General features: G+C 44.1%; 53 protein-coding genes (2 of these 53 cut by a window edge). 26 read left to right on the top strand and 27 right to left on the bottom strand.

What is annotated here, in order from left to right; genetic code table 11:
* The 3 genes in view from MSP8886_RS05650 to hldE are tightly spaced (at most 2 nt apart) and all read right to left on the bottom strand, a layout consistent with a single transcriptional unit that may run on beyond the window.
* Positions 1–47: the start of a 3-deoxy-D-manno-octulosonic acid transferase gene (locus tag MSP8886_RS05650; protein ID WP_067013611.1), read on the bottom strand. 1,180 nt of this gene lie to the left of the window's left edge; the window shows 47 of its 1,227 coding nt (coding positions 1–47); the start codon lies at positions 45–47; its stop codon lies off the left edge, out of view.
* A 2-nt stretch (positions 48–49) separates the two neighbouring features.
* Positions 50–1,855, bottom strand: coding sequence for a lipid A export permease/ATP-binding protein MsbA (msbA, locus tag MSP8886_RS05645; RefSeq protein ID WP_067013609.1), 1,806 nt, complete (start codon positions 1,853–1,855; stop codon positions 50–52).
* Positions 1,856–3,283 carry a bifunctional D-glycero-beta-D-manno-heptose-7-phosphate kinase/D-glycero-beta-D-manno-heptose 1-phosphate adenylyltransferase HldE gene (hldE, locus tag MSP8886_RS05640; RefSeq protein ID WP_067014482.1) on the bottom strand — a complete coding sequence of 476 codons (1,428 nt, stop codon included), beginning with the start codon at positions 3,281–3,283 and terminating at the stop codon, positions 1,856–1,858.
* 97 nt (positions 3,284–3,380) lie between these two features.
* Here hldE and MSP8886_RS05635 point away from each other — a divergent pair, with 97 nt between their 5' ends.
* From MSP8886_RS05635 to MSP8886_RS05605, 7 genes are all read left to right on the top strand, one after another.
* A complete protein-coding gene (locus MSP8886_RS05635) occupies positions 3,381–4,529 on the top strand; it encodes an AGE family epimerase/isomerase (RefSeq protein WP_067013607.1) in 1,149 nt (382 codons plus the stop codon).
* Between the two features lie 61 nt (positions 4,530–4,590).
* Positions 4,591–5,538 carry an ADP-glyceromanno-heptose 6-epimerase gene (gene rfaD, locus MSP8886_RS05630; RefSeq protein WP_067013605.1) on the top strand — a complete coding sequence of 316 codons (948 nt, stop codon included), beginning with the start codon at positions 4,591–4,593 and terminating at the stop codon, positions 5,536–5,538.
* Entirely contained in the window at positions 5,531–6,535 is a 1,005-nt protein-coding gene (waaF, locus tag MSP8886_RS05625) for a lipopolysaccharide heptosyltransferase II (RefSeq protein WP_067013603.1), read from the top strand. The genes rfaD and waaF overlap by 8 nt, the downstream gene beginning before the upstream one ends.
* A 251-nt stretch (positions 6,536–6,786) precedes the next feature.
* Positions 6,787–7,473 (top strand): glycosyltransferase family 9 protein, encoded by a 687-nt coding sequence (locus tag MSP8886_RS05620; RefSeq protein WP_175365269.1) that lies wholly within the window; start codon positions 6,787–6,789, stop codon positions 7,471–7,473.
* Between the two features lie 10 nt (positions 7,474–7,483).
* A complete protein-coding gene (locus tag MSP8886_RS05615; protein ID WP_067013598.1) occupies positions 7,484–8,269 on the top strand; it encodes a glycosyltransferase family 2 protein in 786 nt (261 codons plus the stop codon).
* Positions 8,270–8,280: 11 nt separating this feature from the next.
* Positions 8,281–9,315 carry a glycosyltransferase family 4 protein gene (locus MSP8886_RS05610; RefSeq protein WP_245659039.1) on the top strand — a complete coding sequence of 345 codons (1,035 nt, stop codon included), beginning with the start codon at positions 8,281–8,283 and terminating at the stop codon, positions 9,313–9,315.
* A 193-nt stretch (positions 9,316–9,508) separates the two neighbouring features.
* The gene (locus MSP8886_RS05605; RefSeq protein WP_067013594.1) at positions 9,509–9,826 is read left to right on the top strand and encodes a hypothetical protein; all 318 of its coding nucleotides are present in this window, start codon (positions 9,509–9,511) and stop codon (positions 9,824–9,826) included.
* Positions 9,827–9,905: 79 nt separating this feature from the next.
* Here the strand turns inward: MSP8886_RS05605 and MSP8886_RS05600 are convergent, their stop codons facing one another.
* Positions 9,906–10,739, bottom strand: a complete 834-nt coding sequence (locus MSP8886_RS05600; protein ID WP_067013592.1) for a sulfurtransferase — start codon at positions 10,737–10,739, stop codon at positions 9,906–9,908.
* Positions 10,740–10,823: 84 nt separating this feature from the next.
* Between MSP8886_RS05600 and MSP8886_RS05595 the strand changes: the two genes are divergently transcribed.
* The gene (locus tag MSP8886_RS05595; protein WP_067013590.1) at positions 10,824–11,585 is read left to right on the top strand and encodes a TlyA family RNA methyltransferase; all 762 of its coding nucleotides are present in this window, start codon (positions 10,824–10,826) and stop codon (positions 11,583–11,585) included.
* 18 nt (positions 11,586–11,603) lie between these two features.
* On the opposite strand, the gene MSP8886_RS05590 is transcribed toward MSP8886_RS05595, so the two are convergent.
* Positions 11,604–12,986, bottom strand: coding sequence for an MATE family efflux transporter (locus MSP8886_RS05590; protein ID WP_067013588.1), 1,383 nt, complete (start codon positions 12,984–12,986; stop codon positions 11,604–11,606).
* Between the two features lie 180 nt (positions 12,987–13,166).
* The gene (gene lon, locus MSP8886_RS05585) at positions 13,167–15,605 is read right to left on the bottom strand and encodes an endopeptidase La (RefSeq protein WP_067013586.1); all 2,439 of its coding nucleotides are present in this window, start codon (positions 15,603–15,605) and stop codon (positions 13,167–13,169) included.
* 327 nt (positions 15,606–15,932) lie between these two features.
* On the opposite strand from lon, the gene upp reads away from it, so the two are divergent.
* Entirely contained in the window at positions 15,933–16,589 is a 657-nt protein-coding gene (gene upp / locus MSP8886_RS05580) for a uracil phosphoribosyltransferase (RefSeq protein ID WP_067013584.1), read from the top strand.
* 104 nt (positions 16,590–16,693) lie between these two features.
* Here the strand turns inward: upp and MSP8886_RS05575 are convergent, their stop codons facing one another.
* The 3 genes from MSP8886_RS05575 to MSP8886_RS05565 form a co-directional block, all read right to left on the bottom strand.
* Entirely contained in the window at positions 16,694–17,314 is a 621-nt protein-coding gene (locus MSP8886_RS05575; protein WP_067013582.1) for a LysE family translocator, read from the bottom strand.
* Complete coding sequence (locus tag MSP8886_RS05570) at positions 17,314–17,961, bottom strand: TetR/AcrR family transcriptional regulator (protein ID WP_067013580.1); 648 nt, start codon at positions 17,959–17,961, stop codon at positions 17,314–17,316. Before MSP8886_RS05570 ends, MSP8886_RS05575 begins: the two co-directional genes overlap by 1 nt.
* 444 nt (positions 17,962–18,405) lie before the next feature.
* Positions 18,406–19,581, bottom strand: a complete 1,176-nt coding sequence (locus MSP8886_RS05565) for a GGDEF domain-containing protein (RefSeq protein WP_067013578.1) — start codon at positions 19,579–19,581, stop codon at positions 18,406–18,408.
* Between the two features lie 107 nt (positions 19,582–19,688).
* On the opposite strand from MSP8886_RS05565, the gene MSP8886_RS05560 reads away from it, so the two are divergent.
* From MSP8886_RS05560 to MSP8886_RS05550, 3 genes are all read left to right on the top strand, one after another.
* Positions 19,689–20,666: a glutathione S-transferase family protein gene (locus MSP8886_RS05560; RefSeq protein ID WP_067013576.1), complete on the top strand. Its 978-nt coding sequence runs from the start codon at positions 19,689–19,691 to the stop codon at positions 20,664–20,666.
* A 289-nt stretch (positions 20,667–20,955) separates the two neighbouring features.
* Complete coding sequence (locus MSP8886_RS05555; protein WP_245659038.1) at positions 20,956–21,765, top strand: glucosaminidase domain-containing protein; 810 nt, start codon at positions 20,956–20,958, stop codon at positions 21,763–21,765.
* 161 nt (positions 21,766–21,926) lie between these two features.
* Positions 21,927–23,843, top strand: coding sequence for a beta-ketoacyl synthase (locus MSP8886_RS05550; RefSeq protein ID WP_067013574.1), 1,917 nt, complete (start codon positions 21,927–21,929; stop codon positions 23,841–23,843).
* 544 nt (positions 23,844–24,387) lie between these two features.
* Here the strand turns inward: MSP8886_RS05550 and MSP8886_RS05540 are convergent.
* The 3 genes from MSP8886_RS05540 to MSP8886_RS05530 all read right to left on the bottom strand — a co-directional run bounded on the left by MSP8886_RS05540 (position 24,388) and on the right by MSP8886_RS05530 (position 27,748).
* Positions 24,388–25,269: an SDR family oxidoreductase gene (locus tag MSP8886_RS05540; protein WP_067013570.1), complete on the bottom strand. Its 882-nt coding sequence runs from the start codon at positions 25,267–25,269 to the stop codon at positions 24,388–24,390.
* Positions 25,266–26,063 (bottom strand): TatD family hydrolase, encoded by a 798-nt coding sequence (locus tag MSP8886_RS05535; protein WP_245659037.1) that lies wholly within the window; start codon positions 26,061–26,063, stop codon positions 25,266–25,268. Before MSP8886_RS05535 ends, MSP8886_RS05540 begins: the two co-directional genes overlap by 4 nt.
* Before the next feature lie 128 nt (positions 26,064–26,191).
* Positions 26,192–27,748 (bottom strand): phosphoenolpyruvate carboxykinase, encoded by a 1,557-nt coding sequence (locus MSP8886_RS05530; RefSeq protein WP_067013568.1) that lies wholly within the window; start codon positions 27,746–27,748, stop codon positions 26,192–26,194.
* Between the two features lie 495 nt (positions 27,749–28,243).
* On the opposite strand from MSP8886_RS05530, the gene gnd reads away from it, so the two are divergent.
* On the top strand, positions 28,244–29,767 hold the full coding sequence (gnd, locus tag MSP8886_RS05525; protein ID WP_067013567.1) for an NADP-dependent phosphogluconate dehydrogenase: 1,524 nt from the start codon (positions 28,244–28,246) through the stop codon (positions 29,765–29,767).
* Positions 29,768–29,899: 132 nt separating this feature from the next.
* Here gnd and MSP8886_RS05520 read toward each other — a convergent pair whose 3' ends face one another.
* Positions 29,900–30,622: an RNA methyltransferase gene (locus tag MSP8886_RS05520; protein ID WP_067013565.1), complete on the bottom strand. Its 723-nt coding sequence runs from the start codon at positions 30,620–30,622 to the stop codon at positions 29,900–29,902.
* Between the two features lie 299 nt (positions 30,623–30,921).
* Here MSP8886_RS05520 and MSP8886_RS05515 point away from each other — a divergent pair, with 299 nt between their 5' ends.
* Entirely contained in the window at positions 30,922–31,710 is a 789-nt protein-coding gene (locus tag MSP8886_RS05515) for an inositol monophosphatase family protein (protein WP_067013563.1), read from the top strand.
* Between the two features lie 131 nt (positions 31,711–31,841).
* Here the strand turns inward: MSP8886_RS05515 and galU are convergent, their stop codons facing one another.
* On the bottom strand, positions 31,842–32,672 hold the full coding sequence (gene galU, locus MSP8886_RS05510) for a UTP--glucose-1-phosphate uridylyltransferase GalU (RefSeq protein WP_067013562.1): 831 nt from the start codon (positions 32,670–32,672) through the stop codon (positions 31,842–31,844).
* Positions 32,673–32,722: 50 nt separating this feature from the next.
* Positions 32,723–33,613 carry an ArgP/LysG family DNA-binding transcriptional regulator gene (locus tag MSP8886_RS05505; RefSeq protein WP_067013560.1) on the bottom strand — a complete coding sequence of 297 codons (891 nt, stop codon included), beginning with the start codon at positions 33,611–33,613 and terminating at the stop codon, positions 32,723–32,725.
* A 109-nt stretch (positions 33,614–33,722) separates the two neighbouring features.
* Between MSP8886_RS05505 and MSP8886_RS05500 the strand changes: the two genes are divergently transcribed.
* On the top strand, positions 33,723–34,328 hold the full coding sequence (locus MSP8886_RS05500) for a LysE/ArgO family amino acid transporter (protein WP_067013558.1): 606 nt from the start codon (positions 33,723–33,725) through the stop codon (positions 34,326–34,328).
* A 67-nt stretch (positions 34,329–34,395) separates the two neighbouring features.
* Here the strand turns inward: MSP8886_RS05500 and MSP8886_RS05495 are convergent, their stop codons facing one another.
* The 5 genes from MSP8886_RS05495 to betI form a co-directional block, all read right to left on the bottom strand.
* Entirely contained in the window at positions 34,396–35,679 is a 1,284-nt protein-coding gene (locus MSP8886_RS05495; RefSeq protein ID WP_067013556.1) for an MFS transporter, read from the bottom strand.
* Between the two features lie 236 nt (positions 35,680–35,915).
* On the bottom strand, positions 35,916–37,103 hold the full coding sequence (gene choV / locus MSP8886_RS05490; RefSeq protein ID WP_067013554.1) for a choline ABC transporter ATP-binding protein: 1,188 nt from the start codon (positions 37,101–37,103) through the stop codon (positions 35,916–35,918).
* A gap of 2 nt (positions 37,104–37,105) precedes the next feature.
* Entirely contained in the window at positions 37,106–37,951 is an 846-nt protein-coding gene (gene choW / locus MSP8886_RS05485; RefSeq protein ID WP_067013552.1) for a choline ABC transporter permease subunit, read from the bottom strand.
* 103 nt (positions 37,952–38,054) lie between these two features.
* Complete coding sequence (locus MSP8886_RS05480) at positions 38,055–38,999, bottom strand: choline ABC transporter substrate-binding protein (protein WP_067013550.1); 945 nt, start codon at positions 38,997–38,999, stop codon at positions 38,055–38,057.
* A 118-nt stretch (positions 39,000–39,117) separates the two neighbouring features.
* Positions 39,118–39,696, bottom strand: coding sequence for a transcriptional regulator BetI (gene betI, locus MSP8886_RS05475; RefSeq protein WP_067013548.1), 579 nt, complete (start codon positions 39,694–39,696; stop codon positions 39,118–39,120).
* Positions 39,697–40,032: 336 nt separating this feature from the next.
* Here betI and MSP8886_RS05470 point away from each other — a divergent pair, with 336 nt between their 5' ends.
* From MSP8886_RS05470 to yjfF, 9 genes are all read left to right on the top strand, one after another.
* Positions 40,033–41,187: a MalY/PatB family protein gene (locus MSP8886_RS05470; protein WP_067013546.1), complete on the top strand. Its 1,155-nt coding sequence runs from the start codon at positions 40,033–40,035 to the stop codon at positions 41,185–41,187.
* Positions 41,188–41,248: 61 nt separating this feature from the next.
* Positions 41,249–41,641 (top strand): DUF1801 domain-containing protein, encoded by a 393-nt coding sequence (locus tag MSP8886_RS05465; protein WP_067013544.1) that lies wholly within the window; start codon positions 41,249–41,251, stop codon positions 41,639–41,641.
* Between the two features lie 175 nt (positions 41,642–41,816).
* Positions 41,817–42,650: a sterol desaturase family protein gene (locus tag MSP8886_RS05460; RefSeq protein ID WP_067013542.1), complete on the top strand. Its 834-nt coding sequence runs from the start codon at positions 41,817–41,819 to the stop codon at positions 42,648–42,650.
* Positions 42,651–42,663: 13 nt separating this feature from the next.
* Entirely contained in the window at positions 42,664–43,341 is a 678-nt protein-coding gene (locus MSP8886_RS05455; protein WP_067013540.1) for a YceH family protein, read from the top strand.
* A 76-nt stretch (positions 43,342–43,417) separates the two neighbouring features.
* Positions 43,418–44,458: a Gfo/Idh/MocA family protein gene (locus MSP8886_RS05450; RefSeq protein WP_067013538.1), complete on the top strand. Its 1,041-nt coding sequence runs from the start codon at positions 43,418–43,420 to the stop codon at positions 44,456–44,458.
* Between the two features lie 240 nt (positions 44,459–44,698).
* The gene (locus MSP8886_RS05445; protein ID WP_067013536.1) at positions 44,699–45,688 is read left to right on the top strand and encodes an ABC transporter substrate-binding protein; all 990 of its coding nucleotides are present in this window, start codon (positions 44,699–44,701) and stop codon (positions 45,686–45,688) included.
* A gap of 102 nt (positions 45,689–45,790) precedes the next feature.
* Positions 45,791–47,365 carry a sugar ABC transporter ATP-binding protein gene (locus MSP8886_RS05440; protein ID WP_067013534.1) on the top strand — a complete coding sequence of 525 codons (1,575 nt, stop codon included), beginning with the start codon at positions 45,791–45,793 and terminating at the stop codon, positions 47,363–47,365.
* 11 nt (positions 47,366–47,376) lie between these two features.
* Positions 47,377–48,498: an ABC transporter permease gene (locus tag MSP8886_RS05435; RefSeq protein ID WP_245659035.1), complete on the top strand. Its 1,122-nt coding sequence runs from the start codon at positions 47,377–47,379 to the stop codon at positions 48,496–48,498.
* Positions 48,495–49,466: a galactofuranose ABC transporter, permease protein YjfF gene (gene yjfF, locus MSP8886_RS05430; protein ID WP_083200835.1), complete on the top strand. Its 972-nt coding sequence runs from the start codon at positions 48,495–48,497 to the stop codon at positions 49,464–49,466. Before MSP8886_RS05435 ends, yjfF begins: the two co-directional genes overlap by 4 nt.
* A gap of 82 nt (positions 49,467–49,548) precedes the next feature.
* Here the strand turns inward: yjfF and MSP8886_RS05425 are convergent, their stop codons facing one another.
* Both MSP8886_RS05425 and MSP8886_RS05420 read right to left on the bottom strand, forming a co-directional pair.
* A complete protein-coding gene (locus MSP8886_RS05425; protein WP_067013532.1) occupies positions 49,549–50,502 on the bottom strand; it encodes an AEC family transporter in 954 nt (317 codons plus the stop codon).
* 59 nt (positions 50,503–50,561) lie between these two features.
* Positions 50,562–51,467: a LysR substrate-binding domain-containing protein gene (locus tag MSP8886_RS05420; protein ID WP_067013530.1), complete on the bottom strand. Its 906-nt coding sequence runs from the start codon at positions 51,465–51,467 to the stop codon at positions 50,562–50,564.
* A 178-nt stretch (positions 51,468–51,645) separates the two neighbouring features.
* On the opposite strand from MSP8886_RS05420, the gene MSP8886_RS05415 reads away from it, so the two are divergent.
* On the top strand, positions 51,646–52,356 hold the full coding sequence (locus MSP8886_RS05415; RefSeq protein WP_067013528.1) for a pirin family protein: 711 nt from the start codon (positions 51,646–51,648) through the stop codon (positions 52,354–52,356).
* Between the two features lie 60 nt (positions 52,357–52,416).
* Here MSP8886_RS05415 and MSP8886_RS05410 read toward each other — a convergent pair whose 3' ends face one another.
* Entirely contained in the window at positions 52,417–53,151 is a 735-nt protein-coding gene (locus tag MSP8886_RS05410) for an alpha/beta fold hydrolase (RefSeq protein WP_067013526.1), read from the bottom strand.
* Positions 53,152–53,399: 248 nt separating this feature from the next.
* On the opposite strand from MSP8886_RS05410, the gene MSP8886_RS05405 reads away from it, so the two are divergent.
* Positions 53,400–54,164, top strand: a complete 765-nt coding sequence (locus MSP8886_RS05405) for an EAL domain-containing protein (RefSeq protein WP_067013524.1) — start codon at positions 53,400–53,402, stop codon at positions 54,162–54,164.
* A 215-nt stretch (positions 54,165–54,379) separates the two neighbouring features.
* Here the strand turns inward: MSP8886_RS05405 and MSP8886_RS05400 are convergent, their stop codons facing one another.
* The 4 genes from MSP8886_RS05400 to MSP8886_RS22445 all read right to left on the bottom strand — a co-directional run.
* Positions 54,380–55,171, bottom strand: a complete 792-nt coding sequence (locus MSP8886_RS05400; protein ID WP_067014469.1) for a hypothetical protein — start codon at positions 55,169–55,171, stop codon at positions 54,380–54,382.
* A 7-nt stretch (positions 55,172–55,178) separates the two neighbouring features.
* Positions 55,179–56,000 (bottom strand): hypothetical protein, encoded by an 822-nt coding sequence (locus MSP8886_RS05395; protein ID WP_083200833.1) that lies wholly within the window; start codon positions 55,998–56,000, stop codon positions 55,179–55,181.
* Entirely contained in the window at positions 55,981–56,772 is a 792-nt protein-coding gene (locus MSP8886_RS05390) for a hypothetical protein (RefSeq protein ID WP_067013522.1), read from the bottom strand. The genes MSP8886_RS05395 and MSP8886_RS05390 overlap by 20 nt, the downstream gene beginning before the upstream one ends.
* A gap of 456 nt (positions 56,773–57,228) precedes the next feature.
* On the bottom strand, positions 57,229–57,671 hold the 3' portion of the coding sequence (locus MSP8886_RS22445; protein WP_217491327.1) for a hypothetical protein. The gene runs 310 nt beyond the window's last position; only the last 443 of its 753 coding nucleotides appear in the window; its start codon lies off the right edge, out of view; it ends in the stop codon at positions 57,229–57,231.

Raw genomic sequence — 57,671 nt, 5'->3', positions numbered from 1 at the left:
AGAATAAGTGGCGTAGCGACCCATAACAATAAACGATATAACCACATAATCAGCTCTTAGCGTCAGCATCAACCCCTGGGGAGTCGTTAAATTGCTGATTGTGTAGCTGTGCATACGCTCCATTCTGCGCTAACAATTCTGTGTGAGAGCCTTTTTCAATGATCACACCATGATCGATCACTGCGATAATATCGGCATTTTCGATAGTAGAAAGACGATGTGCAATGGCGATGGTGGTTCGGTTCTCCATCAATTTATCCAATGCTTGTTGAATCGCTCGTTCTGACTCCGTATCCAGTGCCGAGGTGGCTTCATCTAAAATCAGGATAGGCGCATTTTTCAAAATGGCACGGGCAATGGCAATACGCTGACGCTGACCACCAGACAGTAATACACCATTTTCCCCAACTCTGGTCTTTAATCCAAACTCCAGTTCTTGGATAAAATCCCATGCGTTAGCCGCTTTAGCCGCCTCGATTACGTCTTCTTCTGAGATACCTTTTAACCCACCATAAGCAATGTTTTCTTGGATCGTGCCATTAAATAACACCACTTGCTGGTTAACGAGTGCAATGTTTTGACGCAGACTACTCAAGTCATAATCATTGATATTGATCCCATCAATCAATAACGACTCCCCTTCTACGTCATAAAAGCGCGGGATCAGGTTTGCTAAGGTGGACTTACCACTGCCTGAGCGTCCGACCAAAGCCAACTTCTTACCCGCTGGCAAAGATAAGTTCACATCCGTTAACGCATTTTTATCAACACTTGGGTAGCGGAACGTCAGACCTCGCCATTCAATATTGCCCTGCATGCGCTCAACCGCTTTTGTTCCAGTGTTCTTCTCACTTTCAAGATCTAAGAAAGTAAAAATACTCTGAGCGGCCGCTATGCCTTTTTGCAAAATACTGTTCACAGAGGTCAATTGACGCATCGGACGACTCAACATACCCGCCGCTCCAATAAAGGCCACAAAATCCCCAGCCGACATACTTGACGAAATACTAGGTTCAAGCGCTAACCAAATTAGCAAAGACAAAGAAATCGCTACAATAAACTGAATAATGGGCACATTAAGTGCTTTGGTCATTTCCATTTTTAACTGTGAGCGACGATTTTCTTGAGCCGCTTTATAAAAGCGCTCTATCTCATATTCTTTGCCACCAAACACTTTTATAACTTCATGGCCTTTAATCGCCTCTGAAGCCACATCAGTCACGCCGCCCATGGCATTTTGTATTTTTAAGCTGAGCTTGCGAAAGCGCTTTGACGCATAACGTACCACGGCGCCAATCAACGGTAGTACAAATAAGAACAACAAAGACAAGCGCCAATTAATAAACACCATATAACCCAGCAAGCCAACAACTGTTAGGCCTTCACGCAAAATAACCTGAATGGCCTGAGTAACAGAATCGATGACCTGCTCCGTATCATAGGTCAATTTGGCTAGCAGTCGTCCACTAGGCATATTATTGAAATAGCCAGATGGCAAGGTCACCATTTTATTGAACATACTGGTACGCAGGTCAAACACAACATTATTAGCCACCTTAGCCATGCCATAAGAGCCTAAAAAGGTCCCCAAACCACGTACTAGAAACACCCCAAGAATGGCCAACGGAATCACAGCGCGGCTTTCCGTTACCTTGCCATGAGATACCACATCCACAATATGTTTGAGCAATGCCGCCAAGGCTGGCTGCATTGCAGAATAAAGAATGTAGCCAAGAACACTGATCAGAAAATAGGCCATGGATGGCTTAACGTATCCTAATAATCTGAAATAAAGTGTCATGCCTGACATGTCTTTGACAGTCTTATCTGACTTCGTTTTTGCTTTGTCTTGCATTTAGAGATTTGCCTTTTCAATAATCGACGTTGTCGAATAACCATCCACAAAGGTAAGTACTTTTACTTCACCACCATGGTCAAGTACATGCTGCGCACCGACAATCGTGTCAATAGTGTAGTCGCCGCCTTTAACCAGCACGTCGGGCGTCAATTGCTCGATAATACGTTGCGGCGTATCCTCATCAAACCAAGTCACCCAATCGATTGCCCCAACCCCTTCTAACACGGCCATACGGTGTTCCAAGTTATTGATTGGTCGCTTATCACCTTTTAATCGCTTAACCGAGGCATCCGTATTGACTGCAACAATAAGGCGATCCCCTAGAGCTTTTGCTTGCTTTATATAAGCCACATGTCCTGGATGCAAAATATCAAAACAGCCATTAGTGAACACTACTTTTTCACCACTCAGCTGCGCAAGTTTAATTTGCTTTAATAGCTCATCGGGCGTTAACACACCAAAATTCGTCGTATGGGAACGCTGAAACATAATGGCGCCCAAGTGCTCTGCATCAATGGAGGCAGTGCCTAATTTCCCAACAACATAGCCAGCGGCCTGATTCGCGTATTCCACCGCATCAACAAAACGCTTACTCGTGACGTAAACAGCCGTTAGTACCGCAATCACAGTGTCTCCCGCCCCCGTCACATCAAACACTTCTTTGGCGGCTGTCGCTAATGAGAAAGGCGGTTTGCCTTCGCTTAGCAATACCAAACCATCTTCACCACGGGTGACCAAGAGTGCTTCCCAGCCAAACTGTTCGCGTAATGCTTTGCCTTTTTCTTCTAACTCTTTCACTGACCGACACTTGCCGACGATATTTTCAAACTCAAGCAAATTTGGCTTTACCAAGGTCGCCCCTTGGTAAATAGAAAAATCATCGCCTTTAGGGTCAACAAAACTCGGCACACCCTCCTCATTAGCAAGGCTGATGAGAGATCGCACATCCGCCAAGCAACCTTTTGCATAGTCGGAAAAAATCACCGCATCAGACTCAGGTAAACAAGCGGCGACTTCTTTTGCCAGCGCTTCATTTTGCGACAGAGTGTCTTCTCGCTCTTCAAAATCTAAACGAATCAATTGTTGATGACGACTCATCACCCGCAGTTTAGTGATCGTTGGTAAGGTATCAGAATAAACAAAACGACAGTTCACCCCCGCTTCTTCTAAACAACGGGAAAGGACTGCCGCATTATCGTCTCTGCCCACCACACCAATAAGTGTCACAGACACGCCAAGTTTAGATAAACCAAGTGCAACGTTCGCGGCACCTCCTGGGCGATCTTCAATGTTTGAAACCTTCACCACTTGGACTGGCGCTTCTGGAGAAATACGTGACGTGCCGCCATACCAATAGCGGTCTAACATAACATCCCCAACAACGAGAATGTGTTTATCCTTAAAATTTAGATACGAAGAGTTCATAAGCACATAATAATCGATTTTTGAGAGCGCCCATCTTATCATACTCCCTATATAAGTTGGACATACCTAAAACACACGAAATAAGGCTGTTTACCCCATGCTGAATTCCGCACTATCTTCTTGCCAAGCTTTTGTTTTTGACAAGCTACTCCCCCATTGGGCCAGTTATGGTTTAGATATCGCCCAAGGGTACAGCTACGAAAGCATGCATCACGACTGGACAAGAAATCAGACAGGGCGTCTTCGCCTTTTAACCCAATGCCGCCAACTCTACACCTTTAGTCATGCCTGCCTTTTAACAAACAATGAAGCGTGGCAGGCAAAACTTCCCTCTTTGTTCGACTTTATTACCACCCATTACTTTGTCGACGAGCGCTGGATTTTCTCTCTAAATGACGACTTAAGCATTCAAGATACCCAATCGGATGCTTACGCCCTCGCGTTTATCCTATTGTCTTTTAGTTATTACTATCAGTTTAGCCAAGACGAGCGTGCTTTGCCTTATATGGAGAAAACCCATCATTTTCTGCTGGGTCACATGACAGCCACTACCGGTGGTTTTTATGAAGCCTTTCCAGTAGATGAAAAACAAATACGCCGGCAAAACCCACATATGCACTTATTGGAAGGCTATATCGCGGCTTTCAACGCCACAGGCGCGAACGATTATAAAGACACCATCCGCTCACTGCTCGATTTAGCCCTCGAACATTTTTACCATAAAAAGAGTCAAACCTTACGCGAGTTCTTCACCACGGATTGGCAACCAGATCCAAATACAGGTCATCAGGTCGAGCCTGGGCATCATTTTGAATGGGTTTGGTTGCTCTATCAGGCCAATGCCATCTTCCCTAATAGCAACTATACCGATCTTGCACAGCAACTCTGGCTAACCGCCACCCGACACGGCATGGCCAGTAATGGTGGTATCTATAACCAAATTGACGGTAACCACTATCAGGCCATCGATAAAGAAAAACGTATTTGGCCGATAACGGAGTATTTAAAAGCCATTACCGTGATCCCCATTGGTAAGGAAGAAAAAATAGACCGTTTAATAAGAGCATTAGACTTTATGCAATGCCATTATTTCTTAGAGAACGGACGTTGGAATGAATACCTAGATGAGCATAACCAAGCAAAAGATTACCCCTTACCCGGCACAAGCAGCTATCATATTTTTCTAGGTCTAACGGAAGTGATAATATGGGCTCAACTGAATACAGGCTTTAACGGTTTGCGTTAACAGCAACCATTTAATTCGACAAGACTTCCACGAGACTTCTATATTAGCAGGACTAACTATTATGTATATTGTAACAGGCGGCGCTGGCTTTATTGGCAGTAATATTATTCAAGCCTTAAACCAGAAAGGCATCAAGAACATTCTTCTTGTCGACGATCTAACCGATGGCAAAAAATGCCTCAATCTATCGGATCTTGATATTGCCGATTATATGGATATGTACGATTTCCTTGATGCCATAAAAAACGATACGCTCGGCATCATTCCTACTGCCGTTTTCCACGAAGGCGCTTGTTCGGCCACAACCGAATGGAATGGTAAGTTTGTGATGGATGTGAACTACCAATACTCTAAAGCCGTATTGGACTTCTGTTTACGCCATAAAGTCCCTTTTTCCTACGCGTCTTCCGCCTCTGTCTATGGCTCTGGTCCTGTTTTCAAAGAGGCACGAGAAAATGAAAAACCTCTCAATATGTACGCTTACTCAAAATTCCAGTTTGACCAATATATTCGCGCGGTTCTTCCCGCAGCTAGCAGCCAGATTGTTGGCTTTCGCTACTTTAACGTATACGGCCCGCGTGAACAGCACAAAGGCAGCATGGCCAGTGTCGCTTTCCACCTTCGTAATCAGGTCTTAGAAGGTGAAAATCCAAAATTATTTGGTGCTTACGATGGTTACGAAGCAGGCGGTCAAAGCCGAGACTTCATCTATGTTGAAGACTTAGTCAAAACCAAACTGTGGTTTTTAGACAATACCGATAAATCTGGTATTTTTAACCTAGGTACAGGCAAAGCAGAACCCTTTAGAACCATCGCTGAAACTGTGATTGAGCATTACCAGCGTGGCGAGATTGAATACATTCCTTTTCCTGAGCATTTAAAAGGAGCCTACCAGAGCTTCACACAAGCAGACATCAGCAAACTGCGTGAAGCGGGCTATCAAGGTAGCTTCCGTGGCTTAGCGCAAGGTGTACAAGACTACCTGAACTGGTTGGATACGAATGGCTAAATACCTAATCGTCGGCCCCTCATGGGTAGGTGACATGGTCATGGCTCAAAGTCTCTTTATTACGTTAAAACAACGTGATAAAGAGGCAATTATTGATGTTATTGGCCCTAACTGGTCCTCACCGATACTAGCTCGAATGCCGGAAGTTCGCCGTGCTATTACACTACCGACAGGGCATGGGGAATGGGGCATTAGTACACGCCACAAGCTCGGTCATTCCCTTCGCGATGAACAGTATGACCACGCCATTGTCATGCCGCGCTCATGGAAATCGGCTTTAGTCCCCTTCTTTGCTAAAGCAAAACATCGCGTGGGCTTTTTAGGCGAGCAGCGCTATCTGTTGCTCAACGAACGCCGTAAGCTCGATAAAAAGCTGCTTGATCAAACGGTTAAACGCTTTGTGTCTCTTGGTCTACCAGAAAACTTGCACAGTGCACCCAGTACAATCCCTCACCCGTCACTGCACGTCGACTTAGACAATCAACAAGCACTCTACCACACCTACCAACTATCAGATCGTCCTGCCATTGCCCTTATGGCTGGCGCGGAATATGGCCCATCGAAACAATGGCCTCTTGCCTATTTTCATGATTTAGCAAAAAGTGTCATTGAAGCAGGCTACCAAGTCTGGGTATTAGGAGGGCCAAAAGATGTGGAAGGAGGCGAGCAAATTATACAAGGGCTGGGGCAGTACGCGATGAATTTATGCGGAAAAACCAAACTGGTCGATGCGATCGACTTGCTTGCCGCCGCCGATAAAGCAGTCAGCAATGATTCTGGTTTAATGCATATTGCCGCTGCCGTAGGAACGGAAGTCCATGGCATTTATGGTTCGACCAGCGAAAAGTTCACTCCCCCTTTAACACAGAACAAGACCATTCATAGCCTTCATCTGGACTGCTCACCTTGCTTTAAGCGAACCTGCCCTCTTGGGCACACAAACTGTCAAAACCAACTTACTCCTGACATCGTCATAAGGACTATACTCCCACAATGAACGTCGTCTTACTCAGGAACAGGCCACACTTTGGTGCTCAAATCACAACGATCCCAGTACTGTGTTTTTTTAGTGAGCATTGCTGTCAAAAAAAACCACTGGTGCTGTTATCTAAAAACAACGTATCTTGGATTTATAGCCAACTACCCTGGGTACAAGAGTGTATCCATTCAAAACACCGCGTGGACGAACTAAAACAACTCAACCAATGCGAGAATCTGTTGAATTTACGGCCTAACAACCGATTTCTTATGATTATGTATAAGGCTCTCAAAGGGGGACAAGTCTACGATTTAGTAGCTAATGACTTTTTGATTGAGTTAACCGCCACACAGTACAATAAAATGCGTGACGATGAATATCGAGCGCTCAACTATTTAAAGATATTCATAAAAGAAGAATCGGCACTTTTGACTGCACTGGCTACGCCATTTCAAATTCTAGCTCAAAGCTCCTCTTTACAGGTGGAGAAAACACAACTTAATCTGCTATTAATGCCGGGAGGAGGCGCAGGCGAGATCAAAAAGTGGGGCATTCATAATTTCATCGCTGCGGGCAATGCCGTCGCGACACAACTGAATAAGACCTGCCATCTTCATATTTTATTAGGGCCTGACGAAACAGACGAAATTAATATCATGACAGCATTAATGGCTGAATCCGATAATTTGTCTTTGCATACCAACATACCAATTAAAGACATCGCCCAATTAGCCAGCCTGTGCGACTTAACCATCGCCAACGATTGTGGCCCATCCCATATTGCTCAGTGTTTACAAAAACCCTATATCGGCATCTATAGAGAACTCAATCCTGAATGGTTTCTTAGCCACGCATTGTCTCGTAAGGTGGTTCCACAAACGGGTCAAGATATTAAAACCATCAACATTGAAAGCGTGACAGAGCATGCTATTCACCTATTAGAGAATCAACCCTAACGAGTCCAACATGAAGATTTCTGGCAATATTATTACCCTAAATGAAGAAAGAAACATCGCCGCCTGCATAGAATCAATGCAAACCGTCTGCGATGACATTGTGGTTGTCGATTCAGGCAGCACGGACAAGACAGTGGAAATCGCTACTGAACTCGGAGCCACCGTAATACACCAGCCTTATCTCGGCGACGGCATACAAAAAAACGTTGCTCTGACCCACACCCAACATAGATGGGTGCTTAGTTTAGATGCCGATGAGCGCCTCACACCAGAAATGACGCAAGCCATCCAACAACTGGATTTAACCACCTCAACAGTAGAAGGCTATTCATTTCGTCGACAAAACCGTATTGGCAGCCGTTGGATAAAACACTGTGGCTGGTACCCTGATCGCTGCATTCGCCTTTACGATACGGATAAAACCCGTTTTTCTGACGTCAAACAACATGCCAGTGTGCAAGCGAAAACGACACAAGATATTAACGCAGACATTATTCACTTTTCTTTCAATCACATCGGCGAATTATTTGCCAAACCTGGGCGTAATTTCAGTGGTCGTGCGGCTAAAATCATGTATGCCAAGGGCAAAAAAGCCAATGCCTTCTCCCCTTTTATCCATGGGCTCAATGCCTTTATTCGCAAATATATTTTTCAACGAGGCTTTTTAGGTGGCGTCGATGGCATGACCATTGCCATTAGCTCTGCGATTAATAGTTACTTAAAATACGCAAAGCTGCTTGAATACCAGCGTGACCCAAGTGTCACCAAACAAGACGACTTTAATAATATCTGGTAAGTAGGCTTATTTTGACTAAGACACCGACAATCATGCACGTCAACCTAGCTAAGGGCTTTCGTGGTGGTGAAAGACAAACAGAGTTGCTTATCAAAGCGCTCGCCAAACATTTTACGGTCAAACAAGTTGTCGCCTGTCGTGATGACTCTCCCCTGAGAGACCGACTAGCAAGCGTGCCAAACGTCTCATTTTTAACCGCTAACCATCAATTAAACGGACATTTTACCGCTCCTCGTGTAGATATCGTTCACGCCCATGAAGCCAAAGCTGTTCATTGGGCCTATCTTCACAAACTTTTGCGAAAAGTTCCCTATATATTGACTCGGCGCGTAGATACCCCTATCAAGGAAAAATGGTCGAACAAAGCATCTTATCGCAACGCCAAGATGCGTGTAGGAATTTCTACTTTGATTGCAGAGCATATTCGCGATAAGCACTGGGGAGAAGTAGAGCAAATTCCCAGCACCTTGGCACACCTAGAAGCGAACCGACAAGAAGGCGAAGCCTTTAAAGTCAAGTTTCCCAATAAAGTCCTCGTGGGACATGTAGGCGCCTTGGTAGATCGTCATAAAGGGCAAAAAGTTCTGATAGATGCTGCTGCTCTGCTTGAAACAAGCCACCCAGCGCTACACTTTGTATTCTTTGGCGACGGTGCCGATAAAGAAGAACTTAAAGCTTACGCAAAAGATCTTAATAACATAACTTGGATGGGCTTTAAAAGTAACATTGGCGATTATCTGCCTTTTTTGGATATGTTTGCATTTCCCTCTAGAAATGAAGGGCTAGGCTCTACCTTATTAGATGTGATGGATGCAGGGGTCCCCATTATAGCTTCCCGAGTAGGCGGCATTCCTGACATCATTTTAGACCAAGAAACCGGCCTACTCGTACCACCCAATAACAGCAAGGCACTTAAAGAAGCCATTGTCACCTTATACGAAAACCCTTCCCTACAAGAACAACTAAAAGCTGGTGCGACCGCTAGACTCATCAACTATACGCCACAAAAAATGGCCGAGCGCTACATGGCAATATACACCCGTTAATCCAGACTCCTCGGGCCTCAGCCATGTGATACCCTAAAGCCATCATGCTTCCCTTAAAAAAATAAGCGAAAGATCAATCTTTCGCTTATTTTTGTCACACCCAACCCTTCTCTCGTGCTAACTTGGTGATAAGGGATGAACAAGATTCCCTCCAAAGTAAAAGACGACCGACAATAGTAATGAGGAGCGGTATATGAAGTTTGAACTAGTTGACCGACAAGGCTATATCCCAGATCTAAATTACGGTAGTGCAGGTAAAGAGCTCGCTTGTTTTGTACCTGCTGATTATCCATTTGAGCAATTAAGCTATAATAATGGCGAAGGCGAAGTTCGCATTGACGGCCACACTTGGCATTTTTTCTTTACACAAGAAGGGGTAGGAATAAAACTAATAGACGGCGTGGTGTCCTTAAAAGAAGCAGAAAAAATGCTACAAGCGATCAAAACACACATTTGGGGAGAGAACCACCAGCAAGTACAAATCTTCATCGCTGGCATTACCCCCAAATAACCCCTAGAAAACACTCTTCCTAAAAAAACCAAAAAGCTCTGCTACAACCAATGTAGAAGAGCCTTTTGAGATAGCTTATTCACAAGCCAGCGGCTTGTAGCATTCTTTTTGACCACTGACTCCATGAGCTAACATACACCTGATTAAAATCCACTCCCGCATGATTCAACGCCAAAACATTATGACAAGCCGTGATTCCTGAGCCACAGTAGTTAACTAACGTTTTATTTTGATCGACAAGATCTTGCCAGACACCGCGCAGTGCTTCAGGACTTTTTAGGCAGCCATTTTTATCAAGGTTTTGCGAGTATGGATGGTTCAACGCCCCAGGAACGTGGCCTGCCACCGGATCGATGGTCTCCTCTTCTCCTTGATAACGGCTTTCTGCTCTGGCATCCACTAACTGAAATACATCCGTTTCCATGTTTTCAATCACTTGAGTCACGTCTACGACCCATGGAAAAGCAACAGAAAGAGACGCTGAGGATGCAACAGGTACTTCGTTTGTATCCGACAAGGGCAGATCTGCACGAACCCAAGCAGGTAGACCACCATCCAATACCCGTACATCGATTCCCTGCTGCGCTAGCATCCACCAAGCCCGTGCAGCAATAGCACCACTCGCATCGTCATAAACCACCACATGACTATCGAGATCCACACCCCACTGTTGTAGCTGTTTAGCAAACACCTCTTCACTTGGTAAAGGGTGTCGTCCGCTGGTTGTCGTTTCGGCACTAGCTAGTTCATGATGGACATCAACAAAGATCGCTTTCGGTATGTGCCCCTTATCGTACTCACGCTTTGCTTTCCCGTGATCCGTTAGGTAAAAACGACAATCTAAAATCACCACCTTGCTATCGTCTGCACACGCCTTCAATTCATCAACTGAAATTAATGTTCTTAACAGCATATACTTGCTTCCTTAAAATCTACTGTGAACTAGAACTTTTTGTTAGTATGACGTCTTTTTACCATTAACCACTGAGCTTTACCAATGACCCGAATCGACTTATTACTGACCGAGCGTGGCCTCGCAAAATCACGCTCGCAAGCCCAAACCTTTATCAGTGAAGGTCGAGTGACCTATTGTCAGGATGGTAAGTGGTTAGCCATTACCAAACCTAGCTTAAAATTAGACGCTGACTGTGAGTTGCATATCATCGCAGCAGATGCTGATAAATATGTCTCGCGAGGCGCGCTCAAATTGGAAGGTGCCCTTGCCCATACTCAACTAAATATTCAAGGCTATCGAGTTTTGGATGTCGGCCAATCAACTGGAGGCTTTACAGACTGCGCCTTACAGTATGGGGCCGCTCAAGTCGTCGGAATTGAAGTGGGCCATGGCCAACTGGATCAGCGGTTAAGAACTGATCCCAGAGTCATTTGTTTAGAGGGAATTAACGCTCGTCATTTGAGTCAACAAGATCTTGGTGTGCATTTCCCAGCGGGAGGCTTTGACATAGCAGTGATGGATGTGTCTTTCATTTCCCAAACAAAAATATTACCGCAACTACCCGCCCTATTAAGCCCTCAAGGGCAGCTCATTACGTTAGTAAAGCCTCAATTTGAAGTCGGCAAAGCCTTCATAGGCAAAGGTGGTGTGGTCAAGAACAAGCAATGTTTCAACCAACTCTCCGAAGATATGCAGCGTTTTGTGCAAACCTTAGGCTTCCAAGTAAAATGCTATATCGAGAGCCCCATTAAAGGCGGCGATGGCAACCAAGAGTTTTTACTTTGGGCAAGCAAAACGATATAAGGCGAATAAAAACAGTGTCTACAAGAGAGGGTCATCATAGGCCCGATTGTTACCCACTCTGAGGTCTCGTGTTTCTTTTTTCTCAAGGGTATGAATATAACGGCGTCCTAAAAAGAACCCTAGGCAACCAAAAATAACTGATCCTACTGCCTGCCCTAACAACACCCCTTCGGCTCCCATAAACCAGCCAAAAATAATGATCAAGGGCCAAGTCCCCAAAATGGCACGGCCAAAATTCAACAAGGTACCATTAAAGGGTTTACCTAGATTGTTAAACACCGCAATGCCAATAAACAACAAACTCTGAAAGAAAAAACTAAAGGAGGCATAGGTCGCAAAAAAGTGAATCAAATCGGCTGTCCCTTTCGTGGCATGGAAAATCGCCACCAACCAATCCTGAGCCAAATACAAAACCGTGCATAAGACCAAACAATAACCAAAAGCATAGAACACTGCACTGCCTATGGTTCTGTGCATACGGTCAAAGTGTCCTGCCCCATAATTCTGCCCCAGTATAGGCCCCACGGCACCGGATAAGGCAAATAACCCACCAAATACCACAGGTATAATACGCCCAATAATGGCCATCGCAGCAACAGCATCGTCGCCAAAGGTCGAGGAATGCTCCATAACAATTGCATTGCCCAAGGGTGAAGACATATTGGTTAGCATGGTTGGTAAGGCAATAACACAAATCGGCCGTATATCACGACAAAAATGTGAAATATGAAATTTACCCAGCATGTTATGGACATACACCACACCATAATACGACACCAAAACCATTGAAAGACGAGCAATCAGAGAAGCCAACGCCGCTCCTTCCACCCCCAGTCCTAGGGAAAAAATAAAAATCGGATCCAATACCGCGTTAATAATGCCACCGATCAAAGTAGCGTACATCGCCCGTCTCGCATCGCCTAGTGCACGCATAATGCCAGAGGAAATCATAGCAACCATCACAGCAGGCATACCAAGCACCAAAATATGCAAATACCCAGATGCCAAGGATAAAGAGTGACCACTTGCGCCGATAAAAGACAAAATCATCGGCACATTGGGCCATAGCAAAGCCACAATCGCGGTGGAAAAAAGTACTCCAAATACCAAGACACTAACAGCTCGCTGTTTTGCCTCTTCAATTCGTCCCTCACCTATGGCTCTTGCCACTAATGCAGTGGCTGCAACCGATACGGCAATACTGATAGAGATGGTGAAAAACATCACAGTACTGGCATAGCCAACAGCTGCTAAGGCCTCTTTCTCATCCAGCAAGGACAGAAACAGCATATCTACCAAATCCACCAAAAACATACACATCAAGCCAAGCGCATTGGTGAAGGACATCACCACCACGTGCTTTAGCGTCGAACCTTGTGTGAGTTTTGCCTGATCAGGCATTCATTTCCCCTATATGATTAACTGCGCTGCAAAATTATAACTCAAAGACATGAAAAAGCCGGACAAGCTCACACTCGTCCGGCTGCGGTATTTTCTCATGTATCTTAGTCAGTGAGAACGCATTCTTTGTGAATATATCACAACGCAATCATGACACTCCGTTCACCTTCTCAGTCAGCGCTAGTGGATATCATTACTACGGCGATCAAACACCACTTTTTCCACATCCGCAAACCGCTCTGCAAAATGCACCGTCATACCTTCTTTCACGGATTCAGGCAACTCTTCATAATCACGACGATTGGGCTCAGGTAAAATTACTTCACTGATTTTGCTGCGCTTGGCAGCGATGATTTTCTCACGAATACCACCAACAGCAAGCACCTGACCGGTGAGCGTTAACTCCCCTGTCATCGCCAAGCCTTTACGTATCGGCTTACCTTTCGCTAAGGACAATAAAGCCGTTGCCATAGTCACCCCAGCACTTGGGCCATCTTTTGGGGTAGCGCCTTCTGGCACATGCAAATGCACCAAACACTTATCGAAAAACTCCGGATGACTTTGGTAACTCTTTGTATGAGAAAAAACATAGGAATACGCAATGTCAGCCGACTCTTTCATCACATCCCCTAGCTTCCCGGTGAGTTTTAAACCACGGGTTAATTCGTGCACCTTATTGGCTTCAATGGACAAGGTCGCACCACCCATAGACGTCCACGCAAGTCCCGTTACTACGCCTACACCTTGCAAATTTTTCTCTGGACGGAAATAAGGCATACCCAATAGAGTCTCTACGTCTTTCACCCCCACATTAATGGTTTCTTTTTCGCCAGTCAGTAACTCCACGACCGACTTACGCAGCACTTTTTGCAATAATTTATCCAAACCTCGCACCCCCGCCTCACGAGCATAATGCTCAATGATATGACGCAGTGCAGCATCAGTAATGTTTAGCTGCTTTTTCAACAACTTGTTTTTCTTCAACAGTTTGGGCCACAAGTGCTGCTTAGCAATCATCAATTTTTCATCGGCAATGTAACCAGACAAACGAATCACATCCATACGATCCAGCAGCGGCGCCGGTATAGTATCCAGCTGATTAGCTGTACACACAAACAAGGCTTTGGACAAGTCAACTCGCATGTCCAAATAGTGATCTAAGAACTCACTATTCTGTTCAGGATCCAGAGCTTCTAATAGTGCTGATGCTGGGTCGCCTTGAAAAGAAGAGCCAATCTTATCTACCTCATCCAGCATGATCACAGGGTTTTCCACTTCAACATCTTTTAATGCCTGAACAAATTTCCCTGGTAAGGCACCAATATAAGTTCGACGGTGTCCCTTAATTTCTGCTTCATCGCGCATCCCTCCCAAACTAAAACGGTAAAACTTACGATTGAGAGATTCAGCAATAGACTTACCAATGGATGTTTTGCCCACACCTGGCGGGCCAACCAGTAGCAAAATGGAACCGCCCATTTCTCCTCGCTGTGCCCCTAAAGCTAGGAACTCAACAATGCGATCCTTAATATCTCCTAGACCAGAGTGATGGGAGTCCAGTACCTCACGAGCAGCCTTAATGTCTAAATTATCTTTTGAATGAACGCCCCATGGTAAAGCGGTCGCCCAATCCAAATAATTACGAGTCACACCGTATTCTGGTGATCCGGTTTCTAGAATGCTCAGCTTATGAAGCTCTTCTTGAATTTTTTCCTTCACGGAATCTGGAACCGTTTTGCCTTTCAGACGCTCTTCAAAAGCTTCCACATCGGCGGTTCGGTCATCTTTGGAAATACCCAGTTCTTTTTGAATCACTTTTAATTGTTCTTTCAAAAAGAACTCTCGCTGATGCTCGCTGATCTTGGTATTCACTTCCGCACTGATCTCATGTTGCAAGCGCGCAATTTCTAGCTCTTTGCGCAGCAATGTCAACGACAAATGCATACGAGGCTGCACAGGAATGGTCTCTAAAATCTCGTACAAATCACCACCATCAGCGGAGGTAATGGACGCAGCAAAATCAGCTAATAGCCCAGGTTCACTAAAGGAAAAACGACCTAAATATTGGCGTAAGTCTTCGCTGAAGAGAGGATTCAAACGAATGAGCTCTTTAATAGCATCTAAAATAGCAATCGAGTAGGCTTTCGACTCTTTGTCCGTTTCTTTTGAGTCTGTCAAATAACGTACCCGCGCCAAATAAGGTGTGCTATCACTTAGCCACTCAACAATTTCAAAACGCTTAATACCTTGGGCTAAAAAAGTGATTTTATCGTTTTGTTTTTCTGCCTTATGAACCCTTGCCACACAACCAATAGTGCGGAAAGAACCCACCGGTGGCGCACCACTTGCAACTTTATCGGTATACACCAGTCCCACTGCCGCTTGTGGATTATCGGCAATACGCTCTAATGATTCTTCCCAAGGATCCGCATCCACCATAACAGGCTGTACTTGGGCTGGAAAAAACGGACGACTAGAAATCGGTAAAATGTACAAAGTATCTGGCAGCACGTCGTCCGGCAACGCTAACGCCCGTGGGTCGCTAATAACCACTTCTTCATTAGTATCATCCATCAATGACTCATCATGTTGATCTGGGTACTGTTCATCGTTACTCATATATATTCCCAATACGTCAAGAATTAGTGTGTCTTGCTTGCGGCCAACAATTCAATAAAAACAGTTGAACCGTTAGGTTTGCTTATTTATGTAGTGACAAACTGAATAAAAACAATCCCTAGGGAAATGGGATACCCCCCTAAATCCTTATCCATTTATTGGCTAACAAAAACATCACTACTCATCTAAAAGAGGCTCAACCGATTATGACTGATTAGACAGGATTATTTATTAACAGAGAAAGCATTGTGGTATTATTCCTGCAAGCAACCTGAAATAACGGCTTATCATCCGTTTGGTTCTTCTATTCGCAAAAAGGACACCGACATGACTCGTGACGAGATATTAAGTACTTACACTGACATTTCAATCATTGAACACCCTTTCGTCAAACACAAGCTAACCAGTCTTCGAGACAAAAATACCAGCACTCGCGAATTTCGCATGTTAGTCGAAGAGCTCGGCACACTCATTGGATATGAAGCAACACGAGATTTGGAAACGGTTGATACCGAAGTAGAGACCCCACTGGAAACAACATTAAGTCCGGTACTTAAAGGCAAAAAGCTGTGTATCGTCACCATCATGCGCGCAGGAAATGGTTTAGCAGAAGGGGTGCTCAAGCTGTCTCCTTCTGCCCGTGTCGGTCATGTGGGCATGTACCGCGACCCAGATACTAAACAGCCCGTTGAGTACTACCTTAAAATGCCGCACTCCATTAACGAGCGAACCATCATCGTTGTTGATCCGATGCTCGCAACGGGTAACTCTGCCATTGCCGCAATTAGTAAAATGAAAGACATGGGCGCGCAAGACATTCGTTTTATTTGTCTATTTGCCGCACCAGAAGGCATTGAAGCATTTAAAAAAGCGCACCCAGATGTCCCTATGTTTATCGGCGCGATTGACCGTGAGTTAGACGACCATGCTTATATTCGTCCTGGTGTCGGGGACGCAGGTGACCGTATTTATGGCACACGTTAACCGCTCGCTTTAATGGGACAAAAGCAATAAAACATAAACAAAAAAAGCGCCCGACGATATCGACAGGCGCTTTTTTATTGATGAAAAGCTGAACGCTTAAGCGCCTAGCCTTTCATCCCAAGATAGACCCCAGCCAAGGCCATAATACTACCAGCAGAGCGATTCAATCCTTTCATCGCTTTTTCAGATTTCATGTAACGACGGGCCTGAGAGGCACTCACCGCGATCAAGGTTAACCCCAGCATCAAAGCGGAAAAAGCCAATACAGCGGCCAAGACAATATCCGTTCCATGCAAGGCTGTCACATCCATAAAGCTGGGTAAAAATGCCACATAAAACAAAATGACTTTCGGGTTAGAAGCCGAAATCAGGAACCCCTGAAAAAAACTCGCGATTCCCTGCTTAGCCATTTTTTTATCTGTTCCGGACAGATCCTGAGAGACCGGAGTGGTCCACATTTTCCAACCAAGGTACAACAGATAAGCCGCACCGCAATAGCGAATCACGGAAAATAACAGATCCCATTTGGCGGCAATGGCGGCTAAGCCATAGCAGGCCATGATCAAATACACGATATCACTTAAGGCCATGCCAGCACACAAAGCGATAGACTGCTTCGCCCCTTTCACTAAGCTTCGACCAATAATTGCAAACACACCAGGGCCTGGCGTGATGCTAAAAATAAAAATCGCCACAAAGAACGTCAATGCACTCTGAATGGTCATCAGTTTTCTTCCTTCACACCACAACCCGCCAACACCATACGAGTCAAAAATTGCTTCGCTTCATCATAGTCAGACTCTTCAAGCTGGTCTTTCTTTAGAATAATCTTTACTTGGGCATCAAAATCCGCGTAGGTTTGTGTCATCGCCCATAGACTGATAAAAAGATGCTCGGTAGAAATGGGTGCCATTAATCCTTGATCGACCCATGCTTGTATCGTCTTAGATTCTCGGCTTAATTCAGAAACAAAATACTCACGAAGAAAATCTAGCACAAAAGCCTCTTCGCCAATCAAAGCCATTGCAAAGACTTTTGATGCACTCACATTCATTCGCGATTGATCAATTTTCTCACTGATGTAGCGTGTTAAATTGGCTTTAGGGCCCTCTTCTAGGGTGAAGCGACTCACAGACTCCAGCCATAAGGTTAAAATTTGTTCAAGTACTGCCTCTAATAAATCTTTTTTAGAGCGATAGTAATAATGGACATTAGCCTTCGGTAAACCAGCCTCATCAGCAATCATTTGTGTCGTGGTTTTAGCCAATCCTTGACGTGCAAACACACGCTCCGCAGCCTCTAAAATTAAGGCTTGATTTTGCTCGCGGATATGGGTTTTTAATTGATCTTTTGGTCGTTTTGCTTCTGACAAAATAGAACCTCTTTAAACTGACGTCATGAAATGGGCAAATAGCATTATAACGCGAAGATCGACGGCTTTGGCACCAGAGAAGTGACAATACAGAACAACAATCGACTAGAAATGGTCGATTTAAGGCTAGAGAGCGATAGCAAGGCATAAAAAAAGGGAGCAAAAGCTCCCCATTTCCCCTCACAGCAGAGACGAAAAACAATGATTAGGCATTCATCATTTACGCTAACTGCTGCACCACGTTGGCTCTTTTATGTGCGCTACTAAGTTATACATAACTTATGTAGTGCCATATTCTGCTGAGACAGATCGCCTCAAACCACCTGACACTTTTCTTTGTTAGAAAAATAACCAAATGGTCAATAATTCAATTTTTAAGAATTATAGAGATCTTTTTGCTCAACGCAATAGCTGAAAAACAAAAACTTGACCATTTGTACAAAATTACACATTTCCATTAACTTTAGTCGACCGATGATTAGTCGACTTAGAGAACACAATACAATTTCGCCCTTTACGCTTAGCTTGATACAAAGCTTTATCTGCTCGAATTAATACCGCATCAGCCAGCTCCCCTGGTGCGGATAGAGCGACACCAAAACTAGCCGTTACACGGGTCTCGATAACCTTCTTTTTTTTAGGGTCGTACACTTCAACTGGCATGTCTTCAATCTGGGCTTTAACCTCATCTAGAATCGGCTCGATATCGTTCAGCACCTTGGCGCGAAAAATCACGGTAAATTCCTCACCACCAAAGCGGTACACTCGCCCAGGGTAAGAAAAACGCTGTACTTGACGAGCCACATGAGTTAACACCCTATCTCCCATATCATGTCCATAGGTGTCGTTAAATGCTTTAAAATGGTCCACATCCACCATTACCAAAGCATACTTGCCAGATAATCCCAGCAAACTTTCATTCAATGCACGCCGCCCAGGTAACGTTGTCAATTCATCCAAATACGCCATTCGATGGCTTTCCATTAGCAAAAAGAATAGCCACACAAGACACTGTGCAGACAACAGTAAATCAACTTGATCCTGCGAAACAGAAAACAGGCTCATGACCATTAAGCCAACAATGCTCATCAATGCATTAGCACAAAATACATCACCAGCGAGCCACCATGAACAACCAGTGACAATCACACTAATTGCCAAAACACACCACAACAACAGCGTAGACCACGTTATCTGGAAAGATAAAAATGGCTGCTCCAAAAAGGAAAAAGACACCCATTTAGCATCAACGGCATAACACCAAGCTAGCAGCATTGAAATAAATAAAAAGCGGTTCACGACAAAGCGGTTGAAAAAACCACGTTCACGCACAAAACTTAATAACGCAATACAAAAGCAGGACACAGCCAAATAAGCGCTCACGGATTCCGTACTGGAGTGCCCATATACCTTGGGTACTAATAATAGACAAATCACAACAAGCACACGGCCTTTGTTGAAGCGCCAAGCTAACAAAACAGCAACCACCGATAAAATGACAGGTAGCCACGGCAACAAAGCAACCCAAAGAGGTGGCAGATAGCTGATGTATAAACTACCGTAGACACTAGCCAGAAAGATAAAACACGGTATCAACAATGACCGAAAACGCTCAATCATAGGTACCAACACATCGAATCATTCGATTAAAAAGGATCAATATTACGCTCCGAAACTACTCGATATTCATTGATAATAAACAGATTAATACTCACTAGGAGAACTACATGGGATTACTCATTGACGGTCAATGGGCAGACAAATGGTACGACACTGACAGCACCGGTGGAAAATTTGTACGCAGCGAATCGGCATTCCGCAATTGGATTGTCAGCTCAACCGATTATGACAATACCAACTCAAATCACTTTCCAGCAGAGCCGGATCGATACCATCTTTATGTTTCTCTTGCTTGCCCCTGGGCCCACCGGACACTTATTTTTCGCCAGCTTAAGGATTTAGAGGAACTCATATCCGTCAGCTGCGTTCACCCCGACATGCTAGCAAACGGCTGGGAGTTCAAAGAAGACCCCAGCTTTCAAGATCCATATATCGACATGGGTGATCCACTCTACCACTCAGACTTTGCTTATCAACTTTATACAAGAGCCAAAGCGGATTACAGTGGACGCGTTACTGTCCCCATCTTATGGGACAAGCAAACGCAAACCATCGTATCAAATGAATCCGCCGACATTATTCGCATGTTCAACTCAGCATTCAACGACCTTACTGGCAACACTCTGGACTTTTATCCCAGCGAACTCTCCTCTGACATCGACGCCATCAACCAGCGCATTTATGATACCGTCAATAACGGTGTATACAAATGTGGATTTGCCACCACTCAACAGGCTTATCAAGAAGCATTGGAACCATTATTCAGCACTCTAGACCATATTGAAACAATACTAAAGAATTCAGCCTTTCTTGTTGGTGATGTACAGACAGAAGCAGATTGGCGCCTTTTTACCACCCTCATTCGCTTCGACGCTGTGTATTTTGGCCACTTCAAATGCAACCTAAAAAGAATAATAGACTACCCTAATCTAAACAGGTACTTACAAAAACTTTTCAATACAAAAAAGATCTCTAATACCGTCAATCTACAACATATAAAACGCCATTACTATTACAGCCACGATATGATAAACCCGACTAGAATCGTACCAGATGGCCCAACTACACTGTTTCGTCATAGTTAGTGAAAGATAACCAATATTAAGACAAAGCCAAGGAGATAAATGATAATGCTATTAAAGTGAGCTTTTTTTCGAGATAATGGGCTCACTTTTATAAAAATACATTTAATTAGGAAAGTCTCATTTAAATCAATGAACTTTGCATATTATTAAAAATCGAGACCCTTTGTCATTTATGGAAAGAAAAATTCTCTGGCTTATATCATTTGCTCTGATTTTTACCCTCTGGTTAAAAATAGAATCAATCAGCAAGTTGAACGAAAAAAGCGCATCACATACCTCATCTGGACAAATGTCTGATCAACAATCCTCTGAAGCAGAGGAAGCGGCAAGTCTACAGGATCAGGCTAATCTATCTGGGGAAAGCTCGGCAGAAGAGAAAGACTACTTCAAAAAGCACCCTGTTACGGCTAAAACGCCTGATTTTGCAGCTATACAAGATGTAAATGAACGCAAAAAAGCTTTTTTCAGCTTCCTTAAACCTTTTGTTGATGAAAAAAACACTCAAATTCTTCAACAAAGAAAGCGCTTGTTCTCTTTATTAACTATGCTGAAAAAAGGGGATTCTTTGTCAGCAAAAGATAAAGCTTGGCTTTCGGACTTAAGATCCAGCAGCGGTCTTGATAAAGTGGATAATCCAAAGGCCAGTGACATAAAAGACCTGCTTAATTACATTGACATTGTACCCAGCTCCCTCGTGCTTGCTCAGGCAGCAAACGAATCGGCTTGGGGAACCTCTAGATTTGCGACCGATGGAAATAATTATTTTGGTCAATGGTGTTTTAGAAAAGGCTGTGGTCTAGTACCAGAGTCTCGGGACGATGGCGCTGCACACGAAGTTAGAAAGTTTAATGACGCAAGAGAATCCGTGTTTGCCTACATTGACAACCTTAACCAAAATGCTGCCTACAAGAAGCTAAGAGCGATCCGAGCTAACTTGCGCAAAGACCACGATCCCATTACTGGGCTCGCCCTTGTTCATGGCTTAGATAACTACTCTCAACGCGGACAGGCCTATGTTGACGAAATAGAAGGACTTATTCAATACAATAAATTGTGGCGATTTAATACACAAAACACACCAAAAGTGAGTGTTAACTAATATACTAAAATGAACAAAGCGGAGACCAAGCAAAACAGTCTCTTAAAAACCTGTTGAGCCGATTGGAATAACATCTATTTCCATATCGTAGGGTGGCTAACTAAGCCCCTCTTCATTACAATAGCTCTAACTTTTATTCAATTTAAAACGAGGAAATTCAATTGGCCCGTTTACCTGTTATTATTGGCTTTGGCGGAATTAATTCAGCTGGTCGCAGCTCTTCACATCAAGCCTATCGCCGTATTGTTTTTGACCTCCTACCCAGTCACATGCAACAAGATGTGTTGCTTGATCTTGCGACATTAACAAACGCGGCTGATTATAAAAATGGCTTATGGCATACCAAAGACGGCGAAGCATTAGACGATATCGCTCTAATCGACAGCATTGGCGAAACATTACTTGCTCAAACCCTAATTCGCCGCATTCACCCAAGCTTGTTTGACGTTGACCACGTCACACTTCATAAGAAGTCTGTCCTCACACCAAACAGCCAAGAAGAAAAGCTCAGTTTTACCATTAAAACGCGCTCACTCCCCGATGATCGCCCAGGTAATTGGCATGTTGCAGCGATTTCAGACAGCCTTTCCCGCGTTACAGTTGACGGCAACCTAGAAACCTTTATCAAAGACACGAAACCGCTATCAGTTAAGTCTGCTGGACAACTTCCCACAGGTTTTGATGCAGCCAAACTTTACCAAAGTCGTAATCACCCCCGTGGGTTACAAATGACGGTTTACGGTGCCTCGGATGCACTTCAAAGTACTGGCATTGACTGGGAAGTCATTCGTAGTAAAGTGGCCCCTGATGAAATGGCTGTTTACGCGGCCAACTCCATTGGGCAAATGGACGACTTAGGTTTTGGCGGCATGCTTAAATCTGCTTTGATGGGAAAACGTACCACGTCCAAACATTTGCCATTGGGCTATGCCCAGATGCCTGCCGATTTTGTGAACGCTTACCTGCTAGGCAGTGTCGGTAATGTAGGCACATCTATTGGTGCCTGCGCAACCTACTTCTTCAACCTAGAAAAAGCGGTTGAAGGTATTAAATCGGGGAAATTCCGTGTCGCCATGGTGGGGGGAAGTGACGCTCCTATCACCCCAGAAATCATCGAAGGCTTTCGAACAATGGGCGCCTTAGCAGAGGATACCGCACTGCTCGCGCTTGATCAGATATCCAATCAGGCTGAACCAGATCATACCCGCAGCTGTCGCCCATTCGCACAAAACTGCGGCTTTACCATTGGCGAATCTAGCCAATGGACACTACTCATGGATGATGAGTTGGCAATAGAACTTGGGGCGGAAATTTATGGTGCAATCCCCGCTGTTTACTCGCACGCTGATGGCCATAAAAAGTCCATTTCGGCACCAGGTATCGGCAACTATCTCACCATGACAAAAGCCATGGCTTACCTTCAAAATATGATCGGTAAAACAGGCCTAACCGAACGAACATTCATTCAGGCTCATGGCACTAGCACCCCCCAAAATCGTGTGACAGAATCTCACGTACTGAGTAAAGCCGCCACCAGCTTTGGGGCGACAAACATGCCGGTCACGGCAGTAAAAGCTTATATTGGTCATTCCCAAGGCACTGCTGGTGGTGATCAACTCCATCTATCCTTAGGTGTATGGAAGCACGGTATTCTCCCGGGAATAATTACCTCTCAGGCATTAGCTGATGACGTATACCAAGAAGGCCTGAAGTTCCAATTGAAACATGAAGAATATGGAAGCCAGTATTTTGATGCGGCTCTTCTCAACTCAAAAGGCTTTGGTGGTAACAATGCAACCGCCGTTCTCATCGCTCCCCACAAGGTGATGAGCATGTTAAGCAAGCGTTATTCACAAGAACAAATGGCCGATTATAAAGAGAAGAACCAACAGATTAAAATCGCTGCAGAGTCGTATAATCAAGCTGCTATACACGGTGAAAGCCATCCGGTTTATAAATTTGGCTTTCACGTTCTAGGCGGTGAAGACTTAACCATGTCAGAGTCGGAAATTCATTTACCTGGCTATGACCTTCCAGTCTCATTAAAAGTTAACAATGACTTTGATGATATTTGCTAACCCATAAGCCATCAAAAAGTCAGTCACAAAACAAAAAACGCAAAGAGCTTAAAGTTCTTTGCGTTTTTTATGTGCTCTACTTAGCGTACTTACTTATTATTTAGCCTTTTCCTGCTAGCCTTTGAAAATAGACCTTGAAGAGCGCCATAAAGGCAATACAATAGAAGAAATCAAGCAACTTATGGCACCAAACGACAATAAGTAAACACTGGTAGACTCAGTTAAGTGCAAATACACACTTATAAAAACAAAATTAGGTAGTACGCAACACACCCAAACCCCAACGATTACTAACATCATAGAAAAGCTGGACGGTATCTTCATTTTTACCAATAACCACGCGGTAAAATACACATATACAAAAGCAGCTAGACAGAAAAAAACAACCGTTTTCGGGTTTGGTAGAGGCGCCGCACTCTGCCCACTAGTTAGCAGTGAAGAAGGCGCCGCTGAGTACCACAAAAACCCAACCAAAAGTTGCAACAAAAAAACTAATATAACCGCTTTATGATTGATTCTATTCACGTCAAACCCTAACTAATGATTAATTCGCTTTATAAAGCTCTTTGACTAAGTTTCGTAGGCTAGAACGCCAAGGACGCTGCTTAACACCATAGTGATTAAACACCCTACGACAAGACAAAGACTGCCTTTTTATCTGCGTTACCTCGCCATCCATAACCAACAGAGAGTCCTCTACCGATTCCACCTCGACATTGACCTTTGGATCCATTTGACCAGACGTTGCCAAAATCGCCTCAACCAAACCAATCCAGCTAATTTCTTCCGCACAACAGTAATGATAAATCCCTGTGTTTTTTGCCCCATAATGCCGCTGTTTAATCATAGACAACGCCACACGAGAAAGATCAGAAACCGGAGTAGGACATCCCACAAGATTATCTTTATAAGCTAGATTGACACCATCTTGAATCAGACCAAGTGTACGACAAACAAAGTCATCGCCGTGCCCACTAAACAACCAACCCGTTCGCAATACAATATTTTGTTCATGGCGTAGCACAATTTCTTCGGATGCAATCAACATGCGCGCATAAGAGTCTGTTCCGTCCGGCTCATCCGTCTCTACATAGGAACCAGGCTTATCGCCAGAAAATACTCTTACCGAACTGATCATCATGATCGGTGCTGTCTTCCTCTCACTTAACAAAGACAGCACATGTTGAACCTTAGAATAGTCATCTTGCAACGCATGACGCAAACTTAATGCATCAATAACCACATCATATTGCAGAGCTTCCAATTCAGCCTCAACCTGGCTTCCCAAAATCACACTTTCTGAGGGACAAAGCCACTCAAACTCATTCTGATCCTTCGAAAAGGCTAATAAGGCACTTCCAACTTCAGTATCTGCTCCTAATAGCAAAATACGTATTGGCGCATTAATATCATGTTGGTTACTCAACGTTCATCCCCATACCACTCAGGAAATAATCTAAGCAGATTCGTTTTCGCTTGTTTTGCAATATCATTGACACTTTGGCCTCTTAAGTCAGCCAGACAAAAAGCCACTTTAGGGATATTCAAAGGCGTGTTCATTTGCCCTTGAAAACCATGCAACGGCATATCAGGAGAATCCGTTTCCAACACATACGCCTGATCTTCTAATTGCTGCACTACTCGATGAGCCTTTTTAGCCCGCGGGTAAGTAATGGTACCACCTATTCCTAGCAGAAAACCCCGTTCAACAAACCGCTTAGCCTGCTCTAGACTACCATTAAAGGCATGAACAATCCCACCACTGGTATGATTTGCATCACTAATCATCTTTAGAGCCACATCATAACTTTTACGAGCATGTAGAATAATCGGCAAATTCAACTCTCTCGCAATGCTTAATTGAGCACCAAAAAAATGCTTTTGCACCTCTACATCCATAGCATCAGGCCAAAAATCGAGACCAATTTCACCGATGGCCACCGCCCCGCCTTGCTCACAGGTGTCACCAAGTTTCTCAACATTCATGATCGATTCACTATGCAAAAAGTAAGGATGTAAACCAAACGCAACACGCCACATAGGGTAAATAAGAGCCAGTTGCGTTACTTTTTGCCAACTCTCATAGGTTGTTGAAGGCACCAAAAAATGCCGAATATTATTTTCCAGACAAGCAGACATCAGCTCTGAGCGAGAGCTATCAAAAGCAGCAAAATCTAAATGGCAATGGGTATCCACATACATTCGTAAAGAGTACAACATGAAACGCCATCAGGCCAGATAGACCGACATAAGAAAGCAAAAAGCCGTGTTAAAAACACGGCTTTTTAAGATTATGAAGCTAAAAGACAACTTAACTTCATAAACAACACAGTAGAACCGGCAAGCCCTTACAAAGCAGGTCCCGCCTTAACAATCTTCTCTGAAACACTGTCGAACTTTTTAAAGTTCTCTACAAATTGGTCGATCAATGCCTTAGCTTGCACATTATAAGCGGCCTCATCAGACCATGTTTTACGAGGATTTAGTAAAACACTGTCGACACCAGGCACCTGAGTTGGAACATCCAAGTTTACATCCTCTAAATGCTCCGTTTCCACATCAACGAGCGCTCCCGATTGAATAGCAGAAATTACCGCACGGGTCGTCGGAATACTAAAACGTTTACCACCTTGGCCATGGGCGCCCCCCGTCCAACCAGTGTTTACTAGATACACTCTACTACCAAACTCTTCGATACGCTTGATCAATAGATCCGCATAAACATCCGCAGAACGCGGGAAGAAAGGCGCCCCGAAACACGTTGAGAAGGTAGATTTTATACCCGTACCTGCCCCCATTTCCGTAGAGCCAACCAGCGCAGTATAACCACTCAAGAAATGGTAAGCAGCCGCTTCTTTTGACAAAATAGAAACGGGTGGAAGAACCCCTGTCAAATCACAAGTTAAGAAGATAATAGCATTTGGCTCACCCGCACGGTTACCAGCAGCACGTTTCTCTATATGCTCACGGGGATAACCAGCACGACCATTTTGTGTTAAAGACGTATCAGCATAATCCGCTACACGTGTCTCTGGATCCAATACGACGTTCTCAACAATCGTGCCGAATTTAATAGCATCCCAAATGATAGGCTCGTTCTTTTGGGAAAGATCGATGGTTTTAGCGTAGCAACCGCCTTCAATATTGAAAACCGTGTCTTTACCCCAACCATGCTCGTCATCACCAATCAAGAAACGCTCTGGATCCGCAGACAAAGTTGTTTTGCCCGTGCCAGACAAACCGAAAAATAATGTCACATCACCTTCTGTGCCAACGTTGGCCGCGCAGTGCATAGGCAATACATCGTAAGCAGGTAACAAATAGTTCTGTACGGAGAACATGGCTTTTTTCATTTCACCTGCGTAACGCATACCTGCAATCAGCACTTTACGTTCAGCAAAGTTCAAAATCACACAACCATCTGAATTAGTGCCATCGCGTTCCGGTTCACACACAAAGTTTGGCGCGTTAATAACCTGCCATTCTCCCTTATCATTAGGGTTATACGTTTCAGGACGAATAAACAAATTACGGCCAAACAGGTGATGCCAAGCTGTCTCTGTTCGCATAATCACTGGCAAATAATATTCATCACCCGCGCCAACATGAATCTTAGAGACAAACGACTCTTTAGCATTCAAATACGCTTCCACACGATCCCACAAAGGAGCGAACTTCTCCTCTGGGAAAGGTCGGTTCACAGGCCCCCAATGAATACTATCTTTGCTAGATGCTTCTTCCACAATAAAGCGATCCATAGGAGAACGACCTGTCCGTGCACCTGTTTCCACAACAAGTGCACCGTTATCAGCAAGCACGCCTTCGCCATTTTGCAGGGCTTTTTCAACTAACTGTGGTGTCGTTAAATTTAAATGGATGGTTGTAACCTCTGATGCGGCGCTCATTTGTATTAAATCCTCTGAACTAAAAAAGTTTACCTGTACTGGGGTGTTCCCATTTATTATAGGCAATTAAAACTGCTAGTCTTGATAGTAACAAAACAATCTAAAAAAAAGTATTGTTATAACAACATGTTATTTTTTTACTGTTCTGTAATTTTTAAAAATATATTAAGTTATTGATTTTTAAACTATATACCTAAAAGCCAACAAGAAAAAGTGAAACATCTCGATGTTTTTGTTGCATTTTTTGTTGCTTTCTTTCTTTTTGGTTATTATATAACTAAATAGTAAGTTATCTCTTTGTAAGATTTGCATTTTTGATCGTTTCATTTCACTCACGAAGCGTCTTTTTTAGCGAAAAAGAGAACACTTATCGCCAATAAAATTAAAGTTTCACAATTATTAAGTTTTTTCTTATGATTCTGCCCCTTAACTTGGGGGCTTCATGATAAGATTGGTTCTCGAATCCCCCCTATTCTAAAAGGTTGATCGAAGCGTATGTTAAACACGAATCAGAACTGCAATATTGGATTTGTCGGCCTAGGAGTCATGGGTAAAAATCTCGCCCTTAATCTAGCTGACCATGGCTATCGAGTTGCAGGTTTTGATCTTGACGCCAACAAAATTCAAGACGTCCTTGATACAGAAGAACGTGAGCGTCCAGATACCAAAAAGGAAGCCCGAATAATCGGCTGCTCTAACATGGAGAACATGTTAAGCAACCTTGCTAAACCTCGCGTTGTCGTTGTACTCGTTCCTGCGGGCCAACCTGTCGACATCGTGTGCAACAATCTAATTAAAGCCGGAATCGAATCGGATGATATCGTCGTAGACTGTGGCAACAGTCAATGGACAGATACCATTCGACGCGAAGCAGAATACAAAGACTATTTCAAATTCTTCGGCACAGCTGTTTCTGGTGGTGAAGTGGGTGCACGTTTTGGTCCTTCCTTAATGCCAGGTGGTGATGCGGACTCATGGAAACACTTGCAACCAATGTGGGAAGCCGTGGCAGCGAAAGTTGATGAAAACGGCAAGCCAATTATCAGCAACACCCCAGGCAAGCCAGTCACTGAAGGCGAGCCTTGTACCGCCTATCTTGGACCTAATGGTGCTGGACATTACGTCAAAATGGTACACAACGGCATCGAATACGCTGATATGCAGCTCATATGTGAAGCTTACCACTTGCTTCGCTCTTTACTTGGCTACGAGCCAGAAGAAATTGGCAAACTGTTTGCTCAGTGGAATCAAGGCGAACTAGACAGCTATTTGGTAGAGATTACTGCGGATATTCTGCAGCAATATGACGCAGCAACAGGCGCGCCACTGGTTGATATGATACTTGACAGTGCTGGCCAAAAAGGAACGGGTCGTTGGACTTCCATTAGTGCAACACAGATGGGTGTTCCTGCTGGCATTATAAGTGAGTCCGTCTATGCTCGTGCTCTCAGCACACTCACAACAGAGCGCGAACATGCTGCTGGAATTCTGACAGCAGAAGTAGAAAGTGGCGAGATCGCTGCCGAAGACGTTGAAAAAGCCATAGAGGAAGCTCTTTATTGCGCTAAAATTTGTGCTTACGCCCAAGGCTTCCAAATCATGCGCGCAGCAGAAAAAGAATATGACTGGACATTCAACTTCAGTGATATCGCGAAAATTTGGCGTGGTGGTTGCATCATCCGCGCGTCTTTCCTACAAAGAATTGCCGATGCGTTTGATGGTAATCGTGAGCTTGAAAACCTGTTATTAAACGATTACTTCGCTGACACAATGGCCAAAAAACAAGCTGGACTTCGTAAAGCCGTAGTATTAGCCGCCCAATCAGGCGTACCTACTCCCGCTTTCTTCTCTGCTCTGGCTTACTTCGACGGTTACCGTTCAGAGGTGTTACCGGCAAACCTACTACAGGCCCAACGAGATTACTTTGGGGCTCACACTTATGAGCGCGTCGATGGTGAACCAGGTCAGAAATACCACACTTTCTGGCAAGAAGAAGGTCGCCCTGAACGCAAAGTGTAAGCAGCGAGTTATTACAACACTTTAGATAGCGAACAAAACGCAACCTATCAACGAGTGTTTATACCTAAAAAAGCCCAAATATTATTTGGGCTTTTTTAGGACAACACAGGCACAATGTAGCTTTTCCTTTACCTACTCTTTCATCTGCTTTTCCATGGCTGTTAACATACCACGCAACATTCCCAATTCTTGTTGGTCCAACTGCGATCGTTGAAACAAACGACGAAAGCGCGTCATCACTTTTCCAGGTGTTTTCGGCTCTAAAAATTCTGTTTTTACCAAAACGGTTTCCAAATGCTCAAGCAGAAAGTCAATTTGCTCTGCTGTCGCGGCGGGTAAATCCCACTTAGAGGCCACAACGGGCTCATCCTTCATTAACAGAGACTTCATCCTCAGTTCGTAAACAATCACCTGCACCGCTGCCGCGAGATTTAGCGAGCTGAAAGTATCGACTGAAGGAATATGCACATGATAGTGACAACGCTGCAATTCTTCATTGGTCAAACCACGATCCTCACGACCAAAGACAAAGGCTGTTTCCAACCCTTCATCAAAGACCAAATCAGCCGCCTGACGAGGGTCGACTAAAGGCCAAGGAATATGACGCTCACGAGCACTGGTACCAATCACCAACTGGCAATCTGCAATCGCTTCTTCTAAGGTGTCTACCACAACCGCATTGTCGAGCAAATCGCTCGCACCTGAAGCTCGGCTGATCGCTTCATCACTTGGGAAATGTTTTGGAGCAACCAGATACAAATCGGCTAATCCCATGTTTTTCATTGCCCGTGCGGCCCCACCAATATTGCCGGGGTGGGAGGTATTCACAAGGACAATTCTTACTTTATTCTGCATGCTAGACACTATCCATTTTTCTAAAAACGAAGGTTGCCGCGAATGTTAACAGTTTTTTCAGCAAAAACCTTAAACTGCTCAGTTTTTCACCAATTATTCACTAGCCAACGCACAACCTTTACGCTAGAATCCGCCCTCCTATTCAAGCAGATCCAGAGCGTCTTATTAAGAAAGCGGCAAACCATTCGTTTCGCTCTCTTTTTCACTCTGGGTAGGCCTACGCTCTTTAACACTTTATTGGCAACTTCTACTGCCCTTTTTAGGCGGTGGACGCATTCTCATTAGAAAGACGGTAACTTATGCAACCTAGAATTAATGTCGCAATCAAAGCCGCTCGCGCAGCAGCTGAATACATCATCCATTCTCAAGAAAAGCTCCTTTTCGACAAAGAGCAGGGCCAAAATGCCGCTCAGGTATACCAAACTGTATGCTCTGGCGCTGAACGTAGCATTGTTTACCACCTCGAAAAAGCTTACCCTGGCGACACCATCACCACTCGCTTACAAGGTACTGTACAAACAGGTGAAGAGGGCGAATGGATTATTGACGCGATTCAAGGACAGCATTTATTCACCCGTGGTCTAACTGGCCATGTTATTACCATGAGTTACTTAGTTGCTGGTAAAGTAGAGCACGCATTGGTGCTTAACCCTCATACTAAAGACGAGTTCTACGCTAGCAAAGGTCGTGGAGCTTATCTTAACAATTCTCGCATTCGCACCAGCACAGCACGCGACCTAGAGAAAACCACTCTCGCGGCGCAGTTCCCTGCAACCGACCGCACGGCTCCTTATTTAGCGGGTCAATTAGACGTATTATCAGATCTTGCCCAAAAAGGTGCTCGCGTTGTCATGCAAGATGCCCCTGCCTTGATGCTGGTAAACGCCGCAGCAGGCCGTTTAGATGCGGCTTGGGGCATTAAGCTTCAAGAATGGGAAATGCAAGCTGCGTTGTTTATTGCCAAAGAAGCTGGCTGCCTGTACGCTACCTTTGATGGCTCTCCTAATATTGAAAGTGGCGATGTTTTGTGCGCGAACGCACGTCTCTTCAAAGTATTATTACCTATTTTGAACAAGCACCTACTTTAACCGTTTAAAAAAATCGCTGACGCATACCGGATCGACCACTCCATCTGTTTATGCCAGATAACCAATATAAAAAAGCCCGTTTATGCATCATCATAAACGGGCTTTTTAATGTTTAACTGGTTAGCTAATACTTATGCTTTGTAGACATTTTGGTAACAGTAGTTGGTTGCTTCAACAAAACCGTCCACACTACCACAATCAAAACGACGACCTTTGAATTGGTAAGCCAGTACACAGCCTTCTTTTGCTTGCTGTAAAATAGCATCGGTAATTTGTACTTCGCCATTACGACCAGCAGGCGTATTACGAATTTTCTCGAAAATATCAGGCGTTAAAATATAACGACCAATAATGGCTAAATTAGAAGGTGCTTCTTCTTTGTTAGGTTTCTCAACCATGTCCGTCACACGGTATAAACCTTCCATCATAGAGTCACCTTTAATCACACCATATTTGTGCACTTCGTCTTCTGGCACTTCTTCAATGGCAACAATGGTGCAACGGAACTGGTTATATAGCTTCACCATTTGCGCCATAACACCATCTCCTTCCCCTTCGCCAAAGCACAGGTCATCAGCTAGTACGACACCAAATGCTTCATCACCAATCAAAGATTCACCTGTCAGAATGGCATGACCAAGACCCAACATATTGTTTTGACGAATAAAAGAGAAATTCACATTATCAATCAAATGACGAATACCATCTAAGTACTGTTCTTTGCTGGTACCAGAAATCTGATGCTCAAGTTCATAACTGATATCAAAATGATCAGCAATGGCACGTTTACCACGACCAGTAACAAACGTGACATTATCCAAACCCGCTTGTACGGCTTCTTCCACACCATACTGAACAAGTGGTTTATTGACGATTGGAAGCATTTCTTTTGGCATAGATTTAGTCGCTGGCAAAAAGCGTGTACCGTAACCAGCAACAGGGAACAAACATTTGCGAATCATACTCTTTCCTTAAATAAACAAATTTATCAGCAACCACAACTATGGTTATTTTAACGTAATACCCTTCCAGAGACCTTCTTTACAACAGAAGATAGCCGCTCCAAAACAGGTGAGTTTAACTTAAACCAATGCCAATAAACTGGCACAGATAATTTTTTTTGTGGAAATAAAGACACCAGCCTACCATCCTCTACCGCTTGCTTTACTTGTATACTTGGAATTAAAGCACAGACTGTACCACCAAGAACCATAGAGACAAACCCATGAGAAGACGGATACCAATGGCTCGTATCAGAATCCAACGGCATTCCTAAGCACTCTTTCACATAACGCGCCCATAACTCATCATTCTCATCATAAATCAATGACGGCGCACGAGCTACCGACCTAACACTAATCTTACATCTATCACATCTAAGTACATTTTCTATAAACTCAGGAGAGGAAAACAGCTCATAGTCCATATAGCCCAATAAAACGGAACTGCCACCAGAAACAGGGGTACCAATTTGACTAATACAAGCCACCACCTCACCGCGCTGAAGCAACTCTCGCGTTTTCCCCTGATCCGCCGCTTTAATGTGTAAGCGCGTCTCATCCAATCGAGAAAAATCCGTCACAACATCACTAAACCACGTCGCCAACACATCATTGTTCACCGCAATAGACAAAGGCTGGCGAGTATTTTCACCTTTTAGACTACCAAACAGACCGTCTTCTAACATCGCCACTTTATTAGCATGGGACAGCAGTTGCTCCCCCAAAACCGTGAGTTCAATGGGTCTGGCTCGAATCAATAGTGGCCCTCCGCATTGTTCTTCCAAACGCTTCACTCTTTGGGAAACAGCCGATTGCGTTAGGTTTAAATGCTGAGCGGCCTTTTCAAAACTTTGAAAGCGTACAACTGAGCAAAAACAGGCAACAGAATAATAATCCAGCATAATATATTCTAATGTGATTAAAATTTTATTAATTTATTTTTATCGAAAAATCCATTTAAGATCAAGACAAACGTATCACAAAGCAAAATCTATATAGAGAAACAACATCATGGCATTCCTAAGTGGATTGATTACTGGCGGTGGTCTCATTGTCGCCGTGGGAGCACAAAATAGCTTTTTATTAGAGCAAGCCCTAAAGCGACACATGGCGTTCCCTATCGCTCTATTATTCATCCTAAGCGATGCATTAGCGATTGCCTTAGGTGCGTTTGGAATTGGCGCGTTAATACATCATCAGGCAGGTCTTCTGGAGCTATTTCGCTGGTTTGGGGTACTATTTTTACTTTGGTTTGCTTACCAAAAATGGCACAGCTCTTTTCAGGAAGAGCACCTTATTGTGCAGCACATTACATCGCGTCTATCCATATGGCCCCTGTTTTTAATGGCATTGGCCGTCACTTGGTTAAACCCACATTTCTATTTAGATACCATGGTCTTAATGGGCAGTTTGGCCAATCAGTTTCCAGACAGCACACTATTCTTTGTTATTGGGGGGATTAGCGCCTCCATTATATGGTTTTTATTACTGTCCATTCTCGGCCACCTGTGTGCAAACTGGCTAAGCTCCGTTCGTTTCTGGCGCTGGTTTAATCGAGCAAATGCCCTGCTCATCAGTATCATCGCCATAAAAATCGCTACACAATCATCGTTTTAGTCGCATCAATAAAGACACGATCAACGACAACTGTATGGCGCCTTGAAGAGCCGATGAGAAGCAAACCTTATAGCTTAATCTCTACCTCATGACTCTCTTCCAGTGACGAAATAGAGGAGTCGGCTTCGACCAACATTTCTGCCGTCACCACCGGACTGACTGCCAGAGCCACTTGAATTTGATCCCCTTGATCTTCGATGATCATTGGTGGTTGGTAATTGATACGATACAAGGCAACCAGAGCAACGGTTAAGTTCATCGCCGCAATAAACCAAAACAGTGCATCAATACGCACCAAATCCATCAAAGCGGATGCAAACAAGGGCCCACAAATCCCGCCAACCCCGTTAAGTAGAATCATCCCACTACTCGCAGAGAGAATTTGTTCAGGCCGTAGCTGGTCATTAATATGGGACGAGGCCAACGAATACATCGGGAAGGTAAAGGCACCAATAAAGAACATGCCAACCATCATGACAATTTCACTCTTCATTGACGCACCAAGCGGTACAACAAAGGCACCGATGGCCCCCACGATACCAACCCAAAGAATGGTCACTCGACGATCTTGGCGATCAGACAACTTACCAATTGGCCACTGTAAAAGCATACCACCGAGATAACTAGCCCCAATAAAGAGCGAGATTTTGCCAACATCCATGCCCATTCGCTGGGCATAGAGAGCCCCCAGTCCCAAGATCGCCCCTGAAGTGACACCTGCAATAGTGACACCCGTTACCCCCAAAGGAGCAGTTTTTATCAGGCCAAGAATATTGAGCTTTTCTGGTACAAGAATGGTGGGCGATGGGGTACGAACTAATAATAAAGGTACCAACGCAAGGGAAATTAATACAGAGGTTAAAATAAATAATCCATAACCACTTGGCGAGGAGACATTAAGTAAAAACTGCCCCAAGGTTTGACTGGCCCATATCTCGATAACGTAAATCGAAAACAAACGTCCACGAGTATTATTCGTCGCAATATCATTAAGCCAGCTTTCTGTCACAATGAACAAACCAGCATAACAAAGGCCCGTTCCCATACGCATCAGCATCCAGAACCATGGGTTCACTACGACAGATTGCATTAATATAGTAACAGAAGCTAAAGAAGCCACTGCAGCAAACACCCGAATATGACCGACGCTCTTAACCCAATTAGGTACCAACTGAGAACCAAGAATAAAACCTAAATAGTAGGCTGACATAATCAGACCCGTTGCCGTCGTATCAAACGATTCAATCGCGGCACGAATACCAATTAACGAGCTCTGTAAGGCACTCGCCATCGTGATAATAGCAATACCGAAAAGTAGACTCCAAATTGGAAAAAGGGTTTGCTTGATCATGCAGATTCCTTTGAATTAGCAATAATAAATATCGTAGTGGTCATAATTTCGGCAGACTATACCGACACGAACAGGCATTGCAATACCTAATATTTATCAATCATTGTAAGCACGTAAAATGCCAACTTTTTTTACTGCTTTTGATAGAAAAAAGGCCCATATAGTCGAACTATAAAGGCCTTTGCGAAAGTTTTTACAGGCATATGCTTATGTATAGAACAGTTTATTTACACAGGTCATACGTCATCACGACTAAAATGCTTACCGAGCAAAGCATGGTAGAAATTATGGTCGTTTAATAAACCAACACACTGCCCTGCATTTTCGAGCAAGAGAGGCTGCTTCGATTGATAGCAAATTTCCACTGCATCACGCATTTTAATGGTCTCTGGCACACGAACGATAACCCCTTCTTGAAGATCGTCAATAGCCATTCCTTCTTCCCATTGAGCGGTTGCGACACTGTCACCTTGAGCAGAGTGCACATCGACAAACTCACCTTCTTTCAACGTCATCCAAAGGTTTTCCGTTAAAGAATAACGGTTATCCTTTATGGGTAACTCTGCAATTGGCGTCATCAATGAATTACCACACAACACATGCAATGGGTTTGTATGCGCGACAAATCGCTCAACGTACTCAGTCGCCGGGTTAAGGACTATTTGTTCAGGAGTATTTTGTTGAACAATACGAGCCGATTCCATAATGGCTATTTTAGAGCCAATCTTCAAAGCCTCATCTAGATCATGACTCACAAAAATGATGGTTTTCTTCAAGCGCTTTTGCAACTCGATCAACTCATCCTGCAGCTGAGAGCGGATCAGTGGATCCAATGCGGAAAAAGGTTCATCCATTAACAACACATCAGTGTCCATCGCAAAGGCACGCGCTAGCCCTACCCGTTGACGCATCCCTCCAGACAGCTCATCTGGATATTTAGAAGCCCATTTATCAAGCCCCACCATTTTTAATTGCTCTTCCGCTTTCTCTAATCGTTTGGTTTTTGGCATACCCTGCATTTCTAAACCAAACGCCACGTTTTCTAATACCGTTAGCCAAGGCATCAAAGCAAAACTCTGAAAAACCATTGACACTCGATGAGTACGCATACGGCGCAAGGTTGCATCATCACAAGAAGCCATATCGACCATCTTGTCTCCATCGCGAACCATGCAACGACCACGGGCAACTTTATTGAGTCCATTCACCGCACGCAGCAAAGTCGACTTACCAGACCCTGATAAGCCCATCAAAACACAAATTTCGCCTTCATTTACTTCAATATTGGCATCTCGTACACCAACCACATCCCCAGTCATACCAATAATTTCATCGCGGCCATGGCCTTTATCCATGAGAGGTAGCGTCTTAGCGAGGTTTTTACCAAATACAATGTCTATATTTTCAATTTTCACAACAGCCATGATTATCCCTCACGAGTCATTGATGGTGTTTTACAAATACGATCCAACATGATCGCCACCAAAACGATGGATACACCCGCTTCAAAACCTTGCGAGATATTAATCGTATTCAATGCTTGAACCACAGGGCGTCCTAAACCATTAGCCCCCACTAACGCAGCAACCACAACCATAGATAGAGACAGCATAATACATTGGGTAACCCCCGCCATAATGCTTGGCATCGCAGCAGGCAACTCCACCTTGTACAGTAGTTTGGATTTTGTACAACCAAAAGCAAGCCCCGCTTCCAACAATTCATTCGGCACCTTGCTTACGCCTAAATAGGTCAAACGAATCGGCGCCGCAATGGCAAAAATAATCGTAGAAATCAAACCAGGCACATAGCCCAGTCCAAATAAAATCAAGGTAGGAATCAAATACACAAACGTCGGAATGGTTTGCATCAAATCTAAAATGGGCCGCAATATCATATACAGCCAAGGTCTATGGGCGGCAGCAATACCGATAGGTACGCCAATCAGCACACTAAATGCCGTCGCCGATATCACCATCACCAAAGTTTCAACCGTATCCTGCCAGTAACCTAAATTCATAATGAGCAACATGGAAGCGGCGATGAACACCATCAAACCAACATTCTTATGCAAAAACCAAACACCCACCACCACGATCGCAACGACAGCCAGCGGAGGAATCCACATTAAGGCATCAACCATAGATGTAATCATGGTTCCTAATACATTAGAAATCATGTCAAAAAAACTGGAGGCATTATTTACTAGCCAATTAACAAATGTTTCCATCCATGCGCCAAGAGGGATTTTATGTTCCGTTAGCCAATTCATAGTCTTCTCCCGAATTAATCTTTTTTATTGACGGTTCATTGCAAACCGTCAATACATACCTTTCACTAACAACCTTATGCATTAATTAAGATGCATAAAGAAACTAGTTCACACCAAGATATTTTTTCACAGCCACAAGACCGTTACCGCCAGACTTGGTTTTGACACCAGCCAACCAGCTAGTTAACACTTCGGGATTTGCTTTAAGCCATTTTTTAGCCGCTGCAGAGGGTTGTTGACCATCATTCATGATGTAACCCATGATTTGGTTTTCCATTGGTAATGAGAACTTAAGATTGGTGAGAAGCTTACCGACATTTGGACATTCTTGAAGGTAGCCTTTACGCACATTCGTATATACTTTCGCACCACCGTAGTTTGGACCAAAGTAATCATCCCCCCCTTTTAGGTAATTCATTTTGAACTCAGTATTCATTGGGTGCGGCTCCCAACCCAAGAAAACAATCCATTTATGGCGGCGGATATTTCGTTTCACCTGAGACAACATCCCCGCTTCACTGGATGAAACCAATTGGAATTTACCCAGTCCAAAGGCATTTTTCTTGATCATGTCGGAGATCAAACGATTACCATCATTACCCGGCTCAATGCCATAAATACGGCCATTAAATTCTTTACGGTATTTGGCAATGTCCGCGAAACTGTGCACACCACCATCATATGCAGCTCGACTCACAGCCAAGGTGTATTTCGCCCCCACAAGATTAGGACCAATCACTTGTACCGCGCCAGATTTTTCATAGGGCTTAATAATGGATTTCATGGTTGGCATCCAGTTACCTAGAAAAACATCAATATTTTTATTTTTTAATGACGAGAAAGTCACCGGAACAGATAAAAGATCGATTGTCGTTTTGTAACCTAAGCCATGAAGCACTTGAGTCGTTAATCCAGTTGTTGCAGAAATATCGGTCCAACCCACATTCGAAAAACGAACCGTCGAACAACTGTGACCTGCAGCCATCGTTAAGCCAGAAATACTGGCAATACCAACCACCAATGCGGTTTTAGCAGCCTTCTTTAACATAACTTATCCTCTTTTTTAAAACCCATCATGAAGCAATAAGCACCAATGCTTACCCTAGATTGCGGTGCAAGAAAATATCTTGCGACCTCCTTTCAAGACCAACTATTGGCCTGAAAACTTATTTAAAAACAAAGTCTAAATAAGCTTGAATCTGTTTCGCAGACCGCGCCTTATCAATACCGCCAGAAAGAGAACCCCGTAGCCACATACCATCAATCAAAGCGGCAACCGTCTGCGCAATGTTTCGCGCCTCATCAATATCAAAGTGATCTCGTAACACCACTACCAAAGACGTATTCAAGCGACGAGCGTATACATTCTGTAGTCGATACAATGACGGCGTATGCATGGCTGAAGCCCAAAACCCCATCCAAGCTTTAACGACTTCAGGGTTTGTTTGAGACTGGCTAAAACTGGCTCGAACGATGGCCATCACTTTTTCTTTGGCACTGGCATCATGTGCCTGCTGAATCCGCGTTCTCAAAATGTCAAAAAACTCACGAATCAAACTTTTCATGGTTTCTTCGAATAGACCATTTTTTCCACCAAAATAATGATTAATAATGGCAGGAGAAACACCAGCGTTTTTACCGATGATACTGACCGTTGCACCAGAAAAACCGTATTCGTTGATGGCTTCAATCGCCGCCTGAATAAGCTGAGGCTTACGAATTTTTTGCATTCCAACTTTTGGCATAATGCATCCTTTTTTATTAAACAATCGTTTAATGAAAAACATACTAGGCTGTTTTTATAACAAGGGTCAACCCTTGACAAATCTAAACATTAGCACACTAACAAACATAAGATATTGATTTTTATATAAAAAATACCGTTTAAAATTTTTTTACATCTTTTTTTGGCATATTTGGGACGCTTAAGGATAAAAAATAAGGAAATACAGCTTAAAAAAGCTTCTATCATGATTAAAATTTCAACAAAAATGCGACATAACGCATTGAAAAATTTACACAAAAAGTATTGACAAGCCAATATTGAATAGAGCTCAAATAATTTAACAAGGAAAAATCGTATGAAAAAAACACAATTTGATTTCGATACCCTCATAGATCGCACACAAACACAAAGTGATAAATGGGCAAAATACCCTGAGCATGTCATCCCAATGTGGGTCGCAGACATGGACTTTGACTCGCCAGAATGTATCAAAAGCGCATTAAATAAACGCATTGATCAAGGTGTTTTTGGCTATACCCACGCCTCTAAATCTCTAAACAGTGCCATCCTAAACCATCTAGAATGTCGATATCATTGGTCCATCTCTCCAACGGCTATTTTTCATCTACCAGGGCTGGTTTGTGCTCTGCATATGGCAGTTAGAGCTTTTTCTAATGAAAATGATGGCATCATCGTTCCAGGCCCAGTGTATTACCACCTGAACAGAGCCCCAAAACTCTCCCAACGTCAGCTAATAACAGTCGACATGACTATTCAGCAAGACCGCTGGATACCGGATTTCAATCAATTAGAAAAAGCCTGCGCGCAAGCTAATGCGAAAATGATTCTCCTATGTAACCCTCACAATCCAGGCGGAACTGTCTATACAAGAGAAGAATTAGCGCAAGTCCATGCGCTAGCAAAAAAATATGATTTACTGGTCGTCAGTGATGAAATCCACTGTGACCTGATTTTTGATGACTTACAGCACATCCCCTTTGCCAGTTTGAACGAGGATGCAGCAAATCGTACCATCACATTAATGGCCCCTAGCAAAACCTTCAACCTTGCAGGATTGGGCTACGCTTTTGCCGTTATAGAAAACGCAAAACTAAGGCAGACATTTAACAACGCTAAAAGTGGTTTAATACCCTACCCTAATATGCTTGGTTTGGTTGCCGCCTCGGCCGCTTATCAAGAAGGTCAACAATGGCACCAAGCATTGCTGAGCTACCTCACCAAGAACCGTAATTTTTTGCAACAGTGGCTGGAAAAAACGCCGTTTTCTATACAAAAACTTGAGGCAACCTACCTCGCTTGGATCGATGTTTCGGCCTTAGATATTGATAATCCTCATCATTTTTTTCTTGAGGCTGGTGTCGGCGTATCGGATGGTAAAGAATTTGGTAATTCGTCCTTTATTCGCTTAAACTTTGGTTGTCCTATGCGTCAACTTGAACAAGCCATTGAGCGCCTTGAAGTCGCCTTAAAAAAGAATAATATTTTATGATTTTATTCTTTGAAAACAGGCTGTTAGGCAAAAATTAACTCACCTAACAGAGGTCATTACGATGACGTCACCTGTAAGCAATTTTATCGATCATTATATTCAGCACGCTGCCTCAGCAATGCGCGATGATTTGCATGAAATCATTGATATAATGACTCTAATAGCACCAGATGCCGAGCTCTCTTTTGACCTCGGCATCCCTTATTTCCAACAAGAGTCAGACTGGCTCTTTGGGGTCGCTGCTCGCCAAGACCATCTATGCATCTATTTTTCAGATACCAGCTTGTTTTATTCCTTTGCCCAGCGTCTAAATCATGCCCAATTTGGCGAAAACTGCCTACGGTTTCACCGCCTCAATGAGATCAATGTCAATGTCTTTACTGAGCTACTCAGCCAAATCAAAGCCAGTGCGGTAAAACGCAATCGTGAGCGACAGGCGCATCATTTACATTGACCTGCTACCTATAAACTGACCCACTACAGCGTAATAGTGACCATCATCTTTTTCGAGGCTGATCAACCATAACGCAATTAAAGCGTGCCATTACGAAGTGGTGCGTTTAAGATAGAAACAACTGACAAGACAAGATAACGACAAAAGAAAGGTCCGCATAAAGGCGACACGCTTGATGATCGATTTTACCGTACGCATAGGTATTTTCTTGACGCTACTTAGCATATTGCTGGCTTGGCAATGGCAACGCCCGCGTAAACCACTACGCTGGGCACCACAACGCTGGCGCCACAACGCAGCCCTATTGCTAACCGATGCATTGTGCGTAAGACTCTTACAGCCACTGTTACTTTCTCTTGTTGCATTACTCAATAGCAATAATGGACTCCTACACAGTCTCAACCTTCCCTATTGGCTTATCTTTATTCTCAGTTTAGTGTTTCTAGACGCCCTTATTTATTGGCAGCACAGACTATTTCATCGTATTCCTTGGTTGTGGCGTATTCACAAAGTTCATCACAGCGATCCAGAACTGGATGTCAGCTCCGCCGTTCGTTTCCATCCAGTTGAAATTATCCTGTCGTTGATGATCAAAGCCTGTGCAGTTTGGCTATTAGGCGTGCCCCTCGCTGCCGTTTTAGTATTTGATATTTTGCTTAATGGTTTTGCCATGTTTAACCACACCAATATCCGATTACCCAACAGGTTTGAGCCTTGGGTACGCGCACTCATCGTCACACCAGACATGCACCGCATCCATCATTCGCGACTTCCACAAGAAGCCCATAGCAATTTTGGCTTTTGCTTAAGCATTTGGGACAGATGTTTCCACAGTAATACAACTCGCGCTCTGAACGGGGATGAACAACTAAGCATCGGCCTACCCAGCCCCTCTTATTCTCCCCCGCCTTCTTTTATCAGCCTTATTGTTATGCCCTTTGCTGCCTCTTCAGTCGCAACAGGCCATACCACATCCAACAACAAGCCCCCCATTAAACGGGATAAATAGTATAGGGAACACTATGAGTTATCACGCTATAAACCAAATCGAAATGCGTATTATTGGGTGTTTGATCGAAAAAGAAATCACCACACCAGACCAATACCCATTAAGCCTGAATGCCCTGATCAACGCATGCAATCAAAAATCCAACCGTGAGCCTGTCACCCAGTACAGCGAATTAGACGTGCAAGACGCTCTGGATGCATTGGTGGATCGCGGCCTAGTAACAGAAATATCTGGTTCCCATAGTCGTGTTAGCAAATATCAACACCGCTTTTGTAATACCGAATTTTCTGACTTACAACTGTCACCTGCTGAAACCGCGATTATCTGTCTATTGTTTGTACGTGGCGCACAAACCCCTGGGGAATTACGCTCACGCAGTGGCCGCTTATACGGCTTTCAAAGCCGTGACGAAGTGGAAAGCGCGCTTCAAAGCCTTCACGAAAAAACGGGCGGCCCTTATGTTGAGCAGCTGGCCAGGGAACCTGGAAAAAGAGAGTCACGTTATCGGGAATGCTTCTGCACTGAGCATAATGAACAAGACAAGGCAGTGACCGCCACCTTTGGTGAGCCTCACAGCCACCAGCAAAGTGACCAAGCCCCTTCACTTATCAAACGAATCACTGACCTGGAAGAACAAGTCCTAAGCCTATTGGAGCGAATTGAGCGCCTCGAAAATGCCAGTGGACTATAATAGCAATTAGCGTCAGACTAGCCATTTTTAATATAAACGACTCTGCTCACCAGACATTCACATTAAGGAGACACCCATGAACCAGATACGCTGGGGAATCATTGGAACAGGCAACATAGCCCGCCTATTTGCAAGCGACTTTTGCCATGCGAAATCCGGTGAACTGCGTGCTGTTGCCTCACGGGAAAAAACCTCAGCGGACAACTTTGCGGCAGAATTCGACATTGAATTAGCATTTGTCGATTACTACTCCTTGATCCACAGCAATGAAGTTGACGTGATCTACATCGCCACGCCACACATGTCGCACTTTGACCTGACTAAAGCCTGCATTATGGCAGGTAAGTCTGTTTTATGTGAAAAACCTTTCACCATCAACGAGGCACAATCTCAGGAGCTCTTTGAACTGGCTGCGGAAAAAGAAGTCTTTGTTATGGAAGCCATGTGGACACGCTTTAACCCCGTCATAGAGCAAGTGATTGAATGGGTCGAAGAAGGGGAAATTGGTACGCTTCATAGTGTTCAAGCCAATTTCAACTTTCTAGCACCAACCGATCCAGAGCATCGCTTAATGAACCTAGAAATGGGCGGCGGCGCTTTGCTTGACATTGGTATTTACCCTGTCTTCTTAGCACAATTGTTGTGTGGCAAACCCGACTTTATCCAAAACCAAGCCGTTATTGGTGAGACCAATGTGGATGTTTTTGAGCAGTTACTCTTAGGCTGGAACAGTGGACAACTGGCCTCCTTGGAAGCCTCATTAATCTCTTGCAACCCCAACCGAGCGGTCCTATCGGGAGCCAAAGGCTACATCGAGATTGATTCCCCTTGGTATATGGCAAAATCCTGTCGTTTGATCAATCACGAAGGACAAGAACGCGCGGTGGAGTTTGATTTTCCAGGACTTGGCTATCAATTCGAAGTGGATGAAGTTAACCGTTGCCTGATGGAAGAACTACTGGAAAGCCCAAACCATCGTTGGGAAGACACCCTAGAACTGATCGCTACCCTTGACGAAGTCCGTCAAGACATCGGTCTTCAATATCCAGGAGAACCGGATTTTTACGAAGAAGACTTGGAACATCACCATCATGAGCACCACCATCACAAGCACTGATAGAGCAAAATGCTGATATCTAACCTAAGCATCTGACCTAAACCTCCTGCTCTTTGGGAGGTTTAGGTCACCTTCTGCAAAACACACTCTCCCCCCTTCTCGTTATACCAATATTGATATATTCATTCCCTCAACTGGCATTTGAATCACCTCATAGAGAACTCTATCCTCAATACGTCAGAGAACTTAGTAAGTCACTAACTCTCTCATGGAAAATAATAAAAATAAGAGGAATTTCGTATGATCGATCGCTCAATACGTCAACATTTGTCATGGTTTGACACTCTCAAGCAACACCTCCTAACGACCGTACTCTGTGTCGCATTGCCTGTGTGTTCTGTCTCTGCCAGCGCAGAGAGCTTAACCATTGGCTTTTCGCAAATCGGCTCCGAAAGCGGCTGGCGTACATCAGAAACCGAATCCATCAAGGCCGAAGCGGAACGCCGTGGCTACAATCTAAAATTCTCCGACGCCCAACAAAAGCAAGAAAACCAAATCAAAGCGGTGCGCTCTTTTATTGCTCAAGGAGTTGATGGGATTTTGCTTGCCCCTGTCGTCGAAACCGGCTGGGATCAAGTGCTCAAAGAAGCAAAGCGAGCACATATCCCCGTAGTCTTAGTGGATCGTGGCGTGGATGCTAACCCAGACCTATACCTCACCAAAGTTGCTTCCGACTTTAGGGAAGAAGGCGCCCTTGCTGCTTCTTGGTTAGCTGCGAAAACCAACGGCAAATGCAATATCGTCGAATTGCAAGGCACAGTAGGTTCTTCTGCGGCCATTGATCGCAAAGCAGGCTTTGATGCGGTTATCAGCAATTTCCCAAATATGAAAATCATCCGTTCTCAATCTGGAGATTTCACACGCGCGGGTGGTAAAGAAGTTATGGAAAGCTTCCTGAAAGCGGAAAGCAATCCTAAAAAAGACATCTGTGCCCTGTTCTCCCATAACGATGACATGGCCTTAGGTGCCATTCTTGCCATGAAAGAAGCGGGAATCAAACCTAGCAAAGACATTCTTGTCGTCTCGATTGATGGTGTGCCAGATATTTTCAAAGCCATGATGGATGGTGAAAGTAACGCCACCATTGAGCTTAATCCACATTTAGGGGCGCCTGCCTTTGATGCCATTCTTGCCTATCGTGCAGGAAAAACAGTGCCTAAATGGATCAAAGCCAATGGCCCGCTGTACTTACCTGATACCGCCGCCGCAGAGTATAACAAACGCAAATAATGTGGCTTCCCCTTGGGCGTGCGTCACCTGTTTCTCATTAGGATGACGCGCGCTCACAGGCGTGAATGACGTATGAAGTAGGCCTAACAGGAGCGCTTACCCATGGCACCTCATAGCAATGTAAAAGACCACTCAAGAACGACAAGCGATCACCGCTCTGCCTTGTTAGAAATTCGTTCCCTCTCCAAATCCTTTACAGGTGTGCAGGCACTAAACGCCGTCTCCCTGCAAGTGAATAAAGGAGAAATTCATGCTTTGCTCGGCGAAAACGGCGCAGGGAAATCGACCCTTATCAAAGTCCTCACAGGCGTCCACCCAAGAGACGAGGGCGATATAAAGCTAGATGGCCGAGCCATCCACGCCCGTGATAGCGGCCATGCTCAGCAATTAGGCATAAGCACTGTCTATCAGGAAGTCAATTTAATCCCCAGTATGTCGGTCACTGAAAACCTAACCCTACAGCAACAGGAAAAATCCTTTGGCCTAATCAACTGGAAAAAAGCCGATGCACGCGCCAGAGCCCTATTGGCCAGAGTGGGACTGGAAAATATCGATCCATCCCGACAACTCGACCGCTACTCCATTGCCATACAACAACTTATCGCCATTGCCAGGGCCCTAAGCAATGAGGCAAAACTGCTGATTTTAGACGAACCGACCGCCAGCCTTGATGCCAGTGAAATCAAGCAGCTCTTTAGCTTGATGACTCAACTCAAAAACCAAGGCATGGGCATTATTTTTGTCACCCACTTTCTCGACCAAGTGTATGACATCACTGACGTTATCACGGTATTACGCAATGGCGAATGCGTGGGAACTTTTCCTACCGCCTCATTAAGCCGTTCCGACCTTGTCAGCCATATGGTTGGTAAATCGTTAGACGATCTTGCCACCTCCAGCGACCATCAAGCCACTGGAAAGCCTCAAAACACACTACTGACCATGCAATGTGTCGGAAAACAACGTTTTCTACATCCCCTTGATTTGACCATACATGCCGGTGAGATTGTCGGTGTGGCCGGCTTACTGGGCTCGGGACGAACCGAGTTATGCGAACTGGCCTATGGCTCGACAAAGCCAGATCAAGGTCTCATTACACTCCAACCAGAGTCATCAGCAAAGCCAACAGCTGAGCCCACCTCACTAATACAAAAGTCGCTGCGTCAGACGATTCAATCGGGAATGGGCTATTGCCCAGAAGATCGTAAATTAGACGGCATCGTGGCCGAGTTAAGCATACGTGAAAACATGATTCTGGCCTTACAAGCCAGCAAAGGCTGGTGGCGCTCCATTGCCATGTCTGAACAGAAAAAACTGGTTGACGATATGATCAAACGCCTAGCCATAAAAACCCCAGATATGGACAAACCCGTGGGCGAATTAAGTGGCGGTAATCAACAGAAAGTCATTCTCGCGCGTTGGCTGATTACCCATCCAAAACTGCTTATTCTAGACGAACCCACCCGAGGCATTGATATTGGCGCGCATCACGAAATTATCCAAATCATGCAAGAGCTTTGCGAACAAGGTATGGGCCTATTAGTGGCCTCATCCGAACTCGAAGAGTTAGTCATGTTTGCTCACCGTGTGGTGGTTATGAAAGATCATCACAAAGTCGCTGAGTTGCGCGGTAGCAATGTCTCAGAACAAGCTATCCTTCATACCATTGCGAGCTAAATGGACACGCTATGATAGACATTAGACCTCCCATAAAAGCCACCAATATGAAAAAACATCACGCATTACAACACCTATTAAAACGGCTGCAGAAGCAGCCTAAAACCCTTGCCCCCTTTGTCTCCCTGTTGCTGATTCTTAGCGTTACCGCTCTGATCACACCCGGCTTTTTAGAGATTAAATTTGTCAACGGTCATCTATATGGCAGCTTAATCGATATTCTCCATCGCGGCACCCCAACGGCCTTAGTGGCTCTGGGCATGGCAGTCGTTATTGGAACACGAGGCATCGATTTATCTGTCGGTGCCGTCATCGCTATTTCCGGTGCAGTCACCGCCGTACTCACGGTAAACACAGATTGGCCTGTCTGGATCGTCATTGCCTGCGCACTGGGCAGTGGCTTAGTCTGCGGACTCTGGAACGGCCTGTTGGTATCGATCTTTAATATTCAACCCATTGTTGCCACGCTTATTTTAATGGTGGCTGGGCGAGGCATTGCCCAAATGATTACCGAAGGGCAAATCGTTACCTTTCATTCAACGGCGCTTAATGCCATTGGTAATGAATTCTTTTTAGCCTTTCCCATTCGAGTGTGGATCGCCCTTGGTATGATCATACTGACCATAGTCGTGATGCGTAAAACCTCACTGGGGTTGTTTATTGAAGCCGTCGGGGCCAATGTTAGAGCCAGTCGATTAGTCGGCATTGAAGCACGCCTATTGGTACTATCTGCCTATATATTTTCCGGCTTTTGCGCCGCCTTAAGTGGCATTATCATCGCAGCCGATATTCGCGGAGCGGATGCTAATAATGCTGGCCTGTGGCTCGAACTGGATGCCATTCTTGCCGTCGTGCTCGCGGGGGCCTCCCTCGCGGGTGGACGCATCTACCTAGGGCTCACCATTATTGGCGTATTGATTATTCAAACCCTTACCACCGCGATTTTAACCAGCGGTTTACCTGTACAATACAATCTGGTTGTTAAAGCCACCATCATTCTGGCGGTGTTGCTTATTCAATCCCCCACCACAAGGCAATGGTTATCAAAACGCTTCCAATCTAAAAGACGGCAAAACCCTAAAAAAGGACAAAACAGTACATCATCTCAGAATCATGGGAGAGCAGATCAATGATCAACGAGCGTAATCTTCCTATTTTCGCCACACTCACCGTGTTTCTCTTACTTTATGGGTTTGGCATGTATGAATACAAAGGCTTTCGCGACACCCTTGTCTTCACCAATCTATTAACAGACAACGCTTTTTTAATCGTCACCGCAGTGGGAATGACGTTTGTCATTTTATCGGGTGGGATCGACCTTTCCGTCGGATCCATGATCGCCTTCATCGGTGTGTTAATGGCCTATCTGATCACTAGCTTGCACATTCATCCTATCCTTGCCATCGCCATCTCTCTGATTGTCGGCACCGCCTTTGGCGCCATCATGGGCATGATTATTTCTGTATTTGAGATTCAGCCCTTTATTGTCACCTTGGCGGGTATGTTTCTCTTTAGAGGGCTCGCCTATTTAATCAATTTAAATGCCGTCCCAATTAACCACCCTTTTATCACAGCCCTATCTGACATCTATGTTAGTGTGCCAGGGCGTGGCGGTTTAACCTTTATTGCCATGGCGATGTTGGTGCTCTTAGTTGTAGGGATTTTGATCGCTCGTCGCACACGCTTTGGCATGAACGTCTATGCCATTGGCGGCGACAAACAGTCGGCCGCCTTACTGGGGGTCCCCATCAAAAAAACCACCGTCAAAATCTATGCCTTAAGTGGTTTATACAGCGCTCTGGCTGGGGTGATTTTTGCCATCTACACTAGCTCCGCCTACCCTTTAGCCGCCGTAGGAGTGGAATTAGACGCCATTGCAGCGGTTGTCATCGGCGGCACATTGTTAACAGGCGGAGTCGGTTATGTCTTCGGCTCTTTTTTAGGAGCCATGATCCAAGGTGTGATTCAAACCCTTATTACCTTTGATGGCAGCCTCAATAGTTGGTGGACTAAGCTCGCCATTGGCGGCCTCTTGCTGTTTTTTATCTTGCTGCAAAAAGCCATTGTTTTCTGGGCTAAAAAACGCAGTCCTGCCACGTAACAACGGATCACACCTGATACATATTCACATATTATGTCGCAAGTAAGCGTTAGGATGGCAAATGCCCTGCCATCCTAACCAACTAACCAAAGATGTGCTGGCTCAATAACACACTCACTGGCAAGGTCACCACACAAAGTAACGTTTGTAAGGTGATAAACGCCGCCATGCGCTCACTGTCTCCACCTAGCTGCCGCGCCAAAGCATACCCAGAGGCCGCCGTTGGCACCACACCAAACAAGATCGCCACCAAGGCAGGCACACCGGTTATACCCAACCACCAACATGACAAAGCCACCAACCCGGTAAAGACCACAAAACGTGCCACAGCCGACCACACAAACGTCATGCCTACCGAACGAATCACCTCAAAACGCACACTGGCGCCCACCGCCAATAATACCATTGGCAACGCCGCCTTCGCTAAAATGGACACCGTATCCGAGACCAGCGGTATGGGCGTTAGCCCAGCCAAATTCAGCCCCGCTCCTAGCACGATAGAAACAATCAGAGGATTACGTATTAACGCATTAATCACCAATTGGGAAAGGGACGGCACAGCTTTTCCTCGTTGTAACGCCGTTGATTTACCATGCAGCAACACCATCGACACCACCACAAACACATTAATGGATGGAATCAACACAGACGCTCCGAGCACTGCCAGCGTTAAACCTTGCGCGCCATACAAACTGGACGCCAATGCCAGTGTCAAAAACGTATTAAAGCGTACCCCAGCTTGCAGCATAGATGAGGTGACAGGCGCTTTCACCTTAAGCATAAAAGCACAAGCAAAGACAAACACTGCCGTCCCAGCCATAGCCAACAATAAGATCAACCCATAACGAAATAGCAAAGGATTCGAAAAATCCATTGTCGAGGTGTTACTGAATAGCAGAGCAGGAAATAGCACCCAGTAAGCCAGCTTATCGACACCACTCCAAAAGCCGTCTGCTGGAAAACGCCAGCGCTGGCACAATGCGCCTATCATCAGCAATAAAAAAATCGGAACAATCGAAACAGACAACGACAACATGACACGTCCTTCTTATCATTAAGCAACCATTTTATCATCAAGAAATAATGCGTTAGCGTCTATTCAACCTTCAATAGCTGCCAATCTTGTGCTGCTAAAGCCTCAATAAACCAGCTTAATCCTCGGCCTGGGTCATCTTTGCGCCAAGCGATATAACTCATGTGATTCTGTCTTGGTAGTTCACACTCTCTGATAACCAGCCGTCCAGACATCACTTCATGATCGACAAAGTGCCTCGGCAAATATCCCACGCCCAACCCTAAACACAAGGCCTGAACTTTACTCATCATATTATCGACTCGAAGCACCTGGCGGCTTTCAAACAGGCCAGAATCCCGTTGTGGTAAAATCTTGGTTGAATCCGCCACCACAATCGACGGATGTTCACGCAGCTGAGCTGCAGTAATGGGGCCTTCTGTTAACGCTAGCGGATGAGTCGGTGCCACTGTAAAGACAAACTCAAGTTCGCCAATTGGGCGAGTATGAAAGCGCCCTTTGGGCAAATCCCCCGATGCTCCGACGACCAAATCCACCCTATCATCCTGCAAAGCATCCCAAGCCCCCGCAATGGCTTCTTCCGATAAACTGATCTGCACTGGACGGTTTTGCGCCAAAAACGCCCCCACTACCGTCAATAATGGCAACTCTGGCAACGCCGTATCACGAGCGATACGCAGCTTTGGCTCCCAGCCAGACTCTAACTGCTTAACCGAATCCTCCAAGCGCGCTGCGGCGTCTAATATCGTTCGCCCTTTATCAAGCACAAGCCGTCCAGCAGGGGTAAGCACCGCCCGTTGGCGAGAGCGATCAAACAAACTAACGCCTAAATCTTCTTCTAATTTTTTCATCGTATAGGTCAAGGCAGACGGCACTTTATACAATGCATCCGCAGCGGCAGCAAAACTGCCAAATTGCTCAATCGCCTCCAATACCCGTAATGCCTCTAACGTAACCGCATGAGCCATAAACACCCCCTTATCCATTGGCCTTCAATATTTTTGAAATACTACCTCAAAAGCTTCCGATTTTCTTTGCCTTTCTTAACGCCTACACTGCTTCTATACCTTAGGCGACGTGACTTAACACAAGCTCACAACAGGCATACATCCTGCTCGCCACAAACACACTATTAGGAGAAGCAGTATGATTACCATTAGAAAAGCAGAGGATCGTGGCACCGCAAACTTCGGTTGGTTAAACAGTCACCACACTTTTTCATTTGGCCATTACTATGACCCTAAACACATGGGATTCTCACATCTGCGTGTTATCAACGACGATACCGTCACCCCAAGCGCAGGCTTTGAAACCCATGGTCACAAAGACATGGAAATTATCAGCTACGTACTACAAGGCCGTATAGCTCACAAAGACAGTACTGGTAATATCAAAGAACTACCCGCTGGGGAATTCCAGCTGATGTCCGCTGGCAAAGGCATCTACCATAGCGAATTCAACGCCTCCGATTCGCAGACGCTAAAATTCCTACAAATTTGGATTCAACCAAACGAATTTGGTGGTACACCTGGTTATCAACAAAAGGATTTTGGTCAACAAGAAGGCCTAACCACCGTCATCACCCCTGATGGCCGCGACGGCACCTTAAGCATCAAGCAAAATGCCAGCCTTCATCAATTGATCTTATCGGCTGACAAAGCACAGGATCTAAATGTGGAAAACAAACGCAGTCTCTACATTCATCAAATTGAAGGCGAACTGACCCTACAAGATGGAACAGTACTCCATCCAGGCGACGGTGCAAAAATCACCGAAGAGGGCAAAGTGCAACTTCACAATACAGGACAAGACACTGTCAAAGCCCTAGTGTTTGACCTAGTTGAAGCGGCGCACTAACCTCCTTATATCGGATGACTTTGGCCAATCTGACAGAAATAAAAAAAGCCTAATTTATTATCAAATTAGGCTTTCTCTTTCTTTATCTGCTTGATTAAGCGCTAACCAAGCTTGCAACTGACTGACCACCGCCTGCGGCTGCTCCATGGGCGTCACATGCCCCGATTCCTCGATCACATGCAACTCGCCATCCGGCACCAGCAACAACATCGCCTCATGCAGCGAAACAGGGGTCCAACTGTCCTGACGACCACACATCAATAATACAGGGCACGCCACCTCACGTAACACACAAGTCGCATCGGGACGCTGTACCAATGCATTGACCTGAGCCGTAAAGGTTGCCAACGTTTGCCGCTCCATCATCGCTAATATAGACGAGACCAAAGGATCGTCCTTTAAGCGATCTGGATGAACCATCTCCGCTAGCAATTGGCGCCCCATTGCTGCCATTCCTTGCTCTTTAGCCAGTGCCAGCAAAGCGAGCAGAGAGGCTTTTTCCTGCTCCCCTTTGTGATCTTTCGGAAGCGCCTTATAGCCCGTATCCAACAAAACCAAATGACTCACGCGCTCCGGTGCTTGACGACAAACCTCTAACGCCACCAAGCCTCCCATAGAATGCCCCACCAGAACAAAACGCTCTGGGGACGATTGCAACACGGCCTCCGCCATGGCTTCTATGGAATCGGCATCCCCATAATCCACCACCGACACCTCATCACGAGGAAACGGAGACAACACTGACTGCCAAACAGCAGCATCACATAACAAACCAGGTAGGAATAGATACGACATCACGCCCTCCTTTTTATCAAGTTTTCATGATAAACACTGCCCTACTCATGTTTCACTTAACCATTCACCCCTGTCCATAAAAACAAAAGATCACACAAAACAAAAGGACAATCCGCTAAAAGGTCACTTACAATTTAAAAGACTCTTGATTCGCATCACAAGCACAACCACCCTAGAATCTTGTCGAGGTATAAAAGGCAGCATCACCTGATAAAGCGTCACCACTTAACAAAAGAGGCTTAAACTCAATGAGACAAACAGACTTTAAACCACTTGGCTGCACCCAATGCGCCAACGCTTGCGATCTTGAGTTTGACTTCACTATGGCGTTTCAGCCCATTATTAACACCAAGAACAAAAGCATCTACGCACAAGAAGCGCTCGTGCGGGGGCTCAACCAAGAAAGTGCTTATCAAGTCCTGCAAAACGTTAACCAAACCAACCTCTACCGTTTTGACCAGAGCTGTCGCGTAAAAGCCATCAAATTGGCTTCAGAACTGGGCATACAAACAACCGACAGCCGCTTAAGCATCAACTTTCTGCCCAACGCCATTTACAAGCCAGAACTGTGCCTGCGCACCACACTAAACGCCGCCGAGTTATACCAATTTCCGCAAGAAAAAATCATCTTTGAATTCACCGAAAACGAACAAATTATCGATAGCCAGCACTTAAAATCCATCATCGAATACTATAAAGACCAAGGCTTTCTCACCGCCACAGACGACTTTGGCGCTGGCTTCAATGGCCTCAATCAACTTGCTGACCTACAAACCGACATCATCAAAATTGACATCGCCTTGATCAGAAACATCGACCAAGACAAAACCCGACAAACCATCGTCAAAAACCTCATCAACCTATTTAACGATCTTAATATCACCATCATCGCTGAAGGCATCGAAAAACAAGCCGAATACCACACCCTAGAAGACATGGGAATCCACCTATTCCAAGGCTACTACTTTGCCAAACCCAGCTTCGAATCCCTTGCCGAAATCAACTGGGGATAAATCGACCTGACCTAAGCCGCATCTGCGACAGTAAAGTGTTGACGCTAATCTCCTTCGGAATGGAGTAATTTTTAATCCGCCTGTTCGGCGGTGAAGGCAATTGTTTGTCATAAATTTGGGGAGGGTACTTTCTAAGCCTCCTGTTATGACCGTTTAAAATCTGATTTATCATCATATCCATGGAATAAATAGCTTTTTAATAGATATAATCGGTTTTAATTTTTCTCAATCACATCTAAAAATTCTAAATTAATTCCTTCCATTAATCGGGGAATAGAAGCTTCAGCATCTTTGTACCACTTTTTACCACTGTGAGACATATTCGTATCTAATGTAAAATTAGCCAGAAGATAAAACTCTTCATTTAATAGTGTGGCATACACATACTTTTTTTGCATAACGTCTGATCCTCCTTCAATGTATCTAACCCATTTTATACCATTAACATTATTTTTTTCGAAATGGTTAATTTCAGGAAAACCAGATTCAAAGATACAAGATGCTATAAGATCTTCTCTCTCTTCCCTAGAGTATTTTGTTGCTCGCCTATCCAGCTCCTGATTCATATTATTAGCCAACTTCACATTATGCCCCTTAAAGTACTTACCTATCACAGGGGAATTATAATACTCATTATATTCTTTTAATATGATTAGTCCCAACTCATCAATATTAGATACTGGAGACATAGCCTTAGAAGCAGTAATATTGAGACGCAAATTACCTAATTCGCCTTGAAAAGGAACTGGTATAACAGGCCAATAAAACCAGTAGGCTTCATGTATTGGAATATATTTGGAATGCAATATTTGATTATAATTATTTTCAAACCAGTCAGAACTAGAAAGTGGATAGTTTACAAGTTTGGCTTTTTTTGGCTTTATTGGGTTACATATCGGCAAGTTCAAATCAACTTTAATCTTTTCATCTAAAGTATAAAACTCCTGAGAAAAATATTTGAAATTTACCCCACCACGATAGCCATATAGTAGCTTCTTAATAAGCATAGTCCTTTTACTTATTGGTATTTGCATTTAAAGGCTGTAAACTAACTCCCTGCATTAACCTAGGAATGGAATCCTCCGCATCTTTGTACCAATTTTTACCACTATGCGACATATTAGTTGATAAATAAAACTCAACAGACAAATAATATTCATCACCTAATAGACTAGCATATACATTTTTTTTCTTAAAATCGCTCGATTTTATTTCAACATATCTAATCCAATCAACCCCGTTAATCTCTAAGCAGTCAAATTCTTTGAGATAAGGATACCCTCTATTTTTCATATTAATTTCAATTTGCTCTTTTCTTTCCTCTTCGCTAAATGGTATAGCCCTACGTTCAGAGTGAGCATCTACCTTATTTATAATTTCTGCATTATGACCTAAGCCGTATTTCCCAATAATTGGTGAGTTATAGTAATCATTATATTCTTTTAATACCTCTTCACCTAGTTCAAGACAGTTATTTACCGATTTAGAAAGTTTAGATACACTAAAATTAATACGTAGATGACCGAGTTCGCCTCTCAAAGGAGTTGGAATAAGCGGCCAAAAAAACCAGTAAGCTTCGTATACAGGTATGTATTTAGAGTGACCTATTTGACTATAATTACTCTCAAACCATCCTGACTCAGTAAAGGGATAGTCTTTCCATTTAGACGAAGCTAACTTTTTAGGGTTATTTCTAGGCAGTTCTAAAATAAGATTAAATCCACTGTCCAAATAGAAGCTTTTCTGTTCTAAGCAGTTGAAATCTGGACCGCCTCGATAGCCAAAAAACAGCTGTCTTATAGACCTAATTAAAGTCTTATGTTTTTTCCGTATCATCTAAAAACTCTAGTTTAATCCCTTCCATTAAGCGGGGAATAGAAGCCTCAGCATCTTTGTACCACTTTTTACCACTGTGGGACATATTCGTATCTAATGTAAAATTAGCCAACAAGTAGAATCCTTTATTTAGCAAGGTGGCATAAAAATATTTCTTCTTCATACCTTCTGAACGTATTTCCTTGATTTTAACCCAATCTACATTGTTGTATGTTTTCTTTTCAAACTCATTAATTATAGGAAAGCCACCCTTGTTAATACGAAATTGCACTAACTCTTTTTTTTCTTCTTCATTAAGTGGTGTTGTTCGACAAGCCGAGAATTCTTCCACAGATTCAATTATTTCAGTGTTATATCCTAATAAATACTTCCCAATAATGGATGAATTATAATATTCATTGTACTTAGACAATATTGCGTCACCTAGTTCATCTACATTACTAACATCTTCAGTTATTTTTTCAACCATGAAATTAAGACGTAAATGACCTAGCTCCCCTCGAAATGGAGTAGGAACGATAGGATAGTAAAACCAATAATATTCACACACTGGTATATACCTAGCATGACCTATTTGGCTATAATTACTTTCAAACCAACCTGGCTCTGTGAAAGGGTAATCCATCCATTTTGAACTAAATGTTTTTGGTGGATTACATATAGGCAAATCTAAAATTAAGTTAAAACCACCGTCCAAATGAAAAGAGGTATGAGAGGAACGTTTTCGTTTAATACCTCCACGATATCCATGCAATATTTTCTTGAAAATCATATAAAAGGCCTTTTTATAAGATTAGAAAAGAGCACATTAAGTGTTCTTTTCTATATAATTTAATATATCTTGTGCTCTACGATGATTGCCCGCCATTCTTAACTGAGCATGATAAGACTCAAGACCTAAATAGGGTAAGGTATGGGGGCTAGTCAGTTCAGTTCCAAAAAAGGTTAAACCAAAAAACTTTAAACTGCGGACTAAACTACTTGGTGATAGGTTATTTGCTCCAGCGATATTTGGCACAAGGTCAAAAGGGTTACTTTTTGGTTGATTAACCTTCATTCCTAGTTGGTTAGCGGCTAACTTTAAACGAGGTACATAGGCACCAGGAGCATGTATAGCCACTTGTTGAGATGTTAATAAGACACTATAGCACTTTCGATACTCTTCTAAGGCTGCCGTAAAGATGATTGCCCCTTGACTATGAACAACCCATTTAACTTTTTTGCCCTGTTACTGATTTTGATAAAATATGGCGGCTAGATGTTGCGCATTCTGTGATTTCGTGCCTTGGCGCTTATCGAAAACGCATTCGACCACATCATAAAACATGCGATCAGTCGGATTATGAAATAATGTATAAGTATCAAAGTCATCATTCGGATAGGCTGCATCCAAATGTGCCCCCATTAACCATGTTGCTTTATTCAAATCATTTTGCATACCATTAACAGCAGCATGTTGATTAGATATTTGACTCTCTGCTTCTAAATCTTGACTCCACGCCCCTATTGACCGCTTAAGATCATCGTCATCCAGAGCACCATTAAAACGGCCACCTATTCGTTTAACATTGTAAAGCATATTACGTTCTAAACGGTGTCTCGACTTTGGACCAACAAGCGTTTGATCAAGATAGATATCATGAATAACTACTTGATCATTTTTCGTGATTT

Origin of the sequence: Marinomonas spartinae, from assembly GCF_900089775.1 — a bacterium.
Taxonomy (GTDB): Bacteria; Pseudomonadota; Gammaproteobacteria; order Pseudomonadales; family Marinomonadaceae; genus Marinomonas; species Marinomonas spartinae.
Note: the sequence above shows the minus strand (reverse complement) of the source record. Positions and strands in the feature narration are given on the sequence as shown.

Coding starts and splice junctions, on each gene's coding strand:
- MSP8886_RS05465 (WP_067013544.1), top strand. CDS start 41,249: ATGACGTCACCTGTAAGCAATTTTATCGATCATTATATTCAGCACGCT.
- MSP8886_RS05555 (WP_245659038.1), top strand. CDS start 20,956: ATGTCTGATCAACAATCCTCTGAAGCAGAGGAAGCGGCAAGTCTACAG.
- MSP8886_RS05390 (WP_067013522.1), bottom strand. CDS start 56,772: ATGATTTTCAAGAAAATATTGCATGGATATCGTGGAGGTATTAAACGA.
- yjfF (WP_083200835.1), top strand. CDS start 48,495: ATGATCAACGAGCGTAATCTTCCTATTTTCGCCACACTCACCGTGTTT.
- MSP8886_RS05400 (WP_067014469.1), bottom strand. CDS start 55,171: ATGCTTATTAAGAAGCTACTATATGGCTATCGTGGTGGGGTAAATTTC.
- gnd (WP_067013567.1), top strand. CDS start 28,244: ATGTTAAACACGAATCAGAACTGCAATATTGGATTTGTCGGCCTAGGA.
- choW (WP_067013552.1), bottom strand. CDS start 37,951: ATGAATTGGCTAACGGAACATAAAATCCCTCTTGGCGCATGGATGGAA.
- MSP8886_RS05535 (WP_245659037.1), bottom strand. CDS start 26,063: ATGTTGTACTCTTTACGAATGTATGTGGATACCCATTGCCATTTAGAT.
- MSP8886_RS05515 (WP_067013563.1), top strand. CDS start 30,922: ATGCAACCTAGAATTAATGTCGCAATCAAAGCCGCTCGCGCAGCAGCT.
- msbA (WP_067013609.1), bottom strand. CDS start 1,855: ATGCAAGACAAAGCAAAAACGAAGTCAGATAAGACTGTCAAAGACATG.
- MSP8886_RS05435 (WP_245659035.1), top strand. CDS start 47,377: ATGATAGACATTAGACCTCCCATAAAAGCCACCAATATGAAAAAACAT.
- MSP8886_RS05415 (WP_067013528.1), top strand. CDS start 51,646: ATGATTACCATTAGAAAAGCAGAGGATCGTGGCACCGCAAACTTCGGT.
- MSP8886_RS05450 (WP_067013538.1), top strand. CDS start 43,418: ATGAACCAGATACGCTGGGGAATCATTGGAACAGGCAACATAGCCCGC.
- MSP8886_RS05445 (WP_067013536.1), top strand. CDS start 44,699: ATGATCGATCGCTCAATACGTCAACATTTGTCATGGTTTGACACTCTC.
- MSP8886_RS05470 (WP_067013546.1), top strand. CDS start 40,033: ATGAAAAAAACACAATTTGATTTCGATACCCTCATAGATCGCACACAA.
- MSP8886_RS05500 (WP_067013558.1), top strand. CDS start 33,723: ATGGCATTCCTAAGTGGATTGATTACTGGCGGTGGTCTCATTGTCGCC.
- MSP8886_RS05590 (WP_067013588.1), bottom strand. CDS start 12,986: ATGCCTGATCAGGCAAAACTCACACAAGGTTCGACGCTAAAGCACGTG.
- MSP8886_RS05440 (WP_067013534.1), top strand. CDS start 45,791: ATGGCACCTCATAGCAATGTAAAAGACCACTCAAGAACGACAAGCGAT.
- hldE (WP_067014482.1), bottom strand. CDS start 3,283: ATGAACTCTTCGTATCTAAATTTTAAGGATAAACACATTCTCGTTGTT.
- MSP8886_RS05595 (WP_067013590.1), top strand. CDS start 10,824: ATGACCCGAATCGACTTATTACTGACCGAGCGTGGCCTCGCAAAATCA.
- MSP8886_RS05600 (WP_067013592.1), bottom strand. CDS start 10,739: ATGCTGTTAAGAACATTAATTTCAGTTGATGAATTGAAGGCGTGTGCA.
- MSP8886_RS05560 (WP_067013576.1), top strand. CDS start 19,689: ATGGGATTACTCATTGACGGTCAATGGGCAGACAAATGGTACGACACT.
- betI (WP_067013548.1), bottom strand. CDS start 39,696: ATGCCAAAAGTTGGAATGCAAAAAATTCGTAAGCCTCAGCTTATTCAG.
- MSP8886_RS05420 (WP_067013530.1), bottom strand. CDS start 51,467: ATGGCTCATGCGGTTACGTTAGAGGCATTACGGGTATTGGAGGCGATT.
- MSP8886_RS05520 (WP_067013565.1), bottom strand. CDS start 30,622: ATGCAGAATAAAGTAAGAATTGTCCTTGTGAATACCTCCCACCCCGGC.
- MSP8886_RS05605 (WP_067013594.1), top strand. CDS start 9,509: ATGAAGTTTGAACTAGTTGACCGACAAGGCTATATCCCAGATCTAAAT.
- MSP8886_RS05615 (WP_067013598.1), top strand. CDS start 7,484: ATGAAGATTTCTGGCAATATTATTACCCTAAATGAAGAAAGAAACATC.
- MSP8886_RS05495 (WP_067013556.1), bottom strand. CDS start 35,679: ATGATCAAGCAAACCCTTTTTCCAATTTGGAGTCTACTTTTCGGTATT.
- MSP8886_RS05620 (WP_175365269.1), top strand. CDS start 6,787: ATGATTATGTATAAGGCTCTCAAAGGGGGACAAGTCTACGATTTAGTA.
- MSP8886_RS05505 (WP_067013560.1), bottom strand. CDS start 33,613: ATGCTGGATTATTATTCTGTTGCCTGTTTTTGCTCAGTTGTACGCTTT.
- choV (WP_067013554.1), bottom strand. CDS start 37,103: ATGGCTGTTGTGAAAATTGAAAATATAGACATTGTATTTGGTAAAAAC.
- galU (WP_067013562.1), bottom strand. CDS start 32,672: ATGATTCGCAAATGTTTGTTCCCTGTTGCTGGTTACGGTACACGCTTT.
- lon (WP_067013586.1), bottom strand. CDS start 15,605: ATGAGTAACGATGAACAGTACCCAGATCAACATGATGAGTCATTGATG.
- MSP8886_RS05410 (WP_067013526.1), bottom strand. CDS start 53,151: ATGTCGTATCTATTCCTACCTGGTTTGTTATGTGATGCTGCTGTTTGG.
- MSP8886_RS05565 (WP_067013578.1), bottom strand. CDS start 19,581: ATGATTGAGCGTTTTCGGTCATTGTTGATACCGTGTTTTATCTTTCTG.
- MSP8886_RS05480 (WP_067013550.1), bottom strand. CDS start 38,999: ATGTTAAAGAAGGCTGCTAAAACCGCATTGGTGGTTGGTATTGCCAGT.
- MSP8886_RS05635 (WP_067013607.1), top strand. CDS start 3,381: ATGCTGAATTCCGCACTATCTTCTTGCCAAGCTTTTGTTTTTGACAAG.
- MSP8886_RS05460 (WP_067013542.1), top strand. CDS start 41,817: ATGATCGATTTTACCGTACGCATAGGTATTTTCTTGACGCTACTTAGC.
- MSP8886_RS05405 (WP_067013524.1), top strand. CDS start 53,400: ATGAGACAAACAGACTTTAAACCACTTGGCTGCACCCAATGCGCCAAC.
- MSP8886_RS05530 (WP_067013568.1), bottom strand. CDS start 27,748: ATGAGCGCCGCATCAGAGGTTACAACCATCCATTTAAATTTAACGACA.
- upp (WP_067013584.1), top strand. CDS start 15,933: ATGACTCGTGACGAGATATTAAGTACTTACACTGACATTTCAATCATT.
- MSP8886_RS05425 (WP_067013532.1), bottom strand. CDS start 50,502: ATGTTGTCGTTGTCTGTTTCGATTGTTCCGATTTTTTTATTGCTGATG.
- rfaD (WP_067013605.1), top strand. CDS start 4,591: ATGTATATTGTAACAGGCGGCGCTGGCTTTATTGGCAGTAATATTATT.
- MSP8886_RS05575 (WP_067013582.1), bottom strand. CDS start 17,314: ATGACCATTCAGAGTGCATTGACGTTCTTTGTGGCGATTTTTATTTTT.
- waaF (WP_067013603.1), top strand. CDS start 5,531: ATGGCTAAATACCTAATCGTCGGCCCCTCATGGGTAGGTGACATGGTC.
- MSP8886_RS05395 (WP_083200833.1), bottom strand. CDS start 56,000: ATGATACGGAAAAAACATAAGACTTTAATTAGGTCTATAAGACAGCTG.
- MSP8886_RS05455 (WP_067013540.1), top strand. CDS start 42,664: ATGAGTTATCACGCTATAAACCAAATCGAAATGCGTATTATTGGGTGT.